Genomic DNA, 57671 nt, shown 5'->3' on the forward strand with positions numbered 1-57671 from the left:
TAGTTGACACTGGACCCGGCCAGCCCGTCACCGTGCGCCACCTCGATCGCGGCCACCCCGGCGGCGTCCAACGCCGCAGCGATGCTCCGCACCTGCTCGACGGTGTAGCGGTGCCCGATGGCGTGCATGCCATCGCGCAGGGTGACGTCCTGAATGTAGAGATCGGTCACGACGAGACCATCCGTTCGGCCGTACGCAGCGCGGCGCTGGTCATGATGTCGAGGTTTCCGGCGTACGCGGGCAGGTAGTGACCGGCGCCGGAGACCTCCAGGAAGACCGACACCTGGAGGCCGGTGAAGTGCCCACCGAGCGCCGGCACGTGCGTGTCCACCTCGGTGAACTGCACCTGCTGTTTGAGCCGGTAGCCGGGCACGTACTGCTGCACCGTCGCCACCATCGCCTCCACCGACGCCGCGATCGCGGCCCGGTCGGCACCGGTGTCCGGGCACAGGCAGTAGACGGTGTCGCGCATCAGCAGCGGCGGCTCCGCCGGATTCAGCACGATCACCGCCTTGCCGCGGCCCGCCCCGCCGACCACCTCGATGGCCCGGGCGGTGGTCTCGGTGAACTCGTCGATGTTGGCTCGGGTGCCCGGACCGGCCGAGCGGGAGGAGATCGAGGCGACGATCTCGCCGTACGCCACCGGTGCGACCGCGGCGACGGCCGCGACGATCGGCACGGTCGCCTGACCACCGCAGGTCACCATGTTGACGTTGCGCTCGCCCAGGTGGGCGTCGAGGTTCACCGGCGGTACGACGTACGGGCCGATCGCGGCCGGGGTCAGGTCGACGACCCGACGGCCGTGGGCGCGCAGCACCGCGTCGTTGTGCCGGTGCGCGCCCGCGCTGGTGGCGTCGAAGACGATCCCGACGTCGGCGAACTCCGGCATCGCGACGAGCCCGTCGACACCTCCGGCGGTGGTGGCCACCCCGAGCCGGCGAGCCCGGGCCAGACCGTCGGAGTCCGGGTCGATTCCGACCATCGCCACCATCCGCAGCGAAGCGGAGTCCCGCAGCCGCGACCCATCAGCGGCACTGCTGAGCCGCAACACTTTGATCATCAGGTCGGTGCCGATGTTGCCGGAACCGATCACCGCCACACCGGTGCTCATGACGAGCCACCTTTCGTTCTCGACTGCGGGGCTCGCAAAACCGGCTCACTCCTCGCGCTCACGAGCCACCTTTCGTTCTCGACTGCGGGGCTCGCAAAACCGGCTCACTCCTCGCGCTCACGAGCCACCTTTCGAGAAGCAGGCCCGGACGCTGCCCAGGCCGGAAATACGGGCCTCGTACGCCGCGCCCGGGGTCACCGCCACCATCGGCCCGAGCGCGCCGGACAACACGGTGTCCCCGGCACGCAGCGGTCGACCGTTCGCGGCGAGCGTCCCCGCCAGCCAGGCGACGGCGTGCAACGGATTGCCCAGGCACGCCGCCCCGGCCCCGACGGAGACGGGCTCGCCGCCCTGCTCCAGCACGGCACCGCAGAGCCGCAGGTCGACCTCGCCCAGCCGGCGCGGACTGGTGCCGAGCACGTACCTGCCGCTGGAGGCGTTGTCGGCCACCGTGTCCACGATGGAGATGTCCCAGTTCGCGATCCGCGAGTCAACGATCTCGATGGCCGGCAGCAGGTGATCGGTGGCCCGCACCACGTCGGCGACGGTGACCTGGTCGTAGGGCAGGTCCCGGCCGAGGACGAAGGCGACCTCCGCCTCGACGCGCGGCTGCAACAGGGTCCGCGGGTCGATCTCGGCGCCGTCGGGAACGGCCATGTCGGCGAAGAGGACACCGAAGTCGGGTTGGAAGACGCCGAACGCCTCCTGCACCGCCCGCGAGGTCAGGCCCACCTTCGCCCCGACCAGCCGGCGACCCTCGGCCAGCCAGTCGCTGACCTGGGCCTGCTGCACGGCGTACGCGGCGGTCAGGTCCCCGGTCGGCAGCAGGTCGTCGCGCAGCGGCTTGCAGGCCACCCCGCTGGCGTACGCCTGGCGCAGCGCCGTGGCCGCGCCCTTGATGTCGGCGCTCATCCGAGGTCCACGCAGACGTTGGTGAGTTCGGAGTAGAAGTGCAGCGAATGGGTGCCGCCCTCGCGTCCCACGCCGGACGCCTTCACCCCGCCGAACGGGGTACGCAGATCCCGCAGGAACCAGGTGTTCACCCAGACCAGGCCGGCCTCCAGCCGGGCCCCGGCCCGGTGCGCCCGACCCACGTCGCGGGTCCACACGGTGGCGGCCAGGCCGTACTCGCTGTCGTTGGCCAGCGCGAACGCCTCGTCCTCGTCGTCGAACGGCGCGATGTGGCAGACCGGCCCGAAGATCTCCTCCCGCATGGTGCGGGCGTGCCGCCCCAGTCCGGTCAGGACGGTGGGCTGCACGTACGAGCCGCCGTCGCGATCGTCGCCGAACACCGGCACGCCACCGCCGGCCAGCACGGTGGCCCCCTCGGCGCGGGCCAGCTCGTAGTGACCGAGCACCTTCTCCCGGTGCTTGGCGGAGATCAGCGGCATCGTCATCGTCGCCGGCTCGGACGGCCAACCGAACGCCAACTCCTCGGCCCGCTTCGCCAGCCGGGCCGCGAACTCCTCGAAGACCGGCCGCTGCACGTAGATCCGTTCGGTGCACAGGCAGACCTGACCACCGTTGGTGAAGCTGGAGCGCACCGAGCCTTCGACGGCCGCGTCCAGGTCGGCGTCGGCGAAGACCAGCCCGGCGTTCTTGCCGCCCAGCTCGAACGACACCGCTTTCACCCCGTCGGCGGCGGCGCGCATGATGGCCGAGCCGGTGGCGGACTCGCCGGTGAAGGTGATCGCGTCCACCCCCGGATGCCGGGTGAGCGCCTCACCGGCCGAGCCGGGGCCGAAGCCGTGCACCAGGTTGAACACCCCGTCGGGTACGCCGGCTGCGGCCATCACCTCGGCCAGCACGGTCGCCGACGACGGCGTCTCCTCGCTGGGCTTGACGACCACCGCGTTACCGCACGCCAGGGCCGGTGCCACCTTCCAGGTCAGCAGCAGCAGCGGCAGGTTCCACGGCACGATGATCGCCACCACGCCGACCGGCTTGCGGACCGCGTAGTTCAGCGCCCGCCCACCGCTCGCGGTGACGGTGGTGAACGACTCCGTCGGGGTGGCCGTGATGATGTCGGCGAACGTCCGGAAGTTCGCCGCACCGCGCGGGATGTCCAGGGTGCGGGCCTGGGCCACCGACTTGCCGGTGTCGGCGACCTCGGCGGCGACGAGGTCGTCGAAACGGCGTTCCAACTCGTCGGCGACCCGGCGCAGCACCGCGGCCCGTTCGCCCTCGCCCATGGCACCCCACGGGCCGCGCAGCGCGGCCCGTGCGGCGGTCACCGCGGCGTCCACGGTGGCCTGGTCGGCCTCGGCGACGTGCAGCAGCGTCTCGCCGGTCACCGGCGACACCTTCGCGAACGAGGTGCCGCCGGTGACGAACTCACCGCCGACGTAGTTCGGTAGCAGCAGGTCGCCGCTGCGGCGCCCGTCGATCAGGCCGCTCGGCCAACGGGTGGTACGCCCGGATGTCATGGGCCTGGTTCCCTATCGTTCGGTGGTGGAGTCAGCGACGAGCGCCACGACGGCCGCGTCGGCCGTCGGCTCGCCCGTGGCCGCGGCAGCCGCCTCGTCGGTGGCGATCAGCACGACGGTGCCGACGCCGACGTTGAGCGGGTCGATCGCGACCAGGTCGGGCCCCTCGCTGCGGGGCCGGACCAGCACCAGCCGGCGGCCCTGCAACGTCGGCAGGATCTTGTCCGGCCAGACCTTGGCGACGACCTCACCGAGAATCATCAGCCGTCTCCCCGCAGGCTGGCCATGACCTCGCGGATGCGGGCGGCCTCCGGGTCCTCCAGCAGCGCCGCCGTGGTGGGGTGCGGCTTGGGGTACACCTGCGAGCTGCGCAGCTCGCCGTGCTGCCGGATGGCGGCCTCGCCGGAGGCCACGGCCTGCCGGACGGCGGCGAGGGTGCCCTGCACGGCGGCGGCGAGGTAACCACTGGTCACCCGCTCCACGGCGATGCAGCGCACGTCCGCAGTCTTGATCATGGCTTCGATCCCGGCGGACAGGGCCACCACGCCCCGGGTCTCGACGATGCCGATGGCGATGTCAGAAGGCATGTGTTGTTCTCCTTACCGGGTCAGTTGCCGACGAGGCGGGGGTCGACGGCGAGCGCCGACACCGCGTCACAGGGGCTGGCGAAGACGATGGAGCGCACCTTCCGGCTCTTGGCCTTGGCGGTCTCCTCGCCGATGTCGACGGCCTCCTCGACGGTGGCCAGGTCGCCGCGCAGGGCGACGGCGACGATGCCGCCGCCGAGGCGCACGACACGGGTCACCTCGACCTCGGTGGCCTTCACCATCGCGTCGACCGCGTCGAAGATGGCGGTGTAGCCCTCGGCCTCGACGAAGCCGGCAGCCATGTTCCGCATGGGTTCTCCTTTTCCGATGTTCAGGGCAGGTTCCAGGACAGGACGGCGCCGCCGGTGCCCCAGAGCGGTCCGTATGCGTGCAGCTGCGCCGGACCGGCGGTCGCTCCGGCGCCGGCGGCGAACGCCAGTGCGCGGAACTGGCTGTCGGCCTGCGCCTGTCGGGCGAAGTCCTCGCGGATCCTCAGCACCTCGTCGACCTTGCCGGCGGTCAGCAGGTCCAGCACCCGCCGGTTCCAGCGGTCGTGCCCGGGGTCGCTGACGTGATCGTCGTGCGGCTCGATCCACTGCTGGATCAGGCCGGACGACATGCCGGTGACCACGACGACGGCGGCACGTACGCCCGCCTCGCGGGCTGCGGCGGCACCGGCCGCACCGACGTCGGCGAGGGTCTCCGCGTCGGCGTAGAGGTTGCAGGACACCTGCGCCCAGCGCAGCTCGCGGTCCGGGTCGAGCAGCGCCGAGGTGACGATGGTGCCGGTGTCGATCGGGAAGCCGTCGTAGCGGGTACGCCGCGCCTGCATGCCGGCCTTGCTCACGTGATCGGTCCACCGCTCGGTGAACGGCACGTCGAAGCGCAGGTCGTAGCGGAGTTCGCCGTAGTCGTAGGCGTACCAGTTCTCGTCGACGTGCTCGCCGCGCGGGTTCGGGTCGCACTGGAACTGGTGGCCCAGCACGGTGAACCACTGGGTGGACAGCAGCAGCACCACGTCGGGCTTGAGGCGACGCAGCCGATCGCCCACCTCACGGGCGGCGGCGGCCAGGTCGGCCCAGCACTGCGCGGGCTTCTCGGCCAGCAGGTGCGGCATGCCGGGCAGCAGCGCCCCGGCGACGATGCCGGTGTCAGCCACGGTGTCCTCCTTCGGGCGTCCACTCGACGACCGCGTTGCCGGTGCCGATGATCGTTCCGTAGCCCATGACGTCGCCGGGCACCTGCGGCCAGCCCATCGCGGCCAACATCCAGGTCAGGCTGCCCGCCTTGGTCTCCGACGCGGTCGCCTCGATGTGCTCGGTGATCAGCTCGCGCAGCGGCGCGGTCGGCCCCCGACGGATCGCCTCCAGCAGCTTCATGTCCCAGCGGTACTGGTGGTTGTTGTACGGGTGCTCGCGTTCCATGTCCTCCGGCAGCTCCGGCTCCTCGTGCCAGTGCAGGTGGGACAGGGAGTTGGAGGCCAGCAGCACGGCCCGGCGGCCGGTGCGTTCGACGGCCCGGCGGGTCGCCTCGCCCAGCACCTCCATCTCCTCCAGCGACGCCTCGGAGTAGAAGTACGGGTTGTTGTTGGCCGACAGCGACACCACCGGGATGTCCCAGGCCGGGTTGACCAGGTGCAACGCGCCGATGGTGGCGTAGTCCACCCGCACCCGGGGGTCGTGCAGCTTGCGGGTGACCAGGCCCAGGTCGGTGGCCTCGTCGGCGATGGCCTCGCCCAGCTCCACATCGGTACGGAAGTCGTAGGAGTACCGGAACAGGTGCGGGAAGATCGGCTCGACGGAGACACCGCGCGGGTTGGGTACGCAGTTGACGTGGTGGCCGACCATCGTGATCCAGTGCGGTGCGTGCACGATCAGCACGTCGGGGCGGTGCACCTCGCGGATGCGCTTGCGCAGCCGCTCGTACGCCCAGCGCAGCACCTCCCAGCCGCCGGTGGACCGCGGCTCGTTCTGCGGCGGGTTCTCCGCGTAGATCAGGTGCGGCGGGTGCGGGCTCAGCACCCCGGCGACGATGCCGGCGCGGGCGGGCGCCGGCTCCGCCGAAGGTCGTTCGGTGGTGTCGAAGCGGCGGGCACCACCCGAGCGGGCGGGTGCCACGGGCACGCGGAAGACTCTGCTCATGCCGGTCCCTCCCCGGTCGTGCCCCGGTCGGCCAGCACCCGCACGAACGTGCGCTCGTCGGGTTCGGCGCCGAGGATCTGCAGCCCGTCGTCGTCGAGGGCCAGTTGGTCGTCGGTCAGGTCGGGATCGTGCCGGACCCAGGCCCGCAGGGGCGCGGGGTGCGGGCCGTGGATCTCCACGAGGGCACCCTCGGCCAGGCCGGCGGCCGGGCCCACGTAGGCGAGCCGTCGCCGGCCGCGCTCCCCGGTGTACGGCTGCCGGTCGGTGGTGCTGACCCGCAGCCAGGTGCGTCGGCTGCGCAGTTCCTGTCGGGCCGCCGCGGTCGCGGCGGGATCGACCCGGCCGTCGTCGTCGAATCGCAGGCCGTAGCGGTGCTGCGCGTCGTCGGCGTCGAGGTACCCCTGCGTCACGTCGTCGGCGACGGCGGCGAATTCACGGTCGAGCGGGTCGCCCCAACCGCCGCCGCCGGCGGACTCCATGACGAGCACGTCGCCGCTGCGCATGGCGAAGCCGGCGACCTTGCCGGGGGTGTCGAAGTCGACCCGTTCGCCGTCGGCGCGGCGCACGAACGTGACGGTGGGTGCGCCGGGGCCACCACGGTGCAGACCGTACGGCGGCACGGTGGTGCGGTCGGTCTGCACGGAGTACGCCCCGGTGCTGGCGAGCAGCCGGGTTTCGCGTCGGCTGCCCAGCCCGCCCCGGCGTGCCCCGTCGCCGCACGAGCCGAGCCGCAACTCGGAGGCGTCGACGACGATCGGGATCTCCGTCTCCAGCCGTTCGACGGACTGGATGGTGGAGATGTCGCCGAGGTCGACGGGGTTCATCGCGCTCGGACCGTCGGATTCGAGGAAGCCGCCGTTGCCACCTGCGGGGTAGTCGTAGTACAGGTAGGACCGGCCGGTGCGTTGGTCCACGCCGCCGATGAGGTTCTGGAAGGTGGTTCCGAATTGGTCGGCTGCGATGAGGTCGGGTGCGACCTGACTCAGCGTGGCCATGACCGCGGAGATGACCCGCTTGCGTACCTCGCTGTGCGCGTTGGCGGGCGCGGGGTAGGCGACGTGCACGACGGTGCCCGGCTCGGTGTGCACCCGCAGCGGCCGGAAGGCGCCGTGGTTGACCAGACCGCCGGGGTCGAGCGCGCTCTTGACGGCGATGAAGACGCCGGCGACGGTCATCGCCCGCGAGGAGTTGACCACGGCGGCGACCTGCGTGGACGAGCCCCGGAAGTCGGCGTCGATCTCGTCGCCGTCGATGGTGAGCACGCAGCGCACCAGCGCGGGGTCGTACCGCCCGTCGGTGTAGAGGTCGAGGTAGTCCTCGTAGCGGTAGACACCGTCGGGCAGTTCCCGGATGCGGTCGCGCAGCCGCTGCTCGGTGCGGTCCATGTTGGCGGCCACGCTGTCGAGCAGCAGTTGCGCGCCGTAGCGGCCGACGAGTTCACGCAGTCGCCGCTCGGCGGTGAAGCAGGCGGCGATGCAGCTCTCCAGGTCGCCGCGGCGCTCGTCGGCCATCCGCACATTGGCGAAGAGGATGGCGTACGCGGCGGCGTTGGGGCGGCCCTGCTCGATCAGCTTGATCGGCGGGATGCGCAACCCTTCCTGAAGGATCTCGGTGGCCTGCCCGGAGACGCTGCCGGGAGTCATCCCGCCGATGTCGGCCCAGTGCATGCGTACGCAGGGGAAGAGGAACAACTCGCCGTCGACGAAGACCGGAGTGATCAGTGTGACGTCGTTGAGGTGACTGCCGCCCCGGTACGGATCGTTGACGATGTACAGGTCGCCGGGGCGCATCTCCTCGGCGAAGTCGGCGAAGATCTCGGCGACGGAAGCCGGCATGGCGATGACGTGCCCAGGCATGTCCCGGCCCTGGGCCACCATCTGACCCTTGGGGTCGAACAACGCGCAGGAGAAGTCCTGTGCGTCGGCGATGACGGGGGAGTGCGCGGTGCGGAAGATCGTCTGGCGCATCTCGCGCACGATCGAGATGAGACCTTCGGTCACGATCTCGAGGTCGATCGGGTTCAACGTCTTGGTCATGCGACGCCTCATGGGTTCCGACTCGTGATGACGAGTGGTTTGGCTTTGACCTCACACGGACCATGTGGTCCCGTGCATGGACCATAATGTGGTCCGTGGTTTATATTGTGAAACACTAGCAACCGAGAAGGTGGGAAGCAAGATGTCGCAGGTCGCAGGACCGTCCCCAGCTGCGGAGGGACCGGCTGCCCGGGAGTCGGGCACCCAGGCGCTCGACCGCGCACTCAGCGTGCTGCTGGCCTTCCGTAGTGGCGGCGTCGAACGCAAGGTCAGCGACGTCAGTCGCGAGCTGGGACTGCACAAGTCGACCGCCAGCCGGTTGTTCCGGGCGCTCGCCGACACCGGCTTCCTGCAACGCAACGAGGAGACCGGCGCCTACCGGCTCGGCGTCACCGTCTTCGAGCTGGGCGCCTGCTTCCTCGAAGGGCTCGACATGCACGCCCTGGCCCGGCCGCTGCTGCACCAGCTCGCCCAGGACGAGGGCGAGTCGGTCAACCTGTCCATCCGCGACGAGCTGGACGCTCTGTCGATCTACATCGAGCGCGGCACCCGCAACGTGCAGCTCGTCTCCCGCCTCGGTCGGCGTATCCCGCTGTGGTGCAGCGCGGCCGGCAAGGCCCTGCTGCTCGACCTCGACGACGAGCAGATCCGCGCCATGTTCGCCGACACCCAGTTCACGCCGCTGACCCCGAACACGATCACCGACCTGGACACCTTCGCCAAGCGGATGCATCAGGTCCGCGAGCAGGGATGGGCGCTCAACGACGAGGAGAGCGAAGAGGGCCTGCGGGTCGTCGCCGCGCCGGTACGTGACCGGCTCGGCCAGGTCACCGCCGCGATCAGCGTCTCCGGGCCGATCTTCCGCCTCGACGAGACCCGCGTCGCCGAACTGGCCGCCGCCGCCGTACGTACGGCGAACGAGCTGTCGCGTCAGCTGGGTCATGGCGTGGGTGCGGTCTGGGGGGACTGACCGGCTCAGAAGTGTTCCTGCACGGCGTCCGGGTGCACCCGGACATGCAGCAGGGCGGGGCCGGTGACCGGCAGCACCGCGTCGAACGCGGCGTCGGCACTGGCCTCGTCCGTGACCGTCCAGGCCGGCACACCCAGCGCCCTGGCCACCGCGGCCAGGTCACGTTCGGGGAAGCGGGCCAGCGACGGATCCACCCCACGCGGACGCAGCTTGCGCACCTCCGCCCCGTACGCCGCGTCGTCCAGGACGATCAACAGCACGGCCGCGCCCGTACGTGCCAGGGTGTCCAGCTCACCGAGCCCGGTGAGCAGGCTGCCGTCGCCCTCGAACGCCACCACCGGCCGGTCCGGGCGGCCCACCGCGGCACCCACCGCGAACGGCAGCCCCACGCCGATGCTGCCGAACTCCCACGGCGCGATCAGCGCCCGGTCCGTCGCCGGTGAATCCAGCAGCAGGTTCGGCCAGCCGCCGAAGTGCCCCACCCCCACCACCGTGGTGCGACGCTGCGGCAACCGGCGGGCGCACACCCGGATGAACGCCCTCGGGTCGATCCGGTCCACCGCCTGCAACGGTTCCAGCCCGGCGAACGCGTCGGCCGCCGCCACCTCCCGCGCCAACTCCGCCGACCGCCACTGCGGCCGTGAGATCACCGGTAGCGCCGCCGACACCGCCGAAGCGACCATCTCCGCGTCACCCACCACCGGCACGTCCACCGGCCAGCGGTCGCCCAACGCCGCCGGGTCGATGTCGACGCACACCACCGTGGCCTGGCCGAACAGCCGGCCGTGGTCCGCGGTCCACCGGTTGAGCCCGGCACCGAACGTCAGCACCAGATCCGCCTCGCCCAACACCCGCCGGGTCAGCGGTCGGGCCAGACCACCCGCCACCCCCAGACCGTACGGATGGTCGGCGAAGAGACCTCCGGCCATCAGCGTGGTGGCCAGCACCGCCCCGCTGCGATCCGCCAACTCCCGTACCGCCGCCGCGGCCGCCTCCGCGCCCCGGCCGGCGAGCACCACCGGCCGTTCGGCCTTCTGGAGCAGCGCGGCGAGCATCGCCACGTCGTCCGGGTGCGCCGCCGGCGGCCCCGGTCGGCGCGTGGCCGCCACGGCGACCGGCGCCGGCAGGTCGTCCGGGACGTCCTGGTCCTGCAGGTCGATCGGCACGTTCAACACCACCGGCCCACCGGCCGAGCGGGCCAGCCGGAACGCCGTGGCGACGTCACGGGCCACGTTCGCCGCGGCCACCACCGGCACCATCTGACCCGCCGTGGCCAGCACGAACGGCTGCTGCGGGAAGCTCTGCACGTGCCCCGGGTCGCCGGGCGGGGTGTCACCCGCCACCAGCACCAGCGGCGTACGCGCCTGGCGGGCGATGGTCAGCGCGGCACCCGCCACGGCCAGTCCCGGGCCCTGCGTCACCGTGGCCACCGGGCACCGACCGGTCGCGCGGGCGTACCCGTCGGCCATCATCACGGCGGCGTTCTCGTTGCGGGCCGCCACGAACCGCACGCCGTGCCGGGCCACCAGGTCGCTGACGAGGAACATGTTGGCATCGCCGAGCAGACCGAACACCGTGTCGACGCCGTGGGCGACCAGGGCGTCCGCCAGCAACTGGTACACCTTCATGATTTCTTGCCCTTCGGGTACGCGCCCGCCGGCCGCAACGCGACGCTGAGCGCCCCCAGGTAGGAGTCGTTGGCAGCCGCCTCGAACCTCGGCCCGGCCAGCCGCGCCGCACGTTTCGTCATCGACCGACCCACCGGCGAGACGGCCAGCAGCCGCTCGACCACCGCGTCACAGGCCGCGCCCAGTTCGTCCGCCGGCACCGCCGCCGTGACCAGGTCGTGCCGCAGCATCTCGGCCGGGTCGATCCGATCGCCCAGCAGCAGCCAGCGCTTCGCCCGGTCCGCGCCGACCAGATCGGCCAGGATCGCCATGCCGCTCCAGGTCAACGGGATGCCGAAGGTGACCTCGGGGAAGGTGAAGAAGCAACTGTCGGCGGCCACCCGCAGGTCGGCGGCGAGCCCGAGCACCGCCCCGGAGCCGATCGCCGGACCGTTGAACGCGGTCACCGTGGTCTGCTCCATCCGGTACCAGCGCTCCACCAACTCGGCCGTGCGGCGCTGCACGTGCATGGTGGTGGCCGCGTCCAGGGTGGCCAGCTCGTCCAGGTCGGTGCCGGCGCAGAACGCCGACCCGGCACCGGTGAGCACCAGCACCTCCACCTCGGCGTCGCGGCCCACCTCGTGCAGCACGTCCTCGAACCGGGCCAGCATCGCCAGGTCGAAGCTGTTGCGCCGGTGCGGGCGGTTCAGCGTGATCCGGGCCAGCCGGCCGGCCCGCTCCAGCAACACGGACGGTTCGTTCATCAGGGCGACTCCGAGGTGAGCAGGGCGCGGTCCACCAGGGCGGCGGCGTGACCGACGTACGACAGGGGATCGAGCAGTTCGGCGATGTCCCCGCCGGACAGGGCGGCGGCGACCTCCGGGTCGCCGCGCAGCACCTCGGCGAACGGGCGACCCTGTTCCAGGCTGTCGCGTACCACCCGCATCACCAGGTGGTGCGCCTGCTCACGGCCCAACGGGCCGGCCAGCCGCAACATCACCGCCTCCGACAGCACCAGCCCACCGGTGAGGTCGAGGTTGGCGCGCATCCGGTCCGGATTCACGCCCAGGTCACCGAAGACCTCCACCAGGCGTTCCAGGACACCGCCGATGAGGATGAAACACTCCGGCAGCAGTTTCCACAGCGTCATGCCGACGCCCATGTCCCGGTCGTCCTGCGCGACCATCGTCTGCAGCGCCAACGGCACCTGCGCCCGCAGGGTGCTGGCCGCCGCGATCACCGCCTCGCAGCGGATCGGGTTGCGTTTGTGCGGCATGGTGCTGCTGCCCACCTGGGTCGCCCGCTGCGGCTCGTACGCCTCGCCGACCTCGGTACGACCCAGGAAGTAGACCTCGCGAGCCAGCTTCTCGCCACTGGACGCCACCAGGCCCAGCACCATCAGACACTCGGCGAACCGGTCGGAGGTGGCATGCCAGGGGGTGTCCGCCACCCCCAGACCCAGCTCCTCGGCGACGGCCCGCTCCAGCGCGAACGCCTGCGGCCCGTACCCGGCCATGGTGCCCGCCGCCCCGCCCATGCTCGTCACCAACAGCCGGGCGCGCATCTCCCGCAGCCGGGCACGGTGGCGCTGCAACTCGCTCTGCCACACCGCCAGACGCAGCCCGAACGTCGTCGGCAACGCCTGCTGGCCGTGCGTACGCGCCGGCATCGGGGTGCTGCGGTGGCGCAGCGCCAACCGCCGCAACAGCCGCACCAACTCGTCGAGCTGACGGCCGACGATGTCCAGGCCGGCCCGCGCCCGCAGCACGAAGCCGGTGTCCATCACGTCCTGCGTGGTGGCGCCCAGGTGCACGTAACGTCCCGCGTCACCCGGACAGGCCGCGGTCAGGGCACGCACCAGCGGCACCAGCGGGTGCACGGTGTCCTCGGCATCGGAGGCCAGGGCTGCGGTGTCCAGCTTCTCCAGCCGGGCCGTCGCCGAGATGGCATCGGCGGCGGCCTGCGGGATGATCCCGAGCGACGCCTGCCCACGGGCCAGCGCGGCCTCCACGTCCAGCCAGGACTGCATGAGCTGCCGGTCGTTGAACACCCCGCGCATCTCGGCGTTGCCGAAGAAGCTGGTGACGGTCAGCGAATCGAGAAAACACGACCCCAGCTGCATCAGTTCTCCCCCTCGAACAGCGTCAGCGCGGCGCGTCGGTCGACCTTGCCGGACGGCAGCAGCGGCAGCTCGGCGACCGCGCGTACCCGGGTGGGCAGCTTGTGCCGGGCCAGTCGCCCGGCGACGGCGGCGAGCACGACGTCGATGTCGAGCCGTGCGCCGGGTGCGGCGACCAGCAGCGCACCGACCTCCTCACCCCAGCGCGCCGACGGCACACCGAGCACACAGGCCTGACCGACGGCGTCGTGTTCGCAGAGCACGGCCTCCACCTCGGCCGGGCTGACGTTCTCGCCGCCGCGGATGATGAGTTCCTTGACCCGGCCGGTGAGGGTGAACACCCGGTCGACGCTGAGCGCGCCGAGGTCGCCGGTGCGCAGCCAACCGTCGGCGGTCAGGGCGGCGGAGGTGGCGGCGGGGTCGTCCAGGTAGCCGGAGGTGACCGACTCGCCGCGTACCAGCAGTTCCCCGGCCTCACCCGACGGCACGGGCTGCCGGGTGCCGGGGTGCACCACGGCCGCGTCGAGGTCGGGCACGATCCGGCCGACGGTCAGGCCGACCGGAGCACAGCTGCCGTCGCCCGGGTCGACGCTGATCGTGGGACCTGCCTCGGTCTGGCCGTAGACGACGGCCGCCCGGTCCAGGCCCAGCACGCGTACGGTCCGCTCACGTAGTGCGGGCGGGCACGGCGCGCCGCCGAGGAAGCCGACCCGCAGCGAGGAGATGTCCCACCGGTCCGGCTCGGCCTGCACCCGATCGGCGATCATCGTGGCCATCGTCGGGACGGCCTGCAGCACGGTGCAGCGGTGCCGCTCGATCAGGTCCAGCACCGTCTCGGAACGGAACCGACGGGTCGACACCCACAGCGCCCCGGTGACCAGCGCGAGCACCGCGCCGCTGCTCAGCCCGGCGGCGTGCGCCAACGGCAGCGGCGAGGCGAGGACGTCGCCCGGATGCAGCCCGGCCGCCTGGGCCGTCCACTGCGCGTTGCGTACCAGGTTGCGGGCGCTCAGCGTCACCATCTTCGCCGGGCCGGTGGAGCCCGAGGTGAACTGGATGTTCAGCACCGCGTCGGCGTCACCGACCGGTTCCGGCGTCGGATCGGCCCAGCCGGGCAACGCCGCCAGCGCCTCCCGGCCGCCGTCGTCACCGAGCGGGTGGATGCCGTCCGGCGCATACGACGCATCGGCCAGTGCGGCGACCGCCTCCGCGACCGCGTCCCGGTCGCGGATCCGGCCGGCCACGAACAGCCGACGCGGACGGGCGCGGGCCACCGCCTCGGCGAGTTCCGCCCCGGTCAGACCGGGGTGCAGGGTGACCAGTGCCGCACCGCGCCAGGCCGCCGCGGCGAGCAGCGTCAGCCAGGCGAGGCTGTTCTCCGACCACACCGCGATCCGGTCACCGCGACCGATGCCGTGGGCGGCCAGCACGGCGGCGCCCCGGCCCGCCAGTTCGGCGAACTCGGCGTACGTGACCGGGCGGTCCAGCTCCGCGAAGGCGTACAACGGCCGGTCCGGGTGCCGCGCCGCCGCGTCGAGCAGCACGGCGTCAAGGGCGAGTGGCGCCATGGTCAGTCCCGGGTGAGCAGCAGGTTGCCGTGCTCGTCGGCCGCGCCGCTCCAGCCGGCCCCGACGACGGTGGTGCTGCCGTTCTCCCGTACCACGGCCGGGCCGGTCACCCGGATGCCCGGCCCCAGCTCGCTGCGCCGCCACACGGCGGCGTCCACCCAGCCGTCCGGCCCGTACAGCCGGGTCCGGGCCGGCTGGGCCTGGCCGCCGGAGGGGGCGGCGAAGCGCACCACGGGGCTGGGCCCGAAGGCGGTCAGCCGGCAGTTCACGATCTCGGCCGGGTGGTCGGTGCGCACGTAGGCGTACCGCTCGGCGTACGCGGCGTGGAAGGCTGCGACCAGGTCCTCGGCCGTGGCGGGCAGGCCGTCCACCGCGACGGCCAGGTGGTGGCTCTGCCCGCGGAAGCGCATACCCACCGTCAGCGCGAACGAGACCTGGTCCGCCTCGACCCCGTCCTCCGCCTTGAGCTGCGCCCGGGCGGCGTCCTCCAACTCGGCGACGACCGCTCGCGCCGCGGCCAGGCCGGACTCGTCGGCGGCGGCCAGGACGGTACGCACGTAGTCGTGCCGGGCGCGGGCCGTGACGAACCCCAGCGCGGAGAAGTTGCCCGGCACCGGCGGCACCAGCACCCGGCTGATGCCCAGCTCGTCGGCGAGCGCCGTGGCGTGCATCGGACCGGCGCCGCCGAAGGGCATCAGCACGAAGTCGCGGGGATCGTGGCCCCGGGCCACGGAGATTTCCTTGATCGCGCTGGTCATCTTGATGGTGGCCAGCCGCAGGATGCCGTGCGCCAACTCCATCGCGTCCAGCCCGAGCTGCTCGGCGAGCACCGCCGTGGCCGCCTGCGCGGGTGCCGGGTCCAGCCGTACCTCGCCGCCCAGGCTCTCCTGCGGGTCGAGGTGCCCGACCAGCAGATGGGCGTCGGTGGTGGTCGGTTCGGTGCCGCCGCGGCCGTAGCAGGCCGGGCCGGGCGTGGAGCCGGCGCTGCGGGGCCCGATCCGCAGCTCACCGCCGAGGTCACGCCAGGCGATGGAACCACCGCCGGCCCCGATCGTGTTGATCTCCACCTGGAACGTGCGGTTCGGGTAACCGGCGATCGTCCCGTCGCTGGTCATCAGCGGCGCGCCGTCCTTGATCAGGCAGACGTCGGTGCTGGTGCCGCCGATGTCACAGGTGATCACGTTCGAGTAGCCGGCCAGACCGGCGACGTAGACGGCAGCGGCGACACCGCCGGCCGGGCCGGAGAGCGCCAGGTTGATGGGCAGGCGGCTGGCCTCGTCGGTGGAGACGACGCCCCCGCTGCTGGTCATGATCGACAGCGGATGCAGGTAGCCGGCACCGGCCAGCGCGGTGCCGAGCCCGCGCAGGTAGTCGGCGACGGTGCCCCGGACGCTGGCGTTGAGCACCGTGGTGGCGAACCGCTCGTACTCGCCCTGCTCCGGCACCACGTCCGAGGAGACCGTGCAGACCAGGTTCGGGTAGCGCTCGGCGAGCCGCTGCGCCGCGGCCCGCTCGTGGGACGGGTTGCGGTACGAGTGCAGCAGGCAGACCGCGACGGTGCCCGGACCGGCGGCGGCGACCCGGTCCAGAACCTCGTCCAGGTGGCCGGTGTCGAGCGCTTCGATGACCGAGCCGTCGGCGGCGACCCGCTCCCGCAGTGTGTGCCGCAGGGAGCGGGGCACCAACGACGGGCGCGCCGCCTCCTTGACGCTGTAGAGCTGCGGCCGGTGCCCGAGGCCCATCTCCAGCACGTCGCGGAAGCCGTCGGTGGTGACCACGCTGACCGGGTCGCCGGAGCCCTCCAGCAGGGCGTTGGTCACCCGCGTGGTGCCGTGCACGAAGCGGTCCACCGCGTCCAGGGAGACGCCGAGCTTGGCCAGCCCTTCGAAGATCGCCGCCGCAGGATCGTGCGGCGTCGACAGCGTCTTCGCCTCGGCGAGCCGTGCGGTGGCCGGCTCGTAGACGATCACGTCGGTGAACGTGCCGCCGATGTCGACGCCGATGCAGAGCATGCGGAAGTGCCTTTCGTGGAGAGGGGAGACCGACCGTCAGGCGGTGTGCGGTGGCGGCGTCAGAAGGTGACGCCGTAGCGGCGCAGGGTGGTCCGCGTGACGGTGCGCAAGATCCAGTCGAAGAGGTAGCCGAGCAGTCCGAGGGCGAGGATGCCGACGAAGACCCACTCGGTCTTGGCGTAGTTGCGAGCGGTCCAGATCAGCGAGCCCAGCCCGCTCTGCGCCGCGACGATCTCCGCGGAGACGATCGTCAGGAACGAGTTGCCCATGGCGAGCCGGGCGCCGGTGACGACGTGCGGCACCGTGGACGGCAGCACCACCGACACGAGGCTGCGCAGCGGCGAGGCGCCCAGGGCACGGGCGGCCCGCAACCGCAGATCGTCGACGGCCAGCACACCGGCAAGGGTGTTGAGCGCGACGATGAAGACGGTGGTGTAGAAGATCAACGCGACCTTGGACGCCTCACCCGGGCCGAGCCAGATGATCGCCAGGGTGACGAAGGCGATCGGCGGCACGAACCGGAAAAACTGGATGTACGGGTCGAGCATCAGCCGCAGCCAGGGAATGCATCCCATGAGCAGCCCCACCGGCACGCCGATCACGACACCGAGCGCCCAGCCGGTCAGGATACGGGTCGACGAGGCGGTGATCGAGTCCCAGAGGGTGCCGTCCTGGACCAGGTCGACGGCGCCCTGCCAGGTCAGCATCGGCGACGGCAGGAAGAACGCGGTGTAGTTGCGGCTGACCAGGTCCCAGACGAGGATGCCGAGGGCCACGGAGAGCACCGACAGCCCGATCCGGGTCAGCCGGGGCTTGGCGCTACGCCGCCGCGCCGTGCGGCGCGGCGCGACGGAGGCCGGCGCCGGGTCGGTGCGTACGTCGACGGTCATCGTCCCGCCCCTTTCTGATCGCCGGCCGGCCGGCCGTCGTGCCCGTCGTCGAGCCCCTGGGCCCGCAGGGTCCGGGCCACCTCCTCGCCGATGTCCTCGCGCAGCTGCCGGAACAGGGCGGCGCTGGCCGGGTCGGTGAGGTCACGCGGTCGGGGCAGGTCGCACGGGTAGACGTTCTTGATGGCGGCGGCCGGGCCCGCCGTCATGGTGACGATGCGGTCGCTGAGCAGGATCGCCTCGCCGATGTCGTGGGTGACGAACAGGATGGTGGCGCCGGTGTCGCGCCAGATGCGGTCCAGCTCGACCTGCATGACCAGCCGGGTCTGCGCGTCCAGGGCCCCGAACGGCTCGTCCATCAGGACGACGGAGGGCTCGTTGGCCAGCACCCGGGCCAGCTGCGCCCGCTGCCGCATGCCGCCGGAGAGCTGGCTGGGGAACTTGTCCGCGCTGTGGCTGAGCCCCACCATCGCCAGGTAGCGGTCCTCCACGGCGGCGCGTTGCGCCTTCGGCATGCGCCGCATCCGGGGACCGAAGCTGACGTTCTGCCGGACGGTCAACCAGGGGAACAGTGCCTCCGCGCTCTGGAACACCACACCGCGCGACACGTCCGGGCCGGTGACCGGGGCGTTGCCGCAGGTGACCTCGCCGCCGGCCGGTGTGACGAACCCGGCGACCGCGTTGAGCAGCGTCGACTTGCCGCAACCGCTGGGACCGAGCAGGCAGACGAACTCGCCTGCCGCGATGTCGAGCGTCGCCCCGCGCACCGCGTCGAAATCGCCGAAGCGGATGTCGACGTCGCGCAGGGAGACGGGGGCCCCGCCCCGGCCGGTCGAGGACGACCGGCCGGTCGGGGCTGGGGTACGGGTGCCGTGGGACGTCACACCAGACCCCTGATCATCACCGTCGCAGGGTCGGCCGCCTTCTCCACGATCTTGCTGTCCTGCTGGAACTGGGCGATCTCGGCGTAGCGCTTCAGGTCCTCGTCGGTGAAGTCGCGGACCTTGCACTCCACGCCCTTGAGCAGGTTCTCCGCCTCGGCGGCCGGAACCTTGATCGCCTTCTCGGTGACCGAGCCGGCCTTGGCGGGGTCGGCGGTGAGCTGCTCACACGCCTTGCCGATGGTGTCGACGACCTTCTTGGCGGCGTCCTTGTTCGCCTCGTACCAGGCGCCGTCCACGCCGATCACGAGGTTGTAGACGTAGCCGATGTCGCCGCTGGTGAGCAGGATCTTGCCGCCGTTGGCGACACCGCGCGACGGCCACGGTTCCCACATGATGTAACCGTCGACGTCGCCGCGCTGCAGCAGTGCCGGCATCTCGGCGGGGGAGGCGTTGACGAACTCGACGGAGTCCCGGCTGATGTTCTTGGCCGCGAGCACCTTGTTGGTGGCGTACTCGTTGACGGTGCCGGGCACGACGCCGTACTTCTTGATGCCGGTCACGTCGGCGATTCCGTCGCGGGCGACGAGCTTGATGAAGCTGGGCGACTGGGAGAAGACGGCCAGGCCCTTGATGTCGCCGCGGGTGGCCCGGTTGAGTAGGCTGGATTCGGTGCTGGCGGTGAACTGACCCTGCTTGGCCAGGATCGCGTCGAGGCCGCCGGTGCCCTCCTGGAACTGGGTCACCGTCACGTTGACCCCCGCCGCGGCGAACAGCTTGTCCTGGTCGGCCAGGTAGATCGGCGAGTAGGCCGGGTCGACCCCCACACCGAACGTGACGTTGGCGGACGGTTCGGCGGCGGAGCCACCGGAGCCGTCTGCCGTCTGGTTCTCCGCGCATGCGGCCCCGGCGACCGTAATCAGCAGGGCCGCGGCCGCTACCCGCAACGTGCGCATCTTCATGGCTACCTCAGTCCTTCGACTGGCTCATATGGTGGTCCGTGTTGCTTAATGTGGGACGGTACTGTGCTGCCGAGCACACCGTCAAGGGATTCCCAGGCCCGCTGACCAGCAGTTTGGTAGATCCAGACGCAGAATCGAGGTTCCCCATGACCCTGAGTGCCGACTGCGAAGCGCTCGGAGAAGGCTCCTCCCTCGCCGCACTGCGCCATTGGCGGTGCACTGCCGAACGGCGCTGGAGCGGCACGGACTCGCTGCTGTACGCGCTCGGCGTCGGTGCCGGACAGTGCGACCCCGCCGCCGAACTGCGCTTCACCACCGAGAACTCCGCCGGTCACCCACCGGCGGTACTGCCGACCTTCGCGACCCTGCTCGCGGCCGATCCGCCCCCGCTCGGCGATCCGGCGACCGTCCGCCATGCCGAACAGTCCCTGCGACTGCACCGCGAACTGCCCGTCGCGGGCACGGCCCGCACCACTGCCGCCGTGACCGCTGTGCACGACCAGGGCAGCGGCGCCCTGGTACGCGTCGTCTCCCGGATGAGCGACGTGCACGGCCGCCCACTGGCCACCGCCACGGCAGGCTTCTTCGTCATCGGTGCTGGCGGCTTCGGCGCCGACCGGGCATCCGCCCCTTCCCGGCCGGCCCCCACCGGGCCGCCCGACCATGAGATCCACTACGCGGTGCCCAGCGACCAGGCCCTGCTCTACCGGCTCAGCGGCGACCGCAACCCACTGCACAGCGACCCGACGGTCGCCGAACGCGCCGGCCTGCCGCAGCCCTTGCTGCACGGACTCTGCACGTACGGCTACGCGGGGCGTGCCCTGCTGCACACGATCGCCGGATCGGACCCGGCCCGGCTGCGCGGCATCGACGCGCGCTTCACCGCACCCGTGTTTCCCGGCGGCACCCTGACGGTCCGGATCTGGCGGCGCCGCCACGGGGCTGACTTCCGGGTCGTGGACGGCACCGGCCGGGTCGTCCTCGACCGGGGCGCAGCCTGGGTGCGGTAGTCAGCGGGTAGCCGGCGCCCACGCGAGCGCAGCTTCCCATTCATCGAAGCTGGAGCAGCCGTAGGAATCGAATGTCTGCTATATATGGGAACGCTTCCACGGCTGGGCGGCGAGGTGCGGTGGAAACCGCGTCCCGCTGGCCGACCCGGCTACCAGCACCATCGCGCCTCGAATGTCACGTGGGCCGACGTTGGGCGGCCCGTCCTTCCGGCACGCTGCGGTGCTGGGAAACCAAGTCATGGAGGAGAACATGCGTAATCTTCTTGCCGCATTGACAGCTCTGATGCTTGGCGTCACGTCCGGCAGCGTCCCGGCCGACACCGCGAGCGCCGCACATCGCGGCTCCTGCGCCCGACACCTGCTCTTCTGCGAGGACTTCGAGCACCTGCCGCGCGGCGGTGCCAGCACCCTGAACTGGGGCATCGACACGCGCAACGGCACCCTCACGGTCGAGCGTGCCCATCGGGGCAATCAGGTGCTGCACATCCACACCATCGACAACGGACGCGCGTTCCTGCGCGTCGACGACTTCGCGGCACCGGGCAACCGCTTCTACGGCCGGATGCGGCTGCGCGTCGACGCCTTCCCCACCGGCCCCGACTGGGCGCACTTCACGCTCGTGGAGGCGACCGGCACCGGCAGTACGGAGATCGTCCGGCCGATCGGCGGCCAGTACGCACCCACGGTCCCCGGAATCTTCTGGGGCGTGGGCGCCGATGGCGGGCCGACCGGCGACTGGACCAACTGGCGGGAGTCCGCACCGGTCGTCGAGGACACCTGGCAGTGCTTCGAGTGGAAACTCGACCCGGCAGACAATCGCGTCGTGGTGTGGATCGACGGGGTGGCGAACCCGGAGCTCACTGCCTCCACCATGGACCACGGTGGCAACGACGTGCCGTTCATCCTGCCGACGGTGAACACCGTGAAGATCGGCTGGCAGCTCTACCAGGGCGGCACCACGCCGGGCGAGTTCGACCTCTGGATCGACGACATCGCTCTTTCCACCAAGCGCATCGGCTGCTGACCCGGGCAGAAGGGCAATCCGCAGGCATGCGGGGTGGGCAACCGCTGCGCTCAGGTGCGGGTCTGCGCCCTAGCTCAGCCCGAGCGCCAGCGCGGTGAAGAGCGCGGCGAGCCAGCCCCATCCCGGAATGATCATGGCGCGCTGAATGAGGCCGATGCGCGGTGACACCTGCTCCCAGGCTCTGCCGAACTGGCCGAGGCCGAGGAACAGGGCCACCGCGAGACAGCCCGAGGCGACTCGCCAGGGCGTCGCGGGCAGCGTGAACGCGCTGATGGTCGCGGAGAGAGGCAGAGACAGGAAGACGACGGCGCCGGCGACGTCGTGCAGCCGGTGCCCGATGCTGTGCTGCTCGGGTATCCCGGTTGGAGCACCCGGCGGGTATCCGAGCATCGGGTCCATTCGGAACACCCCGGAGGCGACAAGGCCGAGCCCGAAGATGATCAGAACCACACCGAGCAGGGCGTTCGGGCCCTCGATGACCACTGCGAGGGCCCCCGCCGTGATGGCGGAACCACAGACCAGGAAGTTGGCCGTCTGGATCCAGCCTCGCCTGCCGAGCGCCAGCGCACTGACCGGGTGGCGTACTGGCGCGTAGTCCGGTCGGCTCCCGCCGTCGATGAGGAACACCAGCACGAACAGCGCTGCTCCGGCGGCACCGACCCACAAGCCCATGTGGTCCTACTTCCCGCTGCGTGCCGGAATCTCCGGCACCGTCAGTACATCGAACGCGCTGCCGGCCGGCACAGTGCCGATGGTCATGGCGCCTTCGGCTCAGGGAGAGGCGCCGGACCCCGCAGCGTCGCGCTGGCTCGCGCGGGCCTGCATGAGTGCGAAACCGAGCAGGTTCAACCCCCGCCACCGGGCGGGGTCGCTGGCGTGTGGATGGTCGGCGGCGAGGCCGATGCCCCAGACCTGGTCGAGTGGGCTGGCCTCCACCAGCACCCGTTCGCCGGTGCCGAGCAGATAGCTACGCAGAGCCGAGTGCTGGTCGAACTTGGCCATGTTGCCGGCCACCACGACATCGAATCGGTGGCGTTCCCATACCTGCTGGTCGAAGCCGGCAACCCGTCGGCCCAGGGTCTTCGCCTCCTGCGGAGACAGCACGGTCAGGATCTGGGCGGCCCTTGCGTGGTCGTCGAAGAGGATCGCCTTGCGCCACATCATGTAGTGCTCGGCGGTGGCGAAGCGTAACCCGTCGAGGGTGACCGGCGCCGGCCACCACTGACTGAGGCATCCGGCGCCGATCCGGCCGTCGGCCTGCGGCTGGTGGCCCCAGAAGAACAGGAAGTTCACCCGCGAACCCGTACGCACGGTGGCGGTCAGCTCGGCGACATTGCTCACGGACGTGACCATGCCAGCGAGTGTGTCGCACCGCTACCACCACCGCACCATCATTTCGCGGCGATGGGGGCAGACGAACGGATCCATGCGGGACAGTCGTACGCCCCGTGCCGCCCCCTGGGAGACCACGCTCACCGATAGGATCGTCGTGGTGGCGATGCGTGTGGGGGGCGCCTGTGTCGATCCGGTACTACGTCTACGTCAGTGACAGTAAGGTCGACATGCTGCTCGCGCAGGTGGACCCGGCGTTCACCCGTAAACGCACCACCGAGCTGAGCCTGAACCTGACCGTCCTGGCCGGCAAGCGAGCCTCGGAGACACCCGAGGGTGGCGAGCGTACGGCGCGCCTGCAGCGGGTGGTGCGCTACCTGGAGGAACACGGCGACCTCGGGACGGTCGACGAGCCCGGTCAGTTCTTCTGGGGATTGTTGCCGCTGCGCTGGGGGCCTTTTCCCACCGAGCCGACCCTGGTCTACTTCGGCGGTGCCACCGAGCGCACCGTGCTCGGGCTCGGCGGGTCGGGTAACCACGTGCTGGGCGCGCCCGCCGCGACGGCGTCCGGGATGCCCCGGTCGTTGACACCGTCGTTGCTGGCCGGGCTGCGTACCGACCCGGAGATCAGCGCGCTGGCCGAGGTGATCACGCAGGAGGACGAGGCGCAGGAACGCGACGCCCTGACTGCGGTGCACCGGGCCAACGAGGTCATGCCGGGTCCCCACCAGAACCTGGAGTTCGTCGCCAAACGCCTGCTGCACGGGCCCAGCCCCACAACTGAGGGCTTCGACGTGCTGCTCGGCACCCCGCTGTACGTGGCGCTGGTCGACTAGATGTGGTCCCCGGGGGACGTGCTGCTCGGGACGTACGAGGTCCGCGAGGTCATCGACACCGGCGGCATGGGTCTGGTCTACCGGGTGTGGCACCGCCAGTGGGGGATCGAGTTGGCGGTCAAGACACCACGCCAGGAACTGGTCACCTCCCCGGACGACGTACGGCGGTTCGAGGCAGAGGCCCAGGCCTGGGTCGATCTCGGCGTCCACCCGCAGGTGGTCAGCTGCGCCTACGTGCGCCGCATCGACGACGTTCCCCGGGTCTTCGCCGAATGGGTCGACGGCGGCAGCCTGGCCCAGGCCGTCGGCGACCGCTCGCTCTACCGTGATGGCCACCGTTCCGCGGTTCGCCGCATCCTCGACGTGGCGATTCAGTGTGCCTGGGGTCTTGGGTACGCGCACCACAGAGGGCTGGTGCACCAGGACGTCAAACCCGCCAACGTCATGCTCGGCCAGGACGGCGCCGCGAAGATCACCGACTTCGGGCTGGCCAACGTCCGGGTACCTCAGAGCGGGCAGGAGTCGCTGTCCACGGCCAACGGCATGACCCCGGGGTACTGCTCGCCGGAGCAGGCCCGGGGCGAGCGCCTCGGCCACGCGACCGACGTGTGGTCGTGGGCGGTGAGTGTGTTCGAGATGTTCGCCGGCCGGCCGGCGACCCTGTTCGGGGCTGCGGCAGCCGGTGCGTTCACGCAGTTCCTCGACACGGGTGCGGAGGATCCGGTCCTCCCCGCGCTGCCGCCGAGCGTGGCTGACCTGCTGCGACGCTGCTTCGCCGAGGACGCCGCAGCACGCCCGGCGGGGTTCGACGTCATCGCCGACGAACTGTTGGAGGTCTACTTCGACACGGTGTTCACGCCGTACCCACGGCAACGCCCCGAGGAGGCGCCACTGCTGGCCGACGGTCTGTCCAACCGTGCGTTGTCCCTGCTGGACCTCGGGCACGTCGACCAGGTCGACCAGTTGTGGGAGGAGGCTCTGCGGGTCGATCCGCACCATCCGCATGCCACCTACAACCGGGGCCTACGCAGGTGGCGCTCGGGGCAGCAGACCGACCGCGAACTGATCACGCAGTTGGAAGCGGCGCGCCTGAGCCAGAAGGGCGACCGGGTCGTCGACCATCTGCTGGCCCTCGTGCACATCGAGCGCGGGGACAAGGATGTCGCTGTTCGACTGCTACGTGATCTGCCGGACGGGCCGGACACCGCCGCTGCGCGCGCGGCAGCCGACGCCGTACCGCAACGTCCTGTCTCGGTAGGGCCGAGCCCGACGTACCTCGACCAGCGGCACCCGTTCGCCCTCAGCGCCGACGGGCGGTTGGCTGCGGTGACGTTCCGTGATCGGGACTTGCGGGTGTGGTCGCTGGCAACCGGGCGAATAGTGCAGCAGCTCACCGGCCACGCAGGCGGCATCGAATCGGTGTCGCTCAGCGCCGACGGCCGGGTCCTCGTGTCCTCGGACGACGCCGGGCAGGTCCGGGTGTGGGACACCACCAGCGGCGGGTGTGACCGTCTGTTCGACGTACCACCGGTCGTGGCCCGGTCGGTCGCGGTGAGTCCCGACGGGACCGTGGTCGTCGCCGTCGGAGACGACAGATCCGTACGCCTGCTGGGCGACGCGGTCCACGTCGTCGGCCGGACCGCCGTCGAATCCGCCGCGCAGTCCATGTCGCGCCATGGCGTGGTGGTGGCGGTGACCGCCGAGAACCAACGGGTGGTCGTCTTCGACGAGTGGACGTGGCAGCTACAGGTCTTGGACACCGCCACCGGTGAGCTGTTGTGGTCGGTCGGCGGCCTGCGGCCGCACTGCACCATCAGTGCCACCGCGCGGTTCGCCCTGTCCGCCACGCAGGACGACCGGATGTGGCTGCTGGACCTGACCGCCTTCCAGATCACCGACCTCGGCAGCGCCGCACTGTGGAACAACGGCTTCAGCTGGCTCGCGGTCAGCGACGACGGCCGAACCGCAGCCAACGCGTTCGGTCGCTTCGTCCAGGTGTGGCGCCTCGACCAGTTGCGGTGCGCGTTCACCACGGTGGTCGAGTCCCGCAACCCGATGCACGTCGTACTGGATGCGCACGGCCGCGTCGTGCTGGTCGAGCTCGGCCAGGGTGCTCCGGTGCGCACCACCACCGTCGTCCACGTTCCCGAGCCGGGGCCTGTCGCGCCGTGGAGCTACGCCCGCCCGCAACCCACCGATCACCTTGTCGGGAACGCGCTGGTGGCCGAGGAGAACCTCGACCTGGCCGACGACCTTCTCGAGACCGGGCGCCTGGCCGCAGCCCGGCGTCACCTTGACGTCGTGCGCCGGATGCCCGCCTACCGTCGGCACCCGCGTCTGCGGGCGCTGTGGCGCCGTATCGGCGCGTTCAGCGAGCGGACGGCATTCACGGGCGTGTGGCCCGCTCGCCGCTTCGAGGAGGCGCTGCCCGGCCATTGGGCGGTCACCCGGAACCTGCGCTACGCCTTCATCGAGTCGTTCCGCCAGGGTGTGCGCGTACTCGACCTGCGGACCGGTGAGATGTTGGACAGCCAGGACCGCCGTGAGATGTCGGTGGAGTACGTGACCGCCTGCGTCGACGACCGGCATGTGCGGGCGGAGGAGCGCGATCAGACGGAAGCCCTGTGGGATCTCAAGACGGCCCGGCAAGTCGGCGTGGTGGTGCGCGACGACAGCGGTGATCCGGTGCTGAAGGTGGACAACCCCACCTTCGAGTTCGTTCGCCGTGACGGCATCAGTGTCCTGTGCAACCGGGTGACCGGGCAGCGGGTGTGCGGGTGGTCGGCGTACCCGGACGAGCGCGTGATGCTCTCCGGTGACGTCGCGCTCCGGGTCAAGGACGACGGGCGTACGTGGGTCCTCGACGCCCATGACCTGAGCACTGTGCGTCGGACGCTTCTTCCCGCCGGTGAGCTGGTCCGGGTGCGGCGCAGTCACCCCGACGGTGCGATCGAGTCGACCGCCGAGGGGCCCCTGGTGGCCAGCGCCGACGGCCGGGTGGTCGCCGCCACCCGGCACCACTTCGCCAATGCTGGCGAGGTCGTGTTGTCCGTGGCGGGACGGCCCGACACCGTGATTCAGGTGGCCGACGAGGCGGTGGTGTCGATGGCGCTGTCCGCCGACGGTGACCTGCTGCTGGTCGCATCCCGCCGCCAGATCCGCCTGTGGCACCTGCCGACCGGCGAACTCGTCACCGAGGTCGAGTGCGGCCGAGACGTCCAGGCGGTGGAGCTGTCGCCCGACGGTAGCGGCTTCCTGGCTGTCCTGGGCTTCTTCCACGTCCAGCTCTGGGAACTGGACTGGGACTATCAGGTGCGGAATCCACGAGAAGAGGCGGCATGGCTGGAGTGAGTGACGACGGCGAGACCAAGCCGGCGACCGCGGCCCGGATCTACGACTACTTCCTCGGCGGCACCCACAACTTCCCGGCCGACCGCGAAGCCGCGCAGGCGATGCTCCAGGTGCTGCCGTTGGGGCCGCAGCTCGCCAGGACGAACCGGGCCTTTCTGCGGCGCGCCGTACGATACCTCGCTGAATCGGGGGTGCGGCAGTTCCTCGACGTAGGCTCAGGCATCCCCACCGAGGGCAACATGCACGAGATCGTCCAGCAGGTCGAGCCCGAGGCACGCGTCGTCTACGTGGACATCGACCCGGTGGCGGTCACGGAGAGCCTTGAGCTTCTCGACAGCAACCCGTTGGCGACCGCGGTCAACGCCGACCTGCGCGATCCACGGTCGATCCTCTCGCATCCACAGGTCACCGCGCTGCTCGACTTCGACCGGCCGATCGGCCTCGTGCTGGGTGCGGTCCTGCATTTCGTCTCCGACGACGAGACCGCCTACGACGCGGTGGGCCAGCTGCGCGCCGCGATGGTGCCCGGCAGTTACCTGCTCTTGTCCCATGCGACGGCCGACGAGGCACCACACGAGCAGGACGAGATCGACGTGGCCCACGACATCTACCGGCGCAGCACCGCCACGCCTCTCGGGCTGCGCACCAGGGCGCAGATCGAGCGTTTCTTCACCGGTCTCGACCTGGTCGAACCGGGCGTGGTGTGGCTGCCACTGTGGCGTCCGACTCCGGACGACCCGCAGTACTTCGCCGACGATCCGACGCGCAGCGCTGGCCTCGGTGGACTCGGACGGATCCCGCCACACCTCGAATAGCTTGCGACGCACGACTCGGCCGGCGCGATGCGCAGGTGCATGAGAGCCCGAGTTGACGACGCGTTGCCGCGGCCTCAAGCGATGAGCGAGTCCGGTGGTCGCGAAGCCCGCATGCGGTATATTGCACTCGACATTTCGACCGATGTCAACGAGAATGATGCGGTGGGTCGCCCGACTAGCTTATGTGCCGCGACAAATACCTCTCGACGGTGAACTGGTGTTGAAGGCTGTCGGGTTTTCCACTCTGGCTGTGCTGATCAGCACGTGGACCTTGCACGCGAGTGTGCGTCCTCAAAGGAGACAGGACTCACCTCTACCCTTGGGAAGGGCCTTTCGTGGCGGAGACGCGCGTACTGGTGCAGGCGACCGACCCGCTGGTGGGAGTGGGCCTGTCCAGCTACCTGGCCATGCATCCCGGCATCACCGTGGTCGAAGCGAAGGACCGTGACTCGTTCGATGTGACCATTGTGGCGGCAGAACGTTTCACCGCCGCGACAGTCAGGGCACTTCGCCTGACGGCCGCGACTGCGGCGCGACCAGTGGTGCTCGTCATCACCGACATCGACGAAGCGCAGCTGATCACGGCGGTGGAGTGTGGGGTGGTGGCCATACTTCCCCGAGCTTCGGTGAATCAGGAACGACTCGTGCAGAGCATCCAGGCCGCCGAGTCCGGCGGGGGGATGATGCCGCCGCACCTCATCGGCAGCCTGCTCGAGCACTTCCGGCGGCTGCAGCGGGAGGTGCTGCTACCCAACGGCCTGACCCTGTCCGGACTGACCACCCGCGAGATCGAGGTACTACGGCTGATGGCCGACGGGCTGGACACCACCGAGATCGCCGAGGAGATCCGGTATTCCGTGCGGACGGTGAAGACGATCATTTACGGCGTCATGGACCGATACCAACTCCGTAACCGCTCGCACGTGGTCGCGTACGCGGTGCGCGCCGGTCTGATCTGAGGAACCCCCACGAATGAGGCTGGTCCGGATCCTGGTTGTGCTCGGCGCTGCCCTGTTGCTCGGGCAGAGCCACCCGTCGCCGCCCGCCTCCGCGGCCCCGGCCAGCCCGGCACCTACCCGCTACTGGGTGGTGGGTGAGCCCCGGGACGGGCAGCGTGAGTACCTCTACCAGATCGCCATGCAGGCGCTTGCCGACGGCAATCGTTACGCGGAGATCCTCGACCTCAACCGGGATCGGATCCAGCCCGACGGCGGCCGGCTCACCGACGCGCTCACGCCGCTGCGCCCTGGTTGGATCTTGGAACTTCCGCCGGACGCCCAGGGCCCAGGGGTACGCACCGGCGCGTTGCCGGTGCCGAAACAGGACCAGCCGAACCCCGCTGCCGGTCGTGGCGGCCTCTTCACCTACCTGCTTCCGGCCACCGGCGTGGTGGTCGCGGTGGTCGTGTTCAGCCTGCTCCGCCGTGCCCGCCGTACCGTACCCCCGGTTGTGCCCGCTCCGGTGGCGCCGGAGCTGCCACCGCCCGGGGCGATCCAGCTCACCACGGACCTTGAGCCGATGACCGGGGAGCCGGGTCACCGCCTCGACGTCCGCCTGCTCGGCGCGGACCAACAGGCGGAGGTGACGCCGTACGCCTGGGTGGAACACGACCCCCCGCCGGAAGCGCAACTTCCGGTCGTGCTCGGTCTCCGTGCCGGCCGGCGACTGATGCTGGACTTGGCCGCCGTGCCGGACGTCCTCACGATCACCGGCCGGGCGGCGCTGGTCCGACCGCAGGCGATCGACCTGATCGAGCAGTTGAGCAGGGCGGGCGTGACGGTGGTCGCGGTCGGCGACGTGCTCGGCGACGACCCGCCCAACGGCACCACCTTGGCAGCGGACTTCGACACGGCCGCCACCGTCGTCGAACAGATCCCCGGCCCGGTCGTGGTCGTCTGCGGCGGTCTGCGTGGCGCGCAGTTGGCCGCGGCCCGCAGCCTGGCGCCTCGGACCGCGCACCGGGCGGTGCCGGTGCTGATCGGTGAGGTGATTCGCGCCCGCTGGTCGGTAACGGTGAATCGGGTCAGATCGGTCACGACATGAAAGGGTCCGCGGTGGCGATCAGGCGCACGCGCGCAGCCTGCCTCACAGCTCTCGTACTCATCCTGGGCCTGCTGCTCGGAGTGGCTCCGGCAAAAGCGGCCGACGACCAGGTCAAGTACTACCAGGTGACGGTCGCCGATCAGTCCGCCTCGGACGGCCTCGCGCGGATCGCCGAGCGGTTGCTCGGCGAACCCGCCCGGGCGGAGGAGATCTACCGGCTGAACTCGGGGCGACGGCAGCCGGACGGGCTCGCATTGTTGGACACCCGGCAACTGCGGGCAGAGTGGCTGCTCGTCCTCCCGTGGGACGCGGCTGGTGACGGGGTGCGGATGGGGGCCCTGCCAGCGGGATCGGCGGGACCCTGTCCACGCTCCGGTGCCGGTCAAGGCTGCGTCTCACCGCTCCCGGCGCCCGGGCCCCGCTCCGACTGGGCCGGAGAACGGATCACCACCGCGCAGGCATGGGCCAGGACGCAGGGCGACGGCGTGATGGTCGCGGTCGTCGACTCCGGTGTGGACGCCCGCACGCCGCAGCTGCGGGGACGGGTCGCCCTCGGCGCCGACGTCACGTCGGGCACGGCACCCGGCAACCTCGATCGACTCGGCTCCGGCACCGCCATGGCCGGCATCGTCGCCGGTTCCGGCAGTACGCCCGGAATCGCGCCCGCGGCCACGATTTTGCCCCTGCGAGTGATCGGCGACCTGCCGCGAGCGGACCCGGCCCAGGTTGCCACCGCCGTCGAGATCGCGGTGACCGCCGGGGCTCGGGTCATCGCGCTCGGTAAGTTCGCCGACCTGTCCGACACCGCAGTGGCGGCCGCCGTCCGCGCCGCGACGGCCCGTGACGTTGTCGTGGTCGTACCGGCCGTCAGCGTCGGCGCCGAAGCGATCACGCTGCCCGGTGGTCTGCTCCGAGTGGGCGGCACCGGACCGGAAGGGCAGCGGGTGGGCGACTACCAACCGGATTCCGTCGACGTGACGGCACCGGGAATCGACGTGCGGGTGCTGACGCCGGTCGGGATCAAGCCCCGTTCCAGAAGCGGTTCGGAGTACGCCGTCGCGTTCGTCGCCGGCACGGCCGCGCTGGTCAGAGCCGCCCACCCTGACCTCGACGCGGCGGCGGTGGCGCATCGCATCAAGGTCACTGCTGACGGCGCCTCGGCCGGCGTACCCGATCGCCGCATCGGTTGGGGATCCATCGACCCGGACGCCGCGGTGGGCGCCGTCGTGCCCGGCGAACAGGCGGTGCGCCCGGCCGCGAAGACCGGCGGAACCGGTCTCGCGTTGTCGGCGGCCACGGGCGTCGGCGTCGTCGCGCTCGCCGGTGCGGCGTTCCTGATCCGTCGCCGGATACGGAAGCGCGCGTGAACTTCAATTCCTCCGAAAGGGCGGACGCCATGTCGATCAGCAGGTACGTGCCACGCGTCGCGGCGGCGGTGGTCACACTCCTGGTGGCGACAGCCGCCGCACTCCTGGTCGCGGTGGTGACCGGGCCGGCGTCCGGCGAGCAGGGCAGGCGCGGGACCGGCGTGCCGGTCAGCCTGGTCACGACGATCTCCACCGCCGCGCTGTCCTGTCCGATCCTCACCCCGGCCCGGATCGCCGCCCAACTGGAGGTGGCCTCTGAAGTCGACCCCCAGGCGCCGCGTGGCATCGCGGCACTGTCCGATCAGGTCTGGACAACCTGGCGGCCGTCCGTCGCCACGAGCCCCACCGATCCGGAGGCGAGCATCACCGCGCTGGCCCGGCACATGTGCGACCTGTCCGGACAACTACGCCTGGCGGGCATCGGCGCCGGCCGGTGGGAGTTCGCGTTGGCGGCGTACGAGGTCGGTCTCGAATCCGTACGGTCGGCAGGCGGCATTCCCGACTCGGCGGTCGAATACGTGGAACGGGTGTCGGAGTACGCCGAGTGGTACTCCCACCAGCCGGATCTCGCCCTGGCACGGCCGGCGCCCTCCGGTGCGATCGGTGGGACCGAGCCCGGCGCGGACACCCCGCCCGTGCCGGTTCCGGGTGAGTACGTCCGGGCCGTCCTGTCCGCGGGCCGCCGTTGCGGCGAGGTCACCCCCGCGCGGATCGCCGGCCAGCTGATGGCGGCCTCGGCATTCAACCCCAATCTGTCCGGCGCGGACGGTGGTCAGGGCATCGCACAGTTCGCGCCAGCCGTCTGGGAGCGGTACGCCCCTGCTGCCCGCGCCGCGTCCCCCTGGGAACCTCTGCCGGCCATCGACGCGCTCGGTGTGGTCATGTGTACGTTCGTGACCCAACAGGCCCGGCCCGGCGCTGACGCGTACGACCTGGCGCTGGCCGCGTTCCGCTGGGGACCGGACGCGGTGCAACGGGCCGGGAAGGTGCCGGACTCGGCGGCGCTGCGCGGCTTCATCGCGCTGGCCCACCGGTACGCCCAGACCTATCAGACCGACCCCCGGCTGGGTGGCCGGCCAGCTGGCGGGCTCGCGACCGGGACGCCGTCGGCCGGTCGTCCCACCGCCGGCGGATCGTCGGCCACGCCGTCGACCAGCCCGCCGGACCTCGCCACACCGGCACGTCCGGCCGCCACCCCGAGCAGCCCGCCACAGCCTGCCGGCACGGCATCGCGCGCCCCGGAATCCCGGCCGGTGGGCGCGGCCAGACAGATCGTCGGGCATGGCAGCGGCCGCTGCATCGATGTGACCGACGGGGCCTATCTGAGCAGGCCGCACCTGCAGATCTGGACCTGCGACGGTGGCGGCCCCATCCAGGCCTGGACCGTTTACGACGACGGCACGATACGCGCCTTCAAGCGTTGCATGACGGTGGGCGGTGGATCCGTCCGCAACGGCGCGCCGATCACGTTGGAGACCTGCACCGGAAGCGCCAACCAGCGGTTCACGCTCAACAATTCCCACGACCTGGTGAACGCGGGCAGGTGCGTCGACGTGACCGACCACGGCACCGGCAACGGCACCAGGTTGCAGCTGTGGGAGTGCGGGGGCACCGACAACCAGAAGTGGAGTTGGAAGCGCTGAACCGCAGTCCGGTCAGCGGGCCGGGGTGGGCCGCCCGTCCTCGGTGAGACCGGTGGAGAGAACCAGTCTGTGCCCGGCCGGCGTCTCCCAGACTGCGCCGGCCCGGGCGTCCGGCAGGGGCCGGGCCGGTCGGCCGGGCTCACAGAGGATCCACGTCGCCGGTTGCGGGCCGTCCGCCCCCAACGCCGGCACGGGTACGACGACCTCCTGGCCGATCCAGTCGGCCAACTCCTGCGCGTGGTCGACCACCGTCGCGGCCGTCGCGTAGTCGCCGAGCGCGACGAGTGTGACACCTCCGGCGCTGCCGCCGAGGTACTCGGTCAGGACAGCGGGGAGCCACTCGAAGAAGTCGGCGCGCCCGGTGACCGCTGGGGTGCTTAGCACCGCGATGCGTTGCGGATCGCTCGGCAGCGTCTCGGCGGTCGTGCGCGCCACCGCGCGGCTGTCGTCGCGGGACCGCAGGATCAGCACCTCGCCTGTGGTCTCGACGACGAGATCGGTCTCGGTCACGGCGCCTGGCCTGCGGTGCTCGGATGGTACGCCCCCGAGGGCCCGACGCCGGATGGTGTGGGCGGCATCGGCCTGCCGTCGGCGGTGTAGCCGGACGGCTCCGTGAACGTGGGGTGCGACACCGTGGCTGGTGCGGCCAGGGCCGCACCCGTGGTCGGCCGGCTGTGCACTGTGCCAGCAGCGGCCAGGGCCTCGGTCATCTCCGCCGCGTCGACGTCCAGCAAGCCCGTTGGATCGTTGCCGATGGCGGGCACTTGGGCATCCGGCGACAGTTCGTTGAGTGTCCGCCTCAGAAGTGCTGAGTATTCTCCGAGGTCGAACTGGACCTCACCGTCGCGGACCTGAAACAGGCGCTCGATGTCCTCCAGCTTCGCACCCAGTTCGGCCAACAGCCGGATCGAGTCCTTGAGCTCCTGCTCCGGATGGGTGCTGCCGAAGAGGTACGCACTGACCGCCGGTATCACGTCCTGCACCGAATCCGGGAAGTTCCAGTAGCTCGACGTACGCAGGTCGGTGAGCATGGAGAGGAACTGCCGCACATTGGGCGTCATCAGTGGTGTCGGTGGCTTCTGCCCGGTCAACGGGTCGAGGTCGATGACGGTGCCCAGGGCGGCATGGTCAGCGCCCAGTTGGCAGAACTTGAGCATGCTGGCCGCCACCGCGATGCGTTGCTCGTCATTGCGCAGCTGGGTCAGCTCGCGCAGCCGGTCCGGATCGAACGGGTCACCGGCTGCGGTGACATCCAGGACCCGCTGCTGGTGATCAGTGCGTTCCTTGTACTTCGGCGCCGGCCTCGGCACGGTCGGCGCGACGCTGAACGGGGCGACATCGGAGACCCGGGCGGTGCCGTCGGCTTTCTTCGTGCTCCCGGAGGGAAGGAAGACTTCCGGGGTTTTTCCAACGACCTCGAAGTACGCGTCCTCGTCTGCGGTGACTTTCAGGCGTCTGTGCGATGACGCGAGCAGCGCCGCTGTGATCGCCTGCATGCCACTTGAGGTGAAGTGCACCTCGAGCTGGTTGTCGCCGAGTAGTGACCGAAGAAGTTTGGTGGTTTCCGATGCGGGATTGCGATCGGCGTGTGTGTCGAGCGCGGCGGCGAGCAGGACGCTTGCGTCCACCAGGTCCTCTGTGGCATTACGCAGCGTAATGTGTGCGGCGGCCCGCTTGGAAACCTGATCCGGCGCTTGCCGCCATTCCTGGATCGCGCCGTGAGCCGATCCGACCGCACGCTGAAGGAGATCGAACGCGTACGTGGCGGTGGCTGGAAAGGAGAGCCTGACTTCGTGCCGCACGTCGTCTCTGCCGTCTCGACTCACACCGTACTCTTGGAGCATTTTGCCGGCGAAGACGAGCGCGTTGTCCAGGTCATCCAACACCGGCAGTCCGTACTGCTTCGCGCGCTCGATGACGGCGAGCTGAAACGGCATCGCTTCGGCGGGTGGACGCGCAGTGGCCTCGTCCAGCGCTTCCCGTGCCTCTCGGCGGAACTCCGCCAGAGTCTTGGTGCGCTCATGGCTCAGGGCCGCACCACCCGATTTGCGTGTGCCGAGATCGTCGGCTTTGGTGCTGGTTACCCAGTCGGCGTACTTCACCAGCGCGTTATCGTCCGAGGACGTCTCGGCGGTCAGCTTCACCGCCTGGAAGAAGCCGGCGTACTTCTTGTCCCCGCCTGTGGTGTTCCAGTCACCGAAAGAGCCTAAGGTGCCGTTACCGTCGTTGATGCGCTCCAGCAACTCGGGCAGTTGCCGGTCCAACCGGCGGACCGCCTCCGCCACGATCAGGAGAAACTCCGGCGGTTCGCTGCCGGGGGAGAACCGGATGGACACGGCCGTGTCGGCGACGGTGGAATCCAGGAACCCGAAGCTCTGTCGGATCTGTAGCGGCAGCGTGACGCCCGCCTGCGCGGCAAGTGTGGTGACGAGCCCGCCGAAGTACACGTTCACCCACTCGGCGATCCGCGGCCTCAATCGAGACTCGTCGACCAAGCGGTCGATCGCTTCCAGGTAGATGGTGACGTTCGGGTTCGGGTCGTTACTCTCCACCCTGATGTGCGTCAGCTCATCCCGCGTCCTTTCGACCAGATCCCTCGACGCGGCCCGGCCACGTTCCACCCGGTGGTCGATGTAGGAGTCACGCGCGTCGGAGGGACGTCCGGCCAGACCCCCAGGCGGGGGGAAGCTGGCCATCAACTTTTCCATGGCTGTGACGAGCTGTTGTGCTCGGGCAACCACGTTCAGCTGTGGGGTCGGGCCCGGCGTCGGCTCTCTGCCGTACGGGTTGACCTTCTCGATGAAGTTCTTGACGAATCCTTTGGCGGCCGACGACATCCGGGGGACCAGCAGGCTGCTGTTTGTAGGTCTCAGCCCGGCTCCCGCGCGCTCCGGGCCCGAGCCCTTCAGGATTTCTTTGTTGCCATCCTTCCTCAACGCCTTTGCGAGCGTGGTGTCATTCACCTCGTCCGGGTCCTTGATGCCCACCTTTTTCGCCATCGAGATGAACGGGCCCAGGTTCTGTGAGCGATAGTACTGGTCGGCTGAGTCGATATCGTATGGATTGACCTGCCGCTCGGGCTTCGACTGCAGGTCCAGCGGAATGAACGAGGCGTTGTGTGCCTTGAACCCCATCACCGCGGCCATCACCGCATCGCGGTGCGCGGTGGGGATGGTCGAGGCCGCTTCTGCGGTGAGGTCGGTGACCGCCGCCGCGTGCGCCCCCTGCCAGTCGACGGTGTGACCCTCGAACGGCTGTTCCTCGATGCGGGCCCGTTTCGACGCGCCGGCACCACTGGACTGCCCTTCCTCCGGGCTGGCCTGGCGAGGTCGGACACGGGATGTTGGTCCGGCGTCGGGGCGTGACGAATGCATGCCGTACGCCGGTTGCAACGCCGCGAGTAGCAGCGGGTCGGCTCCGTCCCGGCTGGTGCTCAGCGGCACCGGCGTACCGTCCGGCCCCACCACGATCACTCTGGCTCCGATCGGCATCGGTTGCTCCACCAGGAACGGCCGGACCCTCTCCTGTGGCGTCGCCTGTGTCTCGACCCACGAGAGGTCACCGTCGTCGAAGTGGTGAAGCAGGGCACCGTGCCGGATCAATTGCCGAGAACCGGACTCACCACCGGTGTGCGTGAACAGGAGGAACGCGGTGCTGCCAGGCCCGCCTTGGCGCAGCGCGTCGGCCACGACCGCAGTGTCGGCGGTGTCGGTCCAACTCGTGCCCAGCTCCTCGGCGAGACGGAGATGCTCCGGCCCGCCGGAGTCGTCGACAGCGCGGCGCGGCGGACCGTACAGGTGCCGGCGGACGGCTCGGAGCCGGGGAACGCAGTCGGTGTCCCCCGGGGCGTACGGCGGCAGGGAATCGATCGCGCGCAACACCGCAGCTTCGCCGGCCACGCCGAGCGAATCTGGTGTGGCGAGTGGGTTTTCGGTTCGGCTGTCGGCGTCTGAGTGGGGCCTGCCTTGACCGGCGGTCAGTCCGTCGAAAGCGCGGATGTGGCCGTCGATGTCGTCGTTGACGACATCCCAGGGGGAGCCGTCGGGTGTGAAGAGCAGCCAGCTTTCTTCGCCCACCGTCGTCAGCGCGATCTGCTCGCCGCTCACGTCGACGAAGAGGTCGGTCGTCGGGGCGATCACGTCGCGTCCGGTGGCGGTGGCGATCTGCTGGGCGACGCCGTGTGGCAGGGCACCGGCGGCGCAGGAGAGCAGGGCTATCGGAGCGTCCTGCGGCAACCTTGACGTGAGGATGGTGGCGAGCTGTTCGGCGCTGATGCGGACCTCGCGGATGGTGCCCTCCGGTCCGCGTACGGGTATGCGGACCCCGTCGCCGGCGGGGTGTACGGCCACCGGGATGCTGATTCCGTCGGCGATCACGTCGCGTCCCGCTATCTGGATCAGCTCACTGTCGGCCAGCAGCGCCCATCCGTCGCGTAGGCCGGAGACCTGGCGCAGTAGCACCTCCGCGCCGTCGGCGAACCACGTCCCGTCCTCGTGTGACGTCAACTGCGAGACCGACGGCAGGCTCGCCTCCGGCCCACCGAGAGTGAAGCCCATCGCGGCTCTTGCTCGCGGCACGAGCGGTCCCAGCCGTTGCTCGGCCGGCGCGAGCACCTCGGCGAGGCTCTGCGCGTCGCCGGGGCGCTGACGCAGGTGGGCGACGACGGCCGTACGGATGTCGTCGATGCGCGGCGCCCGATGCTGCGGAGGAACGGCAGCCGCCGCCCGTACTGCGGCAACGATCGCCCGACCGGTGGGCGTGGCGGCGAGTGTGGCGCGGTACTGGGAGATGCGGTCGGTCCGCTGCGCGGCGGCGATCAGCTGTGCCCTGATCGCCGCGTACTCCTCGGGTGTCTGGTTGCCGGCGCCGAGCGCCCGCAGTTCGACGAGCACCTCCGACGGGTAGGGTGGGCGGCGGTCCAACTGGTGGGGACCTCCGATGCCGAACACGTCTCCCGGCGTGATATTGGGGTCAGTGCCCTGAAGGAGCTGGTCGAGGTACCGGCTGGCCGACATTGGGCCGATCGCAGGTCCCAGACTGAGCGCGACATCGACGAGCGGCCTGTCCCGGCTGCCGTCCCAGCCCTCGTTTCCCCTGATGTCCTGGGCGAGAGTCGGGAAGAACTGTCGCATCGCGTCCGCAGCGAGTTCCTGAGCGGCGTCGCGATGACTCGACAGGAACGCTTGCAGGTGGGGTGTCATCCCCGACCGAACGGCCGGCAGAGAGGTGCGCGCGGCGACCGCGAGGTACCCCTTGACGTGCATCTGCTTGCGGTGCCGATTCCTGAACCAGAGCGGAAACACGCCGGCCTGGGAGAGGGCGAGGGCGAGGTTGCCGTTGACCGTACTGAGGTCGGCGTCGAGCGCCGTGAGCATCTCGACATCCGCGTTGTCATGGATGGGGTGCCCGACCGAGGCCGAGTAGCGTCGCGCCATCTCAGCGCCGAAGCGAAGCCCCGCGTCGAGCAGCGGCACCGACTCTGCCTCGCCTCTCACCACCAGGCCGGGCACGGGCGCGAACCGGCTCACCGCCCTGGCGGTGTGGAGCACAGGACCGATCGCATCGATAGGCATACCCAGCGTCGCCTGTACGTACAGGTTGTCGCCCCGGGGGAAGACCACCGGGTACGCGGTGGCGGTCAGGTCCCGGTAGCGCGGGTTGACCAGGTAGGCGGGATCGTCGAAGAGCTGACCGAGCGTCTCGCCTCGGCTGGCGTTCAGGATGCTCCGGATTCTGGTTCGCTGGGCGTCCAGCTCCGGCACCGTGGGGCCGGTTTCGCCCGCGAGAATCGCGGCGGGCACCGAGATCATCTCCGAAACGGGTGTCGGATGCATCTGCGGCCGGCGATCCGCAGGGAAGCTGTTGAGGTTTCCGTGGTAACGCTGGCCGTCGAAGAGCCAGGCCGCCATGTCGGCGACGACCTTCACCCGGCCGTCCACGGTCGACAGCAGTTGGTCGCCCGGTCGAACCATCGTGCCGAGGCGTACCTGGTGGTTCTCTTCCTCCTCGCCGTACATCCCGAAGCGATGATTGGTCGGGGCGTCGATCGATGCCGTAGCCGCTGAAGGCCGGGCCCAGGGCTCGTCGGCGGGTCGGCCGTCCGGGCCAACTACCCGACCGTGGTCGTCGACGACGACCGCCCACGTCTCCACCACGCCCTTGCCACGGTCCGGACCGTCGATCACCCGGAGGCCACGACCGTTCGGATGCGGATCGACGCCCCACACTCCCGACGAGGTGTGGTGCCACACCCGAGCGTGACCGTCCGTGCCGTCACCGCGGCTCTCCAGCAGCAGTACGCTCGCGCCAGGGCCGAGCCGCAACAGCGTGTCCCAGAGCGCCTCGGCATCACCCACCCGCGCCCAGCCGGGACCGGCGATCAGACCGGACTTCACTCCCGCGACCCCGCCGAGGCCGACCGGCAGGTCGTCGGAGGCGCTACCGACCCAGACGCCACCAGGGTAGATGCGGCGGATGAACCAGTTGACCATGGTGACGCATTCGGCCAGCGACCACGCGCCCGCGTCGCCCTGCCCGCGTACCAGGTCGACGACCTCGTCCACGATCCGGCCCAGCGCGGCCGGGTCGAGTCGCACCGGCGCTGCCCGGTCGTGTGGCGCCGGGCCGAAGAGGTCGCGGGCCCGCTGCCCCGGCGTACGCGCCGCCGGGCCCGCTTCCGCCGATACCGGCGACTCCGACGATGGGGCAGCCTGCGGCGGACGCCGCCTGCCGTCCAGAGTGTCCGCGGCCTGGGTGTCTGCGGTCACTGCGGCTCGCACCGCCGGCGACAGCTCGGCCACCCGATGTACGGGCGACGAGGTGGGTGGAGAGTCGAAACGCGAGCTTCCAAGCTGCTGTCCGACCAGGTTGTGATCGACGGGACGGACGAGTTCGCCCCGGACGTACCGGCCGGACCCCGAGGCGAGAGTCTCCGAAAGACCCAGGCGTTCATAGATGTCGGCCGGAAGGCCAACGGTTAGGTCGCTGTTCTGGTCACTGATCATCCGGTCCGTGACGGACCGTACGGGGCCGAAGAGATCAGGTCGGGTGAGGACATAGGTGATCGCGGCCCGCCACCCCGCGGCAGGGTCGGGCAGTCCGTTGATCGTGGCCGCGACCCCGGTCAGATAGAGGTCGCCGTTACGCTCGATGAGCTGGCGTCCCAACTCATCGATCACCTTGGCGACAACGCGAGGGGCCTCGGCAGACGTGAATCGGCGTGGTGAGGAGAAGTCCGCACCCGGTACCCAACTGTGCCCGGTACCGATGGTGAACGACTGGAACACGCTGACGCGGCTGTTTCCCATTCTTTTGTCGACATCAGGAAGAATGTTCGGACCAGTGCGGTGCGTCACCATGTTGCGCTTCAGGTAATGATGCCGATCGAGTACCCATATCAAGTTCTGGTCACGCCTGGAATCCCCGGGGGCGACGAGGTCGTCCTGGGCAAGCGCATAGCGGGATCGAATGGTCTCCCGGAACGTCTCAATCACGGGATTCGACGCGGTGGACACCATTGCCGCGTTGACCCGCATGCCGGCGTACCCGATGCCGAACCCACCCTGGGGCGCGACTCGTTCGACCGCGGTCTTCAAGCTCGCCGGGTTGGGCAGCGTGTTGTCTCCGTCGGTGTAGACACCGCCGAACCTGTCCAGGAGCTCCAGACGGAGGATGTCACTGGCGGCGGCGTAACCGGGGCCGTTCTGCCGGTTCAGTTCCGCTCGGTAGTAGCTGTCCAGGCCCATCGGCTGATCTGCGTGGAACACCTCGTCGATACTTACCACCGCGACGTTCGCGTCTCGGGCCCACTTCAACACGGCTACGGTCTCTGGGCTCGGCTGGGCAAGTTCCGACCGGGGAATGTCGGTCCAGAGCATCACCCGCACGCCCTCAGCGGCGAGCTGCCCGGCGAGCCCCGCGACGTTGTGCCGGAACTCGTGCTGCGCTTGACTCTGGCCGGTCAGCCGAGGCCCGGTCCAGATGGTGTGGACAACTTTCGGCGTTTCAGCCGGCTTCGGTGTACTGAACTGCAGTTGCCCATTCGCATCCTTGACGTACCCGCTGGGCAGCGGAACGGACCACACCGAATCGCTGGTCGAAACGATCCTCTCGGGCACCAGCGTCGCTGGGCTGATCGCATCGTCACGGGTGAGGTCCAGAGCCTCCAGGAAGGCCCGCACCTGGGCTGGCGCGAGCCGGTCGGACTGCACCGACGCGACGAAGTCCGGCGCTGGCGGGGGCGTCCGCAGCCCGAACACGTCGGTACCGAGCCGGTCGTGCCGTTCCGGCTCTGCCACGGCCATCCTGGATATCGCCGTGATGAGCTCCTCAGCGGTCGGATCTGTCGACCCGGAGGAGTTGGCGGCCAGTCGGGTGTCGAGTTGGCCCGCAGGTACCAGGCGGGAATCGGCGACGGAGGTGATGGCGGTGGTCAGGGGAAGGAACCACAGGGTGGCGTCGTGGGGGAGTCTGGCGACAGTGCCGGTCTGGCCGTCGATGAAACTGACCGCAGGCCGACCGTCGATGGTGTGCCGGACGACGTTGAAGGCGTGACCGGTAGGGAAGCCGGGCCGACGTACGACAACCACGCCGCGAGATCCGTCGGGGGTGGACCGCATAGCCTCGCGGATCACCCCGATGCCGGGCACTGCCCAGATCCGCGCCTCATCGTCGCGGAGCCGGAGTTGTTGCTGCTGCATCCGAACCAGGTGGTGTCCCGGTTGTGGCGCTACCGGTGGAGCGAGGTAAGCCATCCCCGGTTCGGTTTCCCGTAGCGCCATGTCGACGGCCTGAACGGCGACCACGCAGTTCGTGGCAAACTCGCCGCCCCTCCCCGAGTTGACTGTCTCCAGCCAGCCGAACGCGGCACGGACCGACTGCTCATCCAGGTCCGACGGCGTGTTCTCCTGCAACATCGCCGGGTCCAGCACCGCCTCCGCCCCAAGCGATCCAAGGACCGACTCAAGTGTGTCGCTACTGGTCTTCGCTCCGCTGTGCGGATTGACCGACGCCAACCACGGATAGCGTGACGTGGTCCCGCCCACCGCCGGAACGCCGGCCGCTCCGGCCGTCTGGTATGGCGCGGAGGCCTCGGCTGGTGTGGCGGCCTCGGCCGGTGTGGCGGCCGCCTCGGTCGGTGTGGTCTCCACAGCTGGCGCAGCAACCACCAGGGTGGACTCCAGCCCTGGCAGGCCGACAGTTGCCACCGACGGCGTGAAGACAGTCGGAGGAACGTCCGTCGCGAGCGAGAGGGAGTCGATGACCTGCGTCGACGGAGACTGCGGTACGGCCGTCGATGTGTGGTTCGACCGTTCGTTCGTGCTGGATTCGCCGTTGCTCTTCGCACCGTTGTTGGCCGCTGGACCGTTTGTCACCGCTCCGGTTGTCGCTGCGGTGCCCGACGGCGTGCTGCCGGTGGCTGCGGGAGGGGTGTTCAGTGCGGGGGTGCCAGTCAGCAGGTTCGGTGCGGACTCGCTGTGCGGCCCGACCAGGCCGTCCAGTCCGGCCCGGCCTTCCATCTGCGGGTACCCCGTGGACAGTTCCGTTGCGAGCGGAATCTGGCCGGCCAAGTTGTTGCCGGCAGGCGGGGGCATGGCTGAGGTCCGCTCCTCCGTTGGGGAGGACCCCGTGACCGGCGCGCTTTCCGGCGCTGGGGTGCCGTTGTTCGCGACGGGCCCGGTCGCCGTCGGCGCGGTGGGCATGGTGGTGGATGCGGTTGCGGTAGGTGTGCTGGTAGACGCTGCGGGTGTGGTGGTTGCGGCTGACGCGGGTGGGGTCGTGCTGGGTGGGGTTGTGGTGGTCGCGCTGGTGGGTGGGGTTGCCGTGGATGGGGTGGGCGTGCTGATCGGCGGGCTTGTGATGGTGGGGGTGGTGAGTGGCGTTGCGGTGGGTGCGTTGGTAGGCGCAGCGGGTGTGGTGGTTGTGGCTTGCACAGGTGGGGTTGTGGTGGGCGTGCTGATGGGTGGGGTTGCGGTGGGACTGGTGGTGGGCGGGGTCGCCGTGGGCACGCTCGCCGTGGGCACGGTGGACGTGGCCGTGTTGGTCGTCGGGGTGCTGCGGACGGTGGAGGAGGAGTTGTTGGCGTTCGGCGGGCCCGGATTGGAGGGCAGGATGGTCTCGGCGTTCAGTGCGGGCGGCACGGCCGGTGGGCTGCTCTGAGCGGGTGGCCGGTTGCCGAGCGCCGCCTGGACGTTGTGGTGGGAGAACTCGTCGGCCTTCGCCATCGCTAGGCCGGTCACCATCGAGGACACCCCGGTGGCGAACGGATTGAAACTCCCCTGCGGGTCGGTAGCGATCTTGAAGAGATACGAGAACAGCACTTCGGCGGCTGCGGCAAGACCTTCGCGGGTGAGAAGGTGCCGCATGATGCCCGGGAAGTACTTCTGTGCGATTTCGAATACCAGAGAAATCCCGCCACCGATGAAGGCGCCGCCGGCGGCGGCCATGCCGATGTCCTTGCCATCCGGTGTCTTCCGGTTCCCCTCCGCCATCTGGGTGAGGTGCGCCGCCAGTGTCTGTACGACCTCTTCGAATACCTCTTCAAGGGTTTCCCAGCCGGCCCGCAGCAGCAGATTTCGCAGTCGGTCCTTGAAAAGATCGATCAGCATCCCGACGATCTGCTGACCCAGTTTGATGAGGCCTGGTACGGCGGCGGCCCCGAAGCCGGTAGCCAGCGCGATGGCAATCTCCACCACGATGGTGAAGGCGGCGATGATGATGCCGTACTGCGTTGCCTCCGAATCGAGCGCGAACTGGTCGGCCGACTCGGCGAGTGACCTGGCGATGTCGGCACCGGTCGGCAGGCCGCCGGTGATACTCGGCGCGAACGCGGCGAACGCCTCTGCGGCTGATCCCTCCAGATTGCGGTAGAGCTCCGTGCTCAGGGACGCGGTGGCACTTACCTCGCTCAGTACAGTGTTGCCCGCGATCCGTAGTTCCTGCGACATCTCCCGCAGCGCTGTCGGGTCGGCCTCGGGGAACTCCTCACCGACTCCGTACAGGATCAGGTCGTAGACCCACTGCCATTCCGGGTCGTTGGGGATGTGGAAGTCTGGCATCGGGCAACCTGGATGGAGTTGTCAAGCGGCCGGCTGGTTGCCGCCAGCCGGGTAGGCGACATGCAGCGGCCGGTAACCCGGTGCGGCGGGGTCCACGTCCGGGTTGTCGCGGACGACGAAGAAGTGCCGTCCGTCCGGGTCGATCGGCCGTCCGTTCGGGTCGGTCACTGCCGTAGCGGCCACCGGCGTGACGGACTCGTAAAGGTTCGCGTCGACCTGCACGGTGCCGTCGGGCAGTGGAAAGAAGGCGATGAGCCGGGACCCCTCCGGGAGTTGTTCTCCGTTGACGTTCATGGCGGTGATGTCCCGCGCGTCGTACGCGGACAGGGCCGGCGTGGTCGAGGACAGGTGAGCGACAGCGGGCTCGACGGGCGTGCTGACGTTGCCGGAAGTGGGGCTGCTCAGGGTGCCTGTCGGCGTGCCCTCGGTGGCGATGCTGGGGGCCACCGGATGTTCTTCGCTGCTGCGGGCCAGCAGTAGCCCGTACTCGCGGGCATACTCGTCGGCTCGCCGGTAACCCCTGCCGCCCTCCCGCCAGCCGTCGGCCGTGTACCGGAGCATTCCCACGGCACCGTTGACGATCCGCTCCAGGGTGTCCATGCCTTTGAGGAAGTTCTGCCCGAACTCTCGGCCAAGCTCGTCATTGCCCCAACTGCCGCCGTACCGGGCCCGCAAGTCCTGGATACGCCTCAGGTGTCCGGCGTAGATCGCGGCGTGTTCGTCGTGCAGGTCGCCGGTCTTGATCACACCGTCCGGGTCGACGTAGATCTCGCCGTCGGGTCGCGTCATCGTGACACCCGTCCGAGCCCGAGCATCTCTCGCACGCTCGTGGCCATCCGGGGCTCGGCGGGAAAGTACGCCTCGGCGCCTGCGGTGCCACGAACCAGCGACCCCGCATCCATCCCGTCTGGGAGGAAGGGCTTCAGCACTTCGGTGGCCTGCACCATCGCCTGCTCCTTGGCGTCCGTGTAGGTCGCCGTGATCACCGAAGCGAGTTCCTTCGGCGTCATCCGCCGGTAAGCGCTGGTCGGAAACTGGATGTCGGTGAGCACACCGTTCTGTCCGACGGTGACGGCGACTTCACGGCGCTGCGATGTCGCGGTCGCCGAAATGCCACGCATCTTCTCCTGCAGCTCGCTGAGACTGTTGCGCTGACGGTCGTACTCCTCAAACAGACTCTCGATCCGGGCGTTGAAGTCCATAGCGGCATTCCCTCCTCGCGCCCTCCTCGCGGCGCCAAGTGAATGTCGGGATCCGTTGAGCCGGAAGGGCCAGCCCGCAGGAAGGGACGATCGTGCAGCGACACTTCACATGTATCCGGTGCCGAGCACGCCTGGCTGCGCGGGCAGGCAATTTCACCGCACGTTCGTGCAGGCATTGCTTCGCGGGTTGGCAGAGCACGATCGGAGGTCCGCAGACTTGCCGCGGCGCGGCACGTCAGGGACGCCGAAAACCATCGACTTCCGGTACAAACGAGGAGTTCAGCACCGTGGCAATGGGGAATATCTCCACCAGCGAAGAGGGCATGCGGGCTGCTGCCCAGCGGTTCGCCGCGACGGCGGACGAGTTCAGCAACGCCGACCGACAGGTCACCGATCAGGTCAACATGCTGCTCACCACCTGGAAAGGCGAGGCGGCACAGGGCTTCCGGTCCGCGATGGACCACTGGGGCCAGTCCTTCAACGTGGTGATCCGCGAGCTGCGTGAAATGCAGGCCCAGATGGAGGGCACGCTCACGGACTACCGGCGGGGTGAGGATCAGTCCTTGCATCACACGAGCCAGCTCAGTTCCGGGCTGCCCGGCTTTTGATCCCAGCACTCCTAGAAAGGGCAGTGACTTGTCCAACTTCACCTTCAACTTCGCCCAGGCCCAAGCGACGCTCGAAAATGTCGCTGGCATCAATCGGCGGATCGAGCAGACCCTCGACGAACTGGAGACCGACGTCGAGCGGAGCCTTGACGGCTGGGAGAGCGAGGACGCCAAGAGCGCCTACCAGGCCGCTAAGCTGCGCTGGGACCAGGCGGCTCGGCAGATGAACGGCTTTCTGGAGAGCGCCCGTCGGGCGCTGACGAGTGTTGCCGACGAGTACAGCAGCTCGAACACGAGTGCCCGGGCCAAATGGGAGCGTGGCTGATCGCCGCGACCGCGCCCTGCGGTCGCTCGGACCGAAAGGGCCGGGTGACCATCGCCCCTCCACCTTCGAGCCGCGGCTGATCCTCATGACGGAGAGCCGCGGCCCCGCACGACGGGATCGGGACCATGAGTGTCAGTCTGGATACACCATCCATCGCGGCCGCCGACATGATGGGCCTTTTTCGGGCTTACGACGCACAGCACGGTCATCCAACCGACGGGGAGAGCTGGGCTCGAGCCGTCGTCAGCAAGATTCAGGATGATCTGGAGCGGAGCGGAGCCTATAGCTGGTATGACGTGGGGAACAAGGACTTCACGCCGGCAGAGTTGGCGGTCTGGCACTGGTACCTGGACCAGACCAAGTCAGACCGCTGGAAGACACTGGTATTCGAGTATCGGCAGAGAAACGCGCAGGATCAGGTCACTACTCCTACGGAGTCGGACCCAGGGTTCTCCCGCCTCGATGAGCCGAAGGTCAGCACCGATATTCCGGACGTCAAGCCATTCGGTGGCGTAGAGGGCAATCGAGGCGGAATTGCCGTCAACACCGAGGCGATCGCCTACTTCTGCAACTCTCTGAAACTCATCGTGCCCCCCGGGAGGGACGGGATGCTGGCTACGATCAGGCAGAATGTGGGAAATATCCGACCTCTTCCCGGCAAGTTCGCCAGAGCAGAGTTGCTGCGGCTGGACGTGGTGGGCAGCGGTACCTCGCCCGGCCTGCGTGGTCAGACGGTCGATGTGTTGGGCGACATCGAGACGGCCCTCCGCGCAATTCAGGAAGACCTGCAGGAGCTCATCAAACGATACGACGACGCCGAGGAACTGAACTCGTTGAGTGTCAACGAGTTCAACGGGGCGATGCGTGGAAGCACTGGCCGGATCAACAACCTGAGCTAGCCCCGGCACGGAGATGGGTTCCCCGCGGCGACTGGCCGTCGATCCGCCTGCCCGTCGTAGGCGCTCCTTCGTCGAACACGAGGTCAAGTCCCATGTCAGTCAACAAGGACGAGTGGGTTCACACTGCCTACCCGGGCGCCACCTTCCCACCTCAGAGCGTGCCCACCGAGGACGTGGAGGACTATCGAGGCTGGGAGCGGATGAGCGGGGGATGGCGGCTGCTCCGAGCCGCCGTCAACGGCGGCTCCGCCTTGGGAAGCGCCGACGCCAGAGCATTCGCGACGACTCTGGTCAATCCGCAGTCTCTGATGGACACGGGTGCGGCGTTCGAGCAGGCGTACCAGGCGTTGGACGGGCTCGCGACGTTCGTCCGGGCCCAGGCGCAGGCGATCGCGGGCGAGGGTAAGCCGTGGCAGGGACCGGCCGCTGATGCGTTCCTCAAGCAGATGGAATACCTCGCCGACTACCTCGCCGATCAGGCCCAGCGGCTCGGTGGACTTCCCGGCGCTGGCAGCAGAATGTCCATCTACCATCAGCTCTACGACGCTGGCCACGCTCTGCACTGGACCCAGTATGCCGTCAGTCACTGGGACGTGCAGTACGCCGCGATCGCCCGCGCGGCCGGCAACGCCGTCGGCGCCGACGGTTTGGTGTCGATCACTGGGTCGCCGTACGAGTCGCCCATGGCCAGGGCGATGGCCGACGAGATCGACAAGCTGGCGAGCCACTACCGGACGACGCAGGAATCGATCGTGCTCCCGGAGCGGGACAACCTGCGGAACCCGGGCGCTGACCCACCGGCGCCGCCGCGACCCGATACTCCGCCGCCCGTGCCGCCGGGCGGCCCACCGAACCTCGACCTCCCGGGCGGGGGCGGCGGTGGCATCGGCGCACTCAACAACGGTGGCCCAAGAGGCAACGAGGGCGGCATGCCGAACATCCCGCTGCCCCCGCCGACTCCGTTGACCCCGCTGCCCTCGCCGGCTCCGCTGCCCCCGGCAGCTCCCTTGCCACTGCCACCTTCGCCGGTTCCGCCGATTGTGCCGGCACCTCCGACGGCCCCACTGACCCCGCTGCCCCCGAGGCCCCCGACCCCCCCGACTGCACCGCCGATTCCGACACCCCCGCCGGCGGGCGGGGTGAGGGTGTCGCCGCCCGTGCCGAGGCCGGACAGGCCGATCGGCGGGGGGAACGGACTGAATCCTCCACGGCCGGCGACCGGTCTGGGGCCGGGCGGCGGTACCAGCGTCGCCCCACCGTCCGCGCCGGTGGCTCCCGCGATACGCCCCCCGGCCTTGTCGAGCCCGGGCGTCAGCGTTCCCGGGGCGCCCGGAACGTCCAACGGTATGCCCGGTGGCCTTCCGCCGAGTGCGCCACCTGGTGCGCCGGGTGGCTCCGGCAGCGGATCCGGCGTGCCCGACCGCCCGGACGCCAGCGGTCTGGTCGAGGGCGACGCGGAAGCGTGGCTGCCAGCCGGCAGCCCCGCCTCGGGTCCGCCGGACGTCGGTAGCTTCACCCCGCCCGGTGGCGCCGGTCTACAGACCGGTGGGCCCGCATCAGGCGCGGCGGCCCCGGGCGGTACTCCGATGATGCCCGGCAGCCCCGGTGCCGGGTCGCCCGGCGGCGGCAGTGTCGGCGTACCGGATCGGCCGGATGCCGCCGGGCTGGTCGAGGGTGACGCAGCCGACTGGAAGCCGGGTGTCGATGCCGTGGACGGACCGGCCGCGCCGACCGGTGCCGCGGCGGGCAACGGCCTCGGTCTGGACACCGCCTTGACCCACCCTGCCGAGGTGCCCGCGTCACCGACGATGCCCGGCCTGCCGGGAATCGCAGGTCCCGGTTCCCCCGGCGGTGACCGCACCGCAAGAGGGTCGGACCGTCCGGGGGCGTCCATCCTGCTCACCGCAGACGGTGCCCAGCGGACCCCGGCCGCTGTGGTGGGTGACCTACCCGCAGGGGAGCCGGCGGCGGTCGACGGATCTTCCCCGGCGGATCGCAAGCCGGTCGTCCCGATTCGGCCGGCCATCACCTTCGGCGTCGTGGACCCGGTGGACGAGCCGGAGCGTGCCGAGGTGATGGCCGTGTCGCCAAACGTCCAGGGCGTTGGTTCGCCGGAGAACCCGGCAGCCGTGCGGCCCGACGCTGCCGCCCTGCTGGTCGAGCGGACTGACACCTGGGGCCAGGGGCCGGACGTTCCGCCCGACGACGTGGTGCCGTTGCTCCGCCTCGACGATGCCGCGCCGGAGACTGCGGCCTGGGACGACCCCGACGGGAGTTGGTTGCTGGCCGACGACACCGACGACGTGGACGGCCGCGACAGGCCGGGGGAGGGGGAACGACGCGATGACTGAACACGACGGCACGGCGGCGGTGCCGCTACGGGTCTGGCGACGGTCTCCCCAACGACCTGCGTCCGCCCCCGGCGAGCAACAGGTGCTGTACTGCGGTGGACCGGACCGCACCGTGGACGAGATCTTCCTGGAGATGCGCGAGCGCAAGCGGCAGTGGGACGAGGAGCGCGCGCGGCAGAAGGCCAAGGCCGAGGAGGCGCAGAAGGACAAGAAGCAGCGCGACGACGAGGACGACAGCGCTGCGGTGGAGCGGTTCCGTAACGATCGGTACGCGGTGGGCCTGCTGCGCCAGGACACCACGGCGTGGGGCGACGGGCCGACGCACACCGGAACCCTCGGATGAGCACGATCACCGTCAAACGGCCGCCGCGTGCCGCCGCACCCGAAGCACCCGAAGGTGAGGTGCACCTGCAGGAGCCGCCCCTCATGGCGGAGGAGGCACCGCTCGATTTCCGGGCCTTCGCGATGGTCGTGCCCATGGGCCTGGGCATGGGCGCGATGATGGCGATGTTCGGCCTCTACAGCCGTGCGCCGATCATGTATGTCATGGGCGGGGCGATGGCCGCCGGCATGCTCCTGATGGGGGTGGTGCAGGTGGGCCGGGGCGCCGCCGAGCGTAAACGCAAGATGCTCGGTGAGCGGCGGGACTTCCTGCGCTACATCGCCCAGTTGCGCAAGGAGGCGCGTGCCGCGGCCGATGAGCAGCGTAAGCATGTGCTGTGGGACAACCCGGAGCCCGGCTGGCTGTGGTCGATCGCGATGAGCAGCCGACTGTGGGAGCGTCGGCCGACCCACGACGACTTCGCCCGGGTACGGATCGGACTCGGCCGGCAGAACGCGATGCGGGCCTTCACCCCACCGACCACGAAACCGGTCGAGGACCTGGAGCCGCTGTCGTCGATCGCGCTGCGCCGGTTCGTCGAGGCGTACCGGACGGTGTCCGGCATTCCCATCTCGGTGAACCTACGCAGTTTCACCAGCATCGAGTTCGAGGGCGAGGCCGGGTCGGCGGTAGCCCTGGCGCGAGCCATGGTGGCCCAACTGGTCACGCTGCACGCACCGGACGAACTGCGGGTCGCGGTCCTGGCCGCCGAGGTGCACCGCGGCCCGTGGGAGTGGGTCAAGTGGTTGCCACACAACGCGCACACCACCGCGACCGACGCGGCCGGCCCGGTCCGACTCTTCGCCGGTGACCACGATGCCCTGATGAACCTGCTCGGTACGGACGTCACCGACCGGGGGGACCACGACCGGACGGCACGTCCCTCATCGACCGAGCCGTTCCTGGTGATCGTCGCGCACCTGGCCGACCTGCCGGACAGCTCGCGGCTGCTCGGCGCCGGCCTGCGCAACGTCGTCCTGCTCGACCTGACCGGAACGATGCCGGGCGGGCCGAAGGTGCTGCGACTGACCGTGGACGGCGCCGAGGTGCGCTACCCGGCCGGGGAGATCAGCGGTACGGCTGTGCGCGACGAGCTGTCCGAGGCGCAGGCGGACGCCCTCGCCCGGATCATCGCCCCGAAGCGGACGAGCGGCACGCTCGACATCGTCGACGAGCCGCTGGAGAGCAGCTTCGAGTTGACCACGCTGCTCGGCATCCGGGACGCGAACAGCTTCGACGTCGCCGCGCTGTGGCGGTCCCGCCAGCCGCAGCGCAACCGGCTCCAGGTGCCGATCGGCGTCACCGAGGACGGCGAGGTGATCGAGCTCGACCTCAAGGAGTCGGCGCAGGGCGGCATGGGGCCGCACGGCCTGCTCATCGGCGCCACCGGCTCGGGTAAGAGCGAGTTGCTGCGTACGCTGGTGGTCGCGCTCGCCGCGACGCACTCCTCGGAGATCCTCAATCTGGTGCTCGTGGACTTCAAGGGCGGCGCCACCTTCATCGGCATGGAGAATCTGCCGCACACCTCCGCCGTCATCACCAACCTCGCGGACGAACTCCCGCTCGTCGACCGGATGCAGGATGCGCTCAACGGCGAGATGACCCGCCGCCAGGAGATGCTGCGGGCCAGCGGGTACGCCTCACTCTTCGACTACGAGAAGGCGCGGGCTTCCGGCGCTCAGCTGGTGCCCTTCCCGACCCTGCTCATCGTCGTGGACGAGTTCTCCGAACTGTTGTCGAGCAAGGCCGAGTTCATGGACCTGTTCGTCTCCATCGGCCGGCTGGGCCGCAGCCTCGGCGTCCACCTGCTGCTGGCCTCGCAGCGCCTCGACGAGGGGCGGATCAACCGGGTCGAGGGGCACCTGTCGTACCGGTTGGCACTGCGCACCTTCTCGTCGATGGAGTCGCGTGCGGTGATCGGCGTCGGAGCGGCGTACGAGCTGCCGCCCGAGCCGGGCAACGGCTACCTCAAGGTGGACACCACCAACCTGGTGCGGTTCAAGTCGGCCTACGTCTCCGGTCCGTACACCGGGGCCGGGATGAGCCGGGAACCGGACCAGGGCATCCACGTCGTGGCGGCGGAGGTGGTGCCGTTCACCACCCGACACCTCCCGCTGCCCGCACCGGCCGAGCGACCGGAACCGGATGAGGCAGCCGTTCCGGCGGCGGACGCACCGGCCGAGGCGGGCGGTCCCAGCCTGGTCGAGGTGCTGTTGAAGCGGCTGACCGGAGCGGGTCCGCCGGCCCGGCAGATCTGGCTTCCGCCGCTGTCGACGGCGCCAACGCTCGACTCGCTGCTGCCCAGCGTCGTACCCCACCCGGTCTTCGGCATGGCCGTCGACGATCCCACGGTGCGCGGACGCCTACGGGTGCCGGTCGGTGTGGTGGACAAGCCGCAGGACCAGCTTCGGGAGTTGCTCGTCGTGGACCTCTCCGCTGCCGATGGGCACGTCGGCGTCGCCGGTGCCCCGCAGAGCGGTAAGTCGACCTTGCTGCGGACGTTGGTGTTGGCGCTGGCGCTGACGAACACCCCGGCCGAGGTGCAGTTCTACGGCCTCGACTTCGGCGGTGGTGGCCTCACCTCGGTGGCGGGGCTGCCCCACGTCGGCTCGATCGCGACCCGGCTGGAACGCGACCGGGTGGTGCGTACGCTGGAGGAGATCAGCCAGATCATGGAGCGACGGGAGGTCGAGTTCACCGAGCGTGGGCTGGACTCCATGACGTCGTACCTGGCGGCCCGCAACCGGGGCGAGCTCCGGGATCCGCACGGCCACGTGTTCCTGATCGTCGACGGCTGGTACACGATGAAGCAGGACTTTCCCGACCTGGAGGGCAAGTTCCAGGAGATCGCCTCCCGAGGGCTGTCGTTCGGCGTACACGTCGTCGTCACCACCACCCGGTGGTCGGAGCTGCGCACCTGGTTGCGCGACCTGCTGGGTACGAAGCTCGAACTGCGGCTGGCCGACTCGATGGAGTCGGAGTTCGGTTCCCGTAAGGCGGCGACGGTGCCGAACCAGCCGGGTCGCGGTCTCACCCCGGACGGACTGCACTTCCTCGTTGCGCTGCCCCGGATCGACGGCCATTCGGTGACCACCGATCTGGCCGAGGCCACGAAGTCGGTCGCCGAGGAGGCCGCGACGTTCTGGAGCGGCCCGACCGCTCCGCCGGTGCGGCTGCTGCCCACCCGTCTGCTCGCGGCCGAGCTGCCCGACCCGAGGCCGGACATTCAGGTGTGTCTGGGTCTCGACGAACAACGCCTGGCCCCGGTGTGGCACGACTTCATGGTCACCCCGCACCTGCTGGTCTTCGGTGACAACGAGACCGGGAAGACGAACCTGCTGCGCCTGATCCTGCGCGCGATCCAACGTCGCTACTCCCCGGAGCAGGCCAAGGTGGTGCTCGGCGACTCGCGCCGCGATCTGGACACCGCGATCGGCCAGGACTACCAGGTCGGTTCCAGCTTCACCGGCGACGGGTTGTTCGAGCTGGCCGGCAAGGCGTCCGTCTCGATCAACCGCCGGGTGCCGGGTGCGGACATCTCGTCCGAACGGATGCGCCGCCGGGACTGGTGGGAGGGCCCGGAGCTGTTCGTGGTCGTCGACGACTACGACCTGTTGACCCGTGGCAGTGGCATGGGCTCCACTCTGGAGCCGTTGCTGCCGCTGCTTGCACAGGGGGTTTACGTCGGCCTGCACGTGATCGTGGCGCGGAGCACGTCGGGCGCGGTGCGGGCGATGATGGATCCGGTCATCCGCCGGATGTGGGAACTCGGCACCCCGGCGACGTTGTTCTCCTACCCCAAGGAGGAGGGCAAGTTTCTCGGCGAGGCGGCTCCGCGACGCCTGCCCGCCGGACGCGCGCAGCTGGTCACCCGCCGAGGTGTGCGGCTGATCCAGACCGGAAGCGTGCTCGGGGAGGCCGGCAGATGAGAGGACGACGCGGATGAGCGCTGTGGTACAGGCCGACAAGTGTCGTATCACCGTGGTGGGGCCGCAGCGCCGGATCGATCTGGCGGTCCCGGTGACCACCACGGTCGCCGGGCTGTTGCCAGTGCTGGTCAGTCACGCCGTACCGGCGCACCACCAGGACAGCGCCACCGGCAGCGGATGGGTGCTCCAGCGGCTGGGTGAGGCGCCGTTCGAACTCAGCGGCACCCCGGAGACGCTGGAGTGGCTCAACGGCGAGGAACTCCACCTGCGCCGGGCTGAGGACCCGCTGCCCGAGTTGGACTTCGACGACCTGGCCGAGGGTGTGGCGACGGTGGTCAACCGCCGGTCCGACCGCTGGCAGCCGGAGTACCGCCGGGTGCTGTTCCTCGTACTGTCGGCGGTGGCGATGGTCGCCGTCGCACTGGTGATCGTCGACCGCGGCCCGGTGCCGGCGCAGAGCGTGTCCGCCGGTGTGCTTGCCACGGCGCTGCTGGCGGCCGCGCTGGTGGCTGCTCGCCGGATGACCGACGGCGCCTTCGGGCTGTTGTTCGGCGGCGGGTCGGCGTTCTTCGCCGCAGTGGCCGCGTCCAGCGCGGTGGACGGCGATCCGGAGGGCGTCGCCTGGAGCGCACCGTCCGGGCTTGCCGCCGCCGCCGCGATCGTCGCGGTGACCGCCGTCCTGCTGGTCAGTCAGCGGACGGTCACCCCACGGCTGCCGTTCACACCGTTGCTGTCGGCCGGCGTCTGTGCCGCGCTGGTCGCGGTGATCCTGCTGTCGCGTTCGCTCGCCGGGACGACAGCCACGCGGGTCGCGGCGGTCGCCGCCGTCATGATCTTCGCGCTGGTCGTGCTGGCACCCCGCGTCGCGGTCAAGTTCGCCCGGCTGCGCGGCCCGCAGCTGCCCAAGACCGGCGCGGACATGCAGTACGACATCGAGCCGGCCAGCTCCGAACTGGTGCACTCACGCACCAGCGACGCGAACACCTATCTGGTCGCCGGACTCGGCGCGGCGGCGCTGCTGCTGCCGTTCCTGTTCGCCTTCACCATGCGTACGCCCGGCTGGTCGGGGTGGGTGCTGGTCACCGTGCTCTCCGCTGCGGTTCTGCTGCGGGCCCGTACCTTCTTCGGGCTCTGGCAGCGGATCGCGTTGGTGACCGCCGGGACCATGGGATGTCTGCTGGTGATCGCCCACCTTTCCGGCACACTGTCGATCGGCGGTCGCTACCTGCTGACTGCCGGCCTGATCGCGCTGCTCGTGCCACTGGTCATGGCGGCGATGCGTCCCTGGCCGCGACGGATGCTCCCGTTCTGGGAGTACGCCGCCACATTCTTCGACGTGGTCACCGGGGTGGCCGTGTTGCCGGTGCTGGCTCAGGTGCTCGGCCTGTACGCCTGGGCCCGCGGGCTGTTCGGGTAGGCGAGCGTGCAGACCCAGCGAGATCACGTTCACGCCCATCAGTTCATGGTGGGCCGTCTCAGCTCGGCCCTCGTGCTAGGCGATCCGTCCGGCGCCGAGGTGCCCGGCCGTCGGGCCCTCACCGGCCTGATCATCGGTGTTCTCATCGCTGCGTTGGTGGTGGCGGGCTTCGGGGTTTACGGCTGGATCGTCCCGGGCGGCAGCAAGGCGTACCGGCAGCCCGGTCTGATCCTGGTGGAGAAGGAGACCGGCACCCGCTACGTCTACGCCGACGGACTGCTGCACTCGGTGCCCGACCTTCCGGCGGCGCTGCTCCTACAGGGCGCCGACGCCAAGGTGAAACTGGTCTCGCGAGCCTCGCTCGCCAGCGTGCCGCGTGGTCTGACGATGGGCATACCGGACGGGCCGCGCACCGTCCCGGCACCGGAGCTGTTCGTCTCCGGCCCGTGGCTGGCCTGCCTGCCCGACAAGCCGAGCGGCCCGGGGCTCGCGCTCGACCTCGACCCCCGCGCGCCGCACACGCCGATCCCGCCGGAACGGCTCACCGTGGTGCGCGACCGCAGCGACACGGTCCATCTCCTCACCAAGGGGCACCGGTACCGGGTGACCGACGACGCCGTCCTCATCGCCCTCGGCGTGTCCGCGGCCAGCGTGGCACTTGCGCCCGAGTCGTGGCTCAGCCATATCCCGGCCGGTGTGGATCTGCAACCCGCGGTGATTTCCGGCAAAGGACGCGCCGGCCCGATGGTTGCCGGCCGGTCGTACGACATCGGGACCTTGTTCCGGCAGAGCGCGGGCACCGGCGGCGAGCAGTTCTTCGTGCTGCAAGCGGACGGCCTGGCGTCGATGAGCCACACCGAGTTCCTGTTCGCCGCAGTTCGCAGCCGGTCCGAGCCGGTCACTCTGCACGGCGCGGACCTGCTGACCGCGCCCCGGTCGGCGGATCGGTCACTGCTCGACCGGCTGCCCGAGCTGGCCGGCGTGACGGTGCACCGGCTCGACGACCAGGTTCTCTGCCTGCGTCAGGCCCCCACCTCGGCGACCACGGTGAGCAGTGTGCTGGTCGAGGCGCCGCGTTCCGCGGTGCCTGTGGACGAAACCGGTCGTGGCACCGTACGCGGCCCGGCCGGCGGTGCGATGGCGGTGGTTGGCGTGCCGGTGGCGCAGGGACGCACCCCGCCGGTCTATCTCGTCTCCTCGGGAGGCGTCGCATTCCTGATGAAGGATCCGGCGGCGGTGGCGGCGCTCAAGATCAACCAGGTGAGGCCGGTCCCGTTCCCCCAGGAACTGCTGGCCGCGCTGCGGCAGGGACCGACGCTGAGCCGCGAGGCCGTCACCGTTATCGCAGAAGGGTAGGCCGACATGGCATCCGCCATCTGGCACGCACGCCGCCGCCGAGACGACCCCGAACGGATCGTCCGGCACATGGTGGGCAACGCGATGGTCCTGCACGCGCCCGAAACCATCAGCGCCGAGGCGCAGTCGCTCGCCCTTTCGATCATCGAGGACGCGGAGAACGACGTGGTCGTCCTCGATCTCGGCGATGGTCTCGCCATCGATTCCTGGGAGTCCATGGCGAACGTCCTGCCCCGGCGCCGCCGCGGCATCCGCCTGATGGCCTGCGGCCGGCATCGGGGCTCTGCGGCGATGGCCGGGCAGTGGCTGTCGGAACGGCTGAACCGTACCGTCATCGCACCCGACGGTGACCTGGTGCGAGGTGCCGGCGGCGCGCTCCTGGTGCACTCGAGCCGCGACAGTGGCTGGGTGCGCTTCCGGCCGGGCCGTCCACCGAGCTGGGACGCCAAGCGATATCCGACGCCGGCCTGGGACCGGGCGGTCACCGAGAACCGTTCGACGAGCGCCACTGGCGAGACCGAACCCCTGCCAGGGGGCGTGTGGATCCACGACACCCGGCACGTGGAGACGGTCGCCCGGCACCGGCAGCAGCTGATCGACGATCTCCCGTGCGACCCGGAGACGATGACGGTGCTGCTGGGATGCCCCGGGACGCCACCGCTGTCGCTGGATGACGTGGTGCGGTTCTGGCGCGACCTCGATCCGAACATCCGGCCGCGGGCTCGCTTCGTGCAGTACGGCGAGGTCAGGCTCCCCGAGGGCGAGGCGCTCGGGCAGGCGTTGGCGGACCTGTTCGGTGCCGCGGTCGTCTGCTACACCGGCGTGCCGGTCGGGACATCGCGTGAATGGCAGGTCCGCACCGTACTGCCGAACGGCACCCTGGGGTGGTCGCCGTTCGCCATCGAACTCGGATACACCCCGCGGGCACACGAGAACACCCGGGCCCGCCGTCCGACGGTGCTCAGCCACCGGCCGCCGCTGCGCTGGACGGAGGAGATCGATTCCCGCGTCTACTGGTACGCCCCCGACGCGGTGGTCGAGGTGATCGAGGCGGGACTCTGGGTGCGCGCGGTGGACGAGCCCAGCAACGCCGAACGGGTGCGCGGCACGCCGGTGCATGCGGAGGGTGTTTCGCTCATCTTCGACGACTCGGAGGCCAAGCGCACCGGTCGCATGCGGGAACTGGCGGAGGACCTCGCGGCGCGGCTGCCGGAGCGGCAGGGCGGGACGCTGATGGCCGCGTCGGTGCTCACTCCGGGTAGCAGGCCGGCGGGCCGGGCGGACGCGATCCTCGACGTCACCCCGATCGGTGCGGAGAGCAGCGTCTCGGTGGAGGACTCGGCAACTGCGACCGTCGAGGTGCCGTTGGCTGTCGCGCCGGTGGCAGCGGTGGTCGAGTTGCCTGCGGTCGACCCGG

42 protein-coding genes and 1 pseudogene (1 of these 43 running past the window's edge) are annotated in these 57671 nt (G+C 70.1%); 19 read left to right on the forward strand and 24 right to left on the reverse strand.

The genetic code is table 11. The annotated features are described in order from the left end of the window. From AB0M35_RS25365 to AB0M35_RS25410, 10 genes and pseudogenes are all read right to left on the reverse strand, one after another. Positions 1 to 170: pseudogene (locus tag AB0M35_RS25365) on the reverse strand (4-hydroxy-2-oxovalerate aldolase); the annotation flags it as partial. Beyond that, the gene (locus AB0M35_RS25370) at positions 167 to 1111 is read right to left on the reverse strand and encodes an acetaldehyde dehydrogenase (acetylating) (RefSeq protein ID WP_363748407.1); all 945 of its coding nucleotides are present in this window, start codon (positions 1109 to 1111) and stop codon (positions 167 to 169) included. The gene AB0M35_RS25370 and the pseudogene AB0M35_RS25365, both read right to left, overlap by 4 nt. A gap of 117 nt (positions 1112 to 1228) precedes the next feature. Then, positions 1229 to 2023 carry a fumarylacetoacetate hydrolase family protein gene (locus AB0M35_RS25375; RefSeq protein ID WP_363748408.1) on the reverse strand — a complete coding sequence of 265 codons (795 nt, stop codon included), beginning with the start codon at positions 2021 to 2023 and terminating at the stop codon, positions 1229 to 1231. After that, on the reverse strand, positions 2020 to 3537 hold the full coding sequence (locus AB0M35_RS25380) for a 2-hydroxymuconic semialdehyde dehydrogenase (protein ID WP_363748410.1): 1518 nt from the start codon (positions 3535 to 3537) through the stop codon (positions 2020 to 2022). The genes AB0M35_RS25375 and AB0M35_RS25380 overlap by 4 nt, the downstream gene beginning before the upstream one ends. Before the next feature lie 12 nt (positions 3538 to 3549). After that, a complete protein-coding gene (locus AB0M35_RS25385) occupies positions 3550 to 3798 on the reverse strand; it encodes a EutN/CcmL family microcompartment protein (RefSeq protein ID WP_013733318.1) in 249 nt (82 codons plus the stop codon). Beyond that, on the reverse strand, positions 3798 to 4124 hold the full coding sequence (locus tag AB0M35_RS25390) for a BMC domain-containing protein (protein WP_102658969.1): 327 nt from the start codon (positions 4122 to 4124) through the stop codon (positions 3798 to 3800). The genes AB0M35_RS25385 and AB0M35_RS25390 overlap by 1 nt, the downstream gene beginning before the upstream one ends. Positions 4125 to 4144: 20 nt before the next feature. Next, positions 4145 to 4435 (reverse strand): BMC domain-containing protein, encoded by a 291-nt coding sequence (locus AB0M35_RS25395; RefSeq protein ID WP_013733320.1) that lies wholly within the window; start codon positions 4433 to 4435, stop codon positions 4145 to 4147. Positions 4436 to 4455: 20 nt separating this feature from the next. Further along, positions 4456 to 5283: a 2-amino-5-chlorophenol 1,6-dioxygenase subunit alpha gene (locus AB0M35_RS25400; RefSeq protein WP_363748413.1), complete on the reverse strand. Its 828-nt coding sequence runs from the start codon at positions 5281 to 5283 to the stop codon at positions 4456 to 4458. Further along, entirely contained in the window at positions 5276 to 6265 is a 990-nt protein-coding gene (locus AB0M35_RS25405; RefSeq protein ID WP_363748415.1) for a tRNA U-34 5-methylaminomethyl-2-thiouridine biosynthesis protein, read from the reverse strand. Before AB0M35_RS25405 ends, AB0M35_RS25400 begins: the two co-directional genes overlap by 8 nt. Continuing rightward, on the reverse strand, positions 6262 to 8301 hold the full coding sequence (locus AB0M35_RS25410) for a hydantoinase B/oxoprolinase family protein (RefSeq protein WP_363748416.1): 2040 nt from the start codon (positions 8299 to 8301) through the stop codon (positions 6262 to 6264). Before AB0M35_RS25410 ends, AB0M35_RS25405 begins: the two co-directional genes overlap by 4 nt. A 142-nt stretch (positions 8302 to 8443) precedes the next feature. On the opposite strand from AB0M35_RS25410, the gene AB0M35_RS25415 reads away from it, so the two are divergent. Beyond that, a complete protein-coding gene (locus tag AB0M35_RS25415) occupies positions 8444 to 9271 on the forward strand; it encodes an IclR family transcriptional regulator (protein ID WP_363748417.1) in 828 nt (275 codons plus the stop codon). Between the two features lie 5 nt (positions 9272 to 9276). On the opposite strand, the gene AB0M35_RS25420 is transcribed toward AB0M35_RS25415, so the two are convergent. From AB0M35_RS25420 to AB0M35_RS25455, 8 genes are read right to left on the reverse strand one after another with little or no spacing between them, the layout of a single operon-like run. Then, the gene (locus AB0M35_RS25420; RefSeq protein WP_363748418.1) at positions 9277 to 10899 is read right to left on the reverse strand and encodes a thiamine pyrophosphate-binding protein; all 1623 of its coding nucleotides are present in this window, start codon (positions 10897 to 10899) and stop codon (positions 9277 to 9279) included. Further along, entirely contained in the window at positions 10896 to 11642 is a 747-nt protein-coding gene (locus tag AB0M35_RS25425) for an enoyl-CoA hydratase/isomerase family protein (protein WP_363748419.1), read from the reverse strand. Before AB0M35_RS25425 ends, AB0M35_RS25420 begins: the two co-directional genes overlap by 4 nt. After that, positions 11642 to 13000, reverse strand: coding sequence for an adenylosuccinate lyase (purB, locus tag AB0M35_RS25430; RefSeq protein WP_363748420.1), 1359 nt, complete (start codon positions 12998 to 13000; stop codon positions 11642 to 11644). The genes AB0M35_RS25425 and purB overlap by 1 nt, the downstream gene beginning before the upstream one ends. After that, positions 13000 to 14565, reverse strand: a complete 1566-nt coding sequence (locus AB0M35_RS25435; RefSeq protein WP_363748421.1) for a class I adenylate-forming enzyme family protein — start codon at positions 14563 to 14565, stop codon at positions 13000 to 13002. Before AB0M35_RS25435 ends, purB begins: the two co-directional genes overlap by 1 nt. 2 nt (positions 14566 to 14567) lie before the next feature. Then, positions 14568 to 16577: a hydantoinase/oxoprolinase family protein gene (locus tag AB0M35_RS25440; protein ID WP_363748422.1), complete on the reverse strand. Its 2010-nt coding sequence runs from the start codon at positions 16575 to 16577 to the stop codon at positions 14568 to 14570. 59 nt (positions 16578 to 16636) lie between these two features. Further along, positions 16637 to 17467 carry an ABC transporter permease gene (locus AB0M35_RS25445; protein WP_363748423.1) on the reverse strand — a complete coding sequence of 277 codons (831 nt, stop codon included), beginning with the start codon at positions 17465 to 17467 and terminating at the stop codon, positions 16637 to 16639. Beyond that, positions 17464 to 18348, reverse strand: a complete 885-nt coding sequence (locus AB0M35_RS25450) for an ABC transporter ATP-binding protein (protein ID WP_363748425.1) — start codon at positions 18346 to 18348, stop codon at positions 17464 to 17466. The genes AB0M35_RS25445 and AB0M35_RS25450 overlap by 4 nt, the downstream gene beginning before the upstream one ends. Next, positions 18345 to 19307 (reverse strand): ABC transporter substrate-binding protein, encoded by a 963-nt coding sequence (locus AB0M35_RS25455; RefSeq protein WP_363748426.1) that lies wholly within the window; start codon positions 19305 to 19307, stop codon positions 18345 to 18347. The genes AB0M35_RS25450 and AB0M35_RS25455 overlap by 4 nt, the downstream gene beginning before the upstream one ends. 146 nt (positions 19308 to 19453) lie before the next feature. Here AB0M35_RS25455 and AB0M35_RS25460 point away from each other — a divergent pair, with 146 nt between their 5' ends. Together AB0M35_RS25460 and AB0M35_RS25465 are read left to right on the forward strand one after the other, a co-directional pair. Next, positions 19454 to 20317, forward strand: coding sequence for a MaoC/PaaZ C-terminal domain-containing protein (locus AB0M35_RS25460; RefSeq protein WP_363748427.1), 864 nt, complete (start codon positions 19454 to 19456; stop codon positions 20315 to 20317). Positions 20318 to 20567: 250 nt separating this feature from the next. Beyond that, complete coding sequence (locus AB0M35_RS25465) at positions 20568 to 21341, forward strand: hypothetical protein (RefSeq protein ID WP_363748428.1); 774 nt, start codon at positions 20568 to 20570, stop codon at positions 21339 to 21341. 69 nt (positions 21342 to 21410) lie between these two features. Here the strand turns inward: AB0M35_RS25465 and AB0M35_RS25470 are convergent, their stop codons facing one another. Together AB0M35_RS25470 and AB0M35_RS25475 are read right to left on the reverse strand one after the other, a co-directional pair. Then, a complete protein-coding gene (locus AB0M35_RS25470) occupies positions 21411 to 22013 on the reverse strand; it encodes a DUF998 domain-containing protein (RefSeq protein WP_363748429.1) in 603 nt (200 codons plus the stop codon). A gap of 99 nt (positions 22014 to 22112) precedes the next feature. Continuing rightward, complete coding sequence (locus AB0M35_RS25475; protein ID WP_363748430.1) at positions 22113 to 22694, reverse strand: NADAR family protein; 582 nt, start codon at positions 22692 to 22694, stop codon at positions 22113 to 22115. A gap of 164 nt (positions 22695 to 22858) precedes the next feature. Here AB0M35_RS25475 and AB0M35_RS25480 point away from each other — a divergent pair, with 164 nt between their 5' ends. From AB0M35_RS25480 to AB0M35_RS25510, 7 genes are all read left to right on the forward strand, one after another. Continuing rightward, a complete protein-coding gene (locus AB0M35_RS25480; protein WP_363748431.1) occupies positions 22859 to 23509 on the forward strand; it encodes an SAVMC3_10250 family protein in 651 nt (216 codons plus the stop codon). Beyond that, on the forward strand, positions 23510 to 26860 hold the full coding sequence (locus tag AB0M35_RS25485) for a serine/threonine-protein kinase (RefSeq protein ID WP_363748432.1): 3351 nt from the start codon (positions 23510 to 23512) through the stop codon (positions 26858 to 26860). Then, entirely contained in the window at positions 26848 to 27675 is an 828-nt protein-coding gene (locus AB0M35_RS25490; protein ID WP_363748433.1) for an SAM-dependent methyltransferase, read from the forward strand. Before AB0M35_RS25485 ends, AB0M35_RS25490 begins: the two co-directional genes overlap by 13 nt. Positions 27676 to 28010: 335 nt before the next feature. After that, positions 28011 to 28634 (forward strand): response regulator transcription factor, encoded by a 624-nt coding sequence (locus AB0M35_RS25495; RefSeq protein WP_363748435.1) that lies wholly within the window; start codon positions 28011 to 28013, stop codon positions 28632 to 28634. A 13-nt stretch (positions 28635 to 28647) separates the two neighbouring features. Beyond that, positions 28648 to 29718 (forward strand): hypothetical protein, encoded by a 1071-nt coding sequence (locus AB0M35_RS25500; RefSeq protein WP_363748436.1) that lies wholly within the window; start codon positions 28648 to 28650, stop codon positions 29716 to 29718. 11 nt (positions 29719 to 29729) lie between these two features. Next, the gene (locus AB0M35_RS25505; protein ID WP_363748437.1) at positions 29730 to 31085 is read left to right on the forward strand and encodes a S8 family serine peptidase; all 1356 of its coding nucleotides are present in this window, start codon (positions 29730 to 29732) and stop codon (positions 31083 to 31085) included. Between the two features lie 29 nt (positions 31086 to 31114). Continuing rightward, the gene (locus tag AB0M35_RS25510) at positions 31115 to 32728 is read left to right on the forward strand and encodes a ricin-type beta-trefoil lectin domain protein (protein ID WP_363748439.1); all 1614 of its coding nucleotides are present in this window, start codon (positions 31115 to 31117) and stop codon (positions 32726 to 32728) included. A gap of 12 nt (positions 32729 to 32740) precedes the next feature. Here the strand turns inward: AB0M35_RS25510 and AB0M35_RS25515 are convergent, their stop codons facing one another. Genes AB0M35_RS25515 through AB0M35_RS25530 form a run of 4 tightly spaced genes read right to left on the reverse strand, consistent with a single transcriptional unit; the run spans position 32741 to position 44987 of the window. Further along, on the reverse strand, positions 32741 to 33238 hold the full coding sequence (locus tag AB0M35_RS25515) for a hypothetical protein (RefSeq protein WP_363748440.1): 498 nt from the start codon (positions 33236 to 33238) through the stop codon (positions 32741 to 32743). Next, complete coding sequence (locus AB0M35_RS25520; RefSeq protein WP_363748441.1) at positions 33235 to 43785, reverse strand: toxin glutamine deamidase domain-containing protein; 10551 nt, start codon at positions 43783 to 43785, stop codon at positions 33235 to 33237. Before AB0M35_RS25520 ends, AB0M35_RS25515 begins: the two co-directional genes overlap by 4 nt. 21 nt (positions 43786 to 43806) lie before the next feature. Next, the gene (locus AB0M35_RS25525; protein ID WP_363748442.1) at positions 43807 to 44574 is read right to left on the reverse strand and encodes a hypothetical protein; all 768 of its coding nucleotides are present in this window, start codon (positions 44572 to 44574) and stop codon (positions 43807 to 43809) included. Then, the gene (locus AB0M35_RS25530) at positions 44571 to 44987 is read right to left on the reverse strand and encodes a YbaB/EbfC family nucleoid-associated protein (protein ID WP_363748443.1); all 417 of its coding nucleotides are present in this window, start codon (positions 44985 to 44987) and stop codon (positions 44571 to 44573) included. The genes AB0M35_RS25525 and AB0M35_RS25530 overlap by 4 nt, the downstream gene beginning before the upstream one ends. A gap of 293 nt (positions 44988 to 45280) precedes the next feature. On the opposite strand from AB0M35_RS25530, the gene AB0M35_RS25535 reads away from it, so the two are divergent. The 9 genes from AB0M35_RS25535 to AB0M35_RS25575 form a co-directional block, all read left to right on the forward strand. Then, entirely contained in the window at positions 45281 to 45595 is a 315-nt protein-coding gene (locus AB0M35_RS25535; protein WP_363748482.1) for a WXG100 family type VII secretion target, read from the forward strand. A 28-nt stretch (positions 45596 to 45623) separates the two neighbouring features. Beyond that, the gene (locus AB0M35_RS25540) at positions 45624 to 45920 is read left to right on the forward strand and encodes a WXG100 family type VII secretion target (protein ID WP_363748444.1); all 297 of its coding nucleotides are present in this window, start codon (positions 45624 to 45626) and stop codon (positions 45918 to 45920) included. Between the two features lie 125 nt (positions 45921 to 46045). Beyond that, on the forward strand, positions 46046 to 46819 hold the full coding sequence (locus AB0M35_RS25545) for a hypothetical protein (RefSeq protein WP_363748445.1): 774 nt from the start codon (positions 46046 to 46048) through the stop codon (positions 46817 to 46819). Between the two features lie 92 nt (positions 46820 to 46911). Next, positions 46912 to 49170, forward strand: coding sequence for a hypothetical protein (locus tag AB0M35_RS25550; protein WP_363748446.1), 2259 nt, complete (start codon positions 46912 to 46914; stop codon positions 49168 to 49170). Beyond that, positions 49163 to 49513, forward strand: a complete 351-nt coding sequence (locus AB0M35_RS25555; RefSeq protein ID WP_363748447.1) for a hypothetical protein — start codon at positions 49163 to 49165, stop codon at positions 49511 to 49513. Before AB0M35_RS25550 ends, AB0M35_RS25555 begins: the two co-directional genes overlap by 8 nt. Continuing rightward, a complete protein-coding gene (gene eccCa / locus AB0M35_RS25560) occupies positions 49510 to 53481 on the forward strand; it encodes a type VII secretion protein EccCa (protein ID WP_363748449.1) in 3972 nt (1323 codons plus the stop codon). The genes AB0M35_RS25555 and eccCa overlap by 4 nt, the downstream gene beginning before the upstream one ends. Positions 53482 to 53494: 13 nt before the next feature. Beyond that, complete coding sequence (gene eccD, locus AB0M35_RS25565) at positions 53495 to 54898, forward strand: type VII secretion integral membrane protein EccD (RefSeq protein ID WP_363748450.1); 1404 nt, start codon at positions 53495 to 53497, stop codon at positions 54896 to 54898. Between the two features lie 6 nt (positions 54899 to 54904). Next, positions 54905 to 56254, forward strand: a complete 1350-nt coding sequence (eccB, locus tag AB0M35_RS25570) for a type VII secretion protein EccB (RefSeq protein ID WP_363748451.1) — start codon at positions 54905 to 54907, stop codon at positions 56252 to 56254. A 6-nt stretch (positions 56255 to 56260) separates the two neighbouring features. Continuing rightward, on the forward strand, positions 56261 to 57671 hold the 5' portion of the coding sequence (locus tag AB0M35_RS25575) for a hypothetical protein (protein WP_363748452.1). The gene runs 1361 nt beyond the window's last position; only the first 1411 of its 2772 coding nucleotides appear in the window; its start codon is at positions 56261 to 56263; its stop codon lies beyond the right edge, outside the window.

The sequence above is a fragment of the Micromonospora sp. NPDC051196 genome (genome assembly GCF_040682415.1).
Lineage (GTDB): Bacteria > Actinomycetota > Actinomycetes > Mycobacteriales > Micromonosporaceae > Micromonospora.

Bases quoted from the DNA above. Each gene is read 5' to 3' on its own strand.
- AB0M35_RS25395 (WP_013733320.1), bottom strand. From the start codon at position 4,435: ATGCGGAACATGGCTGCCGGCTTCGTCGAGGCCGAGGGCTACACCGCC.
- AB0M35_RS25390 (WP_102658969.1), bottom strand. From the start codon at position 4,124: ATGCCTTCTGACATCGCCATCGGCATCGTCGAGACCCGGGGCGTGGTG.
- AB0M35_RS25470 (WP_363748429.1), bottom strand. From the start codon at position 22,013: ATGGGCTTGTGGGTCGGTGCCGCCGGAGCAGCGCTGTTCGTGCTGGTG.
- AB0M35_RS25375 (WP_363748408.1), bottom strand. From the start codon at position 2,023: ATGAGCGCCGACATCAAGGGCGCGGCCACGGCGCTGCGCCAGGCGTAC.
- AB0M35_RS25370 (WP_363748407.1), bottom strand. From the start codon at position 1,111: ATGAGCACCGGTGTGGCGGTGATCGGTTCCGGCAACATCGGCACCGAC.
- AB0M35_RS25510 (WP_363748439.1), top strand. From the start codon at position 31,115: ATGTCGATCAGCAGGTACGTGCCACGCGTCGCGGCGGCGGTGGTCACA.
- AB0M35_RS25530 (WP_363748443.1), bottom strand. From the start codon at position 44,987: ATGGACTTCAACGCCCGGATCGAGAGTCTGTTTGAGGAGTACGACCGT.
- AB0M35_RS25485 (WP_363748432.1), top strand. From the start codon at position 23,510: ATGTGGTCCCCGGGGGACGTGCTGCTCGGGACGTACGAGGTCCGCGAG.
- AB0M35_RS25455 (WP_363748426.1), bottom strand. From the start codon at position 19,307: ATGAAGATGCGCACGTTGCGGGTAGCGGCCGCGGCCCTGCTGATTACG.
- AB0M35_RS25520 (WP_363748441.1), bottom strand. From the start codon at position 43,785: ATGCCAGACTTCCACATCCCCAACGACCCGGAATGGCAGTGGGTCTAC.
- AB0M35_RS25535 (WP_363748482.1), top strand. From the start codon at position 45,281: ATGGGGAATATCTCCACCAGCGAAGAGGGCATGCGGGCTGCTGCCCAG.
- AB0M35_RS25410 (WP_363748416.1), bottom strand. From the start codon at position 8,301: ATGACCAAGACGTTGAACCCGATCGACCTCGAGATCGTGACCGAAGGT.
- AB0M35_RS25445 (WP_363748423.1), bottom strand. From the start codon at position 17,467: ATGACCGTCGACGTACGCACCGACCCGGCGCCGGCCTCCGTCGCGCCG.
- AB0M35_RS25550 (WP_363748446.1), top strand. From the start codon at position 46,912: ATGTCAGTCAACAAGGACGAGTGGGTTCACACTGCCTACCCGGGCGCC.
- purB (WP_363748420.1), bottom strand. From the start codon at position 13,000: ATGCAGCTGGGGTCGTGTTTTCTCGATTCGCTGACCGTCACCAGCTTC.
- AB0M35_RS25490 (WP_363748433.1), top strand. From the start codon at position 26,848: ATGGCTGGAGTGAGTGACGACGGCGAGACCAAGCCGGCGACCGCGGCC.
- AB0M35_RS25465 (WP_363748428.1), top strand. From the start codon at position 20,568: ATGCGTAATCTTCTTGCCGCATTGACAGCTCTGATGCTTGGCGTCACG.
- AB0M35_RS25460 (WP_363748427.1), top strand. From the start codon at position 19,454: ATGACCCTGAGTGCCGACTGCGAAGCGCTCGGAGAAGGCTCCTCCCTC.
- AB0M35_RS25555 (WP_363748447.1), top strand. From the start codon at position 49,163: ATGACTGAACACGACGGCACGGCGGCGGTGCCGCTACGGGTCTGGCGA.
- AB0M35_RS25405 (WP_363748415.1), bottom strand. From the start codon at position 6,265: ATGAGCAGAGTCTTCCGCGTGCCCGTGGCACCCGCCCGCTCGGGTGGT.
- AB0M35_RS25475 (WP_363748430.1), bottom strand. From the start codon at position 22,694: ATGGTCACGTCCGTGAGCAATGTCGCCGAGCTGACCGCCACCGTGCGT.
- eccCa (WP_363748449.1), top strand. From the start codon at position 49,510: ATGAGCACGATCACCGTCAAACGGCCGCCGCGTGCCGCCGCACCCGAA.
- AB0M35_RS25525 (WP_363748442.1), bottom strand. From the start codon at position 44,574: ATGACGCGACCCGACGGCGAGATCTACGTCGACCCGGACGGTGTGATC.
- AB0M35_RS25440 (WP_363748422.1), bottom strand. From the start codon at position 16,577: ATGCTCTGCATCGGCGTCGACATCGGCGGCACGTTCACCGACGTGATC.
- AB0M35_RS25385 (WP_013733318.1), bottom strand. From the start codon at position 3,798: ATGATTCTCGGTGAGGTCGTCGCCAAGGTCTGGCCGGACAAGATCCTG.
- eccD (WP_363748450.1), top strand. From the start codon at position 53,495: ATGAGCGCTGTGGTACAGGCCGACAAGTGTCGTATCACCGTGGTGGGG.
- AB0M35_RS25380 (WP_363748410.1), bottom strand. From the start codon at position 3,537: ATGACATCCGGGCGTACCACCCGTTGGCCGAGCGGCCTGATCGACGGG.
- AB0M35_RS25425 (WP_363748419.1), bottom strand. From the start codon at position 11,642: ATGAACGAACCGTCCGTGTTGCTGGAGCGGGCCGGCCGGCTGGCCCGG.
- AB0M35_RS25545 (WP_363748445.1), top strand. From the start codon at position 46,046: ATGAGTGTCAGTCTGGATACACCATCCATCGCGGCCGCCGACATGATG.
- AB0M35_RS25435 (WP_363748421.1), bottom strand. From the start codon at position 14,565: ATGGCGCCACTCGCCCTTGACGCCGTGCTGCTCGACGCGGCGGCGCGG.
- AB0M35_RS25415 (WP_363748417.1), top strand. From the start codon at position 8,444: ATGTCGCAGGTCGCAGGACCGTCCCCAGCTGCGGAGGGACCGGCTGCC.
- AB0M35_RS25500 (WP_363748436.1), top strand. From the start codon at position 28,648: ATGAGGCTGGTCCGGATCCTGGTTGTGCTCGGCGCTGCCCTGTTGCTC.
- AB0M35_RS25420 (WP_363748418.1), bottom strand. From the start codon at position 10,899: ATGAAGGTGTACCAGTTGCTGGCGGACGCCCTGGTCGCCCACGGCGTC.